Source organism: Mycobacterium sp. DL440, assembly GCF_011745145.1.
GTDB lineage: Bacteria > Actinomycetota > Actinomycetes > Mycobacteriales > Mycobacteriaceae > Mycobacterium.
The window spans coordinates 5061467-5117810 of record NZ_CP050191.1; the positions used below are offsets into that span (position 1 = coordinate 5061467).

Annotated in this window: 58 protein-coding genes (2 of these 58 cut by a window edge); 28 read left to right on the forward strand and 30 right to left on the reverse strand. The window is 66.6% G+C overall.

The genetic code is table 11. From position 1 onward, the window contains the following. The 5 genes from glgX to HBE63_RS24710 form a co-directional block, all read left to right on the forward strand. Window positions 1–1543: the 3' portion of a glycogen debranching protein GlgX gene (gene glgX / locus HBE63_RS24690; protein ID WP_166910158.1), read on the forward strand. It extends 575 nt beyond the left edge of the window; 1543 of the gene's 2118 nt are visible here — the last part of the coding sequence; its start codon lies beyond the left edge, outside the window; its stop codon occupies window positions 1541–1543. Window positions 1544–1842: 299 nt separating this feature from the next. Next, window positions 1843–2304 carry a MarR family winged helix-turn-helix transcriptional regulator gene (locus tag HBE63_RS24695; RefSeq protein ID WP_166907130.1) on the forward strand — a complete coding sequence of 154 codons (462 nt, stop codon included), beginning with the start codon at window positions 1843–1845 and terminating at the stop codon, window positions 2302–2304. Beyond that, a complete protein-coding gene (locus tag HBE63_RS24700; RefSeq protein ID WP_166907132.1) occupies window positions 2301–3134 on the forward strand; it encodes an ATP-binding cassette domain-containing protein in 834 nt (277 codons plus the stop codon). The genes HBE63_RS24695 and HBE63_RS24700 overlap by 4 nt, the downstream gene beginning before the upstream one ends. A 43-nt stretch (window positions 3135–3177) precedes the next feature. After that, window positions 3178–3930 carry an ABC transporter permease gene (locus HBE63_RS24705; RefSeq protein ID WP_243858777.1) on the forward strand — a complete coding sequence of 251 codons (753 nt, stop codon included), beginning with the start codon at window positions 3178–3180 and terminating at the stop codon, window positions 3928–3930. A gap of 156 nt (window positions 3931–4086) precedes the next feature. After that, window positions 4087–4896 (forward strand): GntR family transcriptional regulator, encoded by an 810-nt coding sequence (locus HBE63_RS24710; RefSeq protein ID WP_166907134.1) that lies wholly within the window; start codon window positions 4087–4089, stop codon window positions 4894–4896. Here the strand turns inward: HBE63_RS24710 and HBE63_RS24715 are convergent. From HBE63_RS24715 to HBE63_RS24725, 3 genes are all read right to left on the reverse strand, one after another. Further along, complete coding sequence (locus HBE63_RS24715; protein ID WP_166907136.1) at window positions 4841–6154, reverse strand: MFS transporter; 1314 nt, start codon at window positions 6152–6154, stop codon at window positions 4841–4843. The two genes, HBE63_RS24710 and HBE63_RS24715, sit on opposite strands and share 56 nt — an antisense overlap. A gap of 129 nt (window positions 6155–6283) precedes the next feature. Then, window positions 6284–6964 (reverse strand): phosphonatase-like hydrolase, encoded by a 681-nt coding sequence (locus tag HBE63_RS24720; protein WP_166907138.1) that lies wholly within the window; start codon window positions 6962–6964, stop codon window positions 6284–6286. A gap of 38 nt (window positions 6965–7002) precedes the next feature. After that, entirely contained in the window at window positions 7003–8145 is a 1143-nt protein-coding gene (locus HBE63_RS24725; RefSeq protein ID WP_166907140.1) for a TIGR03364 family FAD-dependent oxidoreductase, read from the reverse strand. Window positions 8146–8308: 163 nt separating this feature from the next. Here HBE63_RS24725 and HBE63_RS24730 point away from each other — a divergent pair, with 163 nt between their 5' ends. Next, window positions 8309–9466, forward strand: a complete 1158-nt coding sequence (locus tag HBE63_RS24730) for an acyl-CoA dehydrogenase family protein (RefSeq protein ID WP_166907141.1) — start codon at window positions 8309–8311, stop codon at window positions 9464–9466. An 8-nt stretch (window positions 9467–9474) separates the two neighbouring features. Next, complete coding sequence (locus HBE63_RS24735) at window positions 9475–10575, forward strand: acyl-CoA dehydrogenase family protein (protein WP_166907143.1); 1101 nt, start codon at window positions 9475–9477, stop codon at window positions 10573–10575. 74 nt (window positions 10576–10649) lie between these two features. On the opposite strand, the gene HBE63_RS24740 is transcribed toward HBE63_RS24735, so the two are convergent. Both HBE63_RS24740 and treS read right to left on the reverse strand, forming a co-directional pair. Beyond that, entirely contained in the window at window positions 10650–11972 is a 1323-nt protein-coding gene (locus HBE63_RS24740; RefSeq protein ID WP_166907145.1) for a maltokinase, read from the reverse strand. Then, a complete protein-coding gene (treS, locus tag HBE63_RS24745; RefSeq protein ID WP_166907147.1) occupies window positions 11969–13717 on the reverse strand; it encodes a maltose alpha-D-glucosyltransferase in 1749 nt (582 codons plus the stop codon). The genes HBE63_RS24740 and treS overlap by 4 nt, the downstream gene beginning before the upstream one ends. 296 nt (window positions 13718–14013) lie before the next feature. Here treS and HBE63_RS24750 point away from each other — a divergent pair, with 296 nt between their 5' ends. From HBE63_RS24750 to HBE63_RS24760, 3 genes are read left to right on the forward strand one after another with little or no spacing between them, the layout of a single operon-like run. Further along, window positions 14014–14403: a hypothetical protein gene (locus HBE63_RS24750; protein ID WP_166910162.1), complete on the forward strand. Its 390-nt coding sequence runs from the start codon at window positions 14014–14016 to the stop codon at window positions 14401–14403. 32 nt (window positions 14404–14435) lie between these two features. Beyond that, the gene (locus HBE63_RS24755; RefSeq protein ID WP_166907149.1) at window positions 14436–15233 is read left to right on the forward strand and encodes a HugZ family protein; all 798 of its coding nucleotides are present in this window, start codon (window positions 14436–14438) and stop codon (window positions 15231–15233) included. Window positions 15234–15293: 60 nt separating this feature from the next. Beyond that, window positions 15294–15863: an orotate phosphoribosyltransferase gene (locus HBE63_RS24760; RefSeq protein ID WP_166907151.1), complete on the forward strand. Its 570-nt coding sequence runs from the start codon at window positions 15294–15296 to the stop codon at window positions 15861–15863. 14 nt (window positions 15864–15877) lie between these two features. Here HBE63_RS24760 and HBE63_RS24765 read toward each other — a convergent pair whose 3' ends face one another. The 4 genes from HBE63_RS24765 to HBE63_RS24780 are packed head-to-tail and all read right to left on the reverse strand — an operon-like array spanning window position 15878 to window position 19705. Beyond that, on the reverse strand, window positions 15878–16918 hold the full coding sequence (locus HBE63_RS24765) for an ABC transporter ATP-binding protein (RefSeq protein ID WP_166907152.1): 1041 nt from the start codon (window positions 16916–16918) through the stop codon (window positions 15878–15880). After that, window positions 16915–17688, reverse strand: coding sequence for an ABC transporter permease (locus HBE63_RS24770; protein ID WP_166907154.1), 774 nt, complete (start codon window positions 17686–17688; stop codon window positions 16915–16917). Before HBE63_RS24770 ends, HBE63_RS24765 begins: the two co-directional genes overlap by 4 nt. Further along, on the reverse strand, window positions 17685–18557 hold the full coding sequence (locus tag HBE63_RS24775) for an ABC transporter permease subunit (protein WP_166907156.1): 873 nt from the start codon (window positions 18555–18557) through the stop codon (window positions 17685–17687). The genes HBE63_RS24770 and HBE63_RS24775 overlap by 4 nt, the downstream gene beginning before the upstream one ends. A gap of 8 nt (window positions 18558–18565) precedes the next feature. Then, window positions 18566–19705: an ABC transporter substrate-binding protein gene (locus HBE63_RS24780; RefSeq protein WP_166907158.1), complete on the reverse strand. Its 1140-nt coding sequence runs from the start codon at window positions 19703–19705 to the stop codon at window positions 18566–18568. A 114-nt stretch (window positions 19706–19819) separates the two neighbouring features. Here HBE63_RS24780 and HBE63_RS24785 point away from each other — a divergent pair, with 114 nt between their 5' ends. The 3 genes from HBE63_RS24785 (at window position 19820) to HBE63_RS24795 (ending at window position 23091) form a co-directional block, all read left to right on the forward strand. Further along, window positions 19820–20233: a hypothetical protein gene (locus tag HBE63_RS24785; RefSeq protein WP_166907160.1), complete on the forward strand. Its 414-nt coding sequence runs from the start codon at window positions 19820–19822 to the stop codon at window positions 20231–20233. 34 nt (window positions 20234–20267) lie between these two features. Then, complete coding sequence (locus HBE63_RS24790; protein WP_166907162.1) at window positions 20268–20696, forward strand: TIGR03668 family PPOX class F420-dependent oxidoreductase; 429 nt, start codon at window positions 20268–20270, stop codon at window positions 20694–20696. A gap of 205 nt (window positions 20697–20901) precedes the next feature. Then, window positions 20902–23091, forward strand: coding sequence for an elongation factor G-like protein EF-G2 (locus HBE63_RS24795; protein WP_166907164.1), 2190 nt, complete (start codon window positions 20902–20904; stop codon window positions 23089–23091). A gap of 7 nt (window positions 23092–23098) precedes the next feature. Here the strand turns inward: HBE63_RS24795 and HBE63_RS24800 are convergent, their stop codons facing one another. Next, window positions 23099–23659, reverse strand: a complete 561-nt coding sequence (locus HBE63_RS24800) for a carboxymuconolactone decarboxylase family protein (RefSeq protein ID WP_166907166.1) — start codon at window positions 23657–23659, stop codon at window positions 23099–23101. Window positions 23660–23746: 87 nt separating this feature from the next. Here HBE63_RS24800 and HBE63_RS24805 point away from each other — a divergent pair, with 87 nt between their 5' ends. The 3 genes from HBE63_RS24805 to HBE63_RS24815 all read left to right on the forward strand — a co-directional run bounded on the left by HBE63_RS24805 (window position 23747) and on the right by HBE63_RS24815 (window position 26483). Further along, entirely contained in the window at window positions 23747–24322 is a 576-nt protein-coding gene (locus HBE63_RS24805; protein WP_166907168.1) for a TetR/AcrR family transcriptional regulator, read from the forward strand. Window positions 24323–24381: 59 nt separating this feature from the next. Beyond that, a complete protein-coding gene (locus tag HBE63_RS24810; RefSeq protein ID WP_166907171.1) occupies window positions 24382–25089 on the forward strand; it encodes an SDR family NAD(P)-dependent oxidoreductase in 708 nt (235 codons plus the stop codon). A 170-nt stretch (window positions 25090–25259) separates the two neighbouring features. Continuing rightward, window positions 25260–26483 (forward strand): MCE family protein, encoded by a 1224-nt coding sequence (locus HBE63_RS24815; RefSeq protein WP_166910164.1) that lies wholly within the window; start codon window positions 25260–25262, stop codon window positions 26481–26483. Here HBE63_RS24815 and HBE63_RS24820 read toward each other — a convergent pair. From HBE63_RS24820 to HBE63_RS24830, 3 genes are all read right to left on the reverse strand, one after another. Continuing rightward, window positions 26480–27409: a DMT family transporter gene (locus HBE63_RS24820; RefSeq protein ID WP_166907173.1), complete on the reverse strand. Its 930-nt coding sequence runs from the start codon at window positions 27407–27409 to the stop codon at window positions 26480–26482. The two genes, HBE63_RS24815 and HBE63_RS24820, sit on opposite strands and share 4 nt — an antisense overlap. Before the next feature lie 101 nt (window positions 27410–27510). Continuing rightward, window positions 27511–27819 (reverse strand): hypothetical protein, encoded by a 309-nt coding sequence (locus HBE63_RS24825; RefSeq protein WP_166907175.1) that lies wholly within the window; start codon window positions 27817–27819, stop codon window positions 27511–27513. Between the two features lie 118 nt (window positions 27820–27937). Next, window positions 27938–28645 carry a histidine phosphatase family protein gene (locus tag HBE63_RS24830; RefSeq protein ID WP_166907177.1) on the reverse strand — a complete coding sequence of 236 codons (708 nt, stop codon included), beginning with the start codon at window positions 28643–28645 and terminating at the stop codon, window positions 27938–27940. A 107-nt stretch (window positions 28646–28752) separates the two neighbouring features. Between HBE63_RS24830 and HBE63_RS24835 the strand changes: the two genes are divergently transcribed. Next, window positions 28753–29334, forward strand: a complete 582-nt coding sequence (locus tag HBE63_RS24835) for an O-methyltransferase (RefSeq protein WP_371815055.1) — start codon at window positions 28753–28755, stop codon at window positions 29332–29334. Window positions 29335–29361: 27 nt separating this feature from the next. Beyond that, the gene (locus HBE63_RS24840) at window positions 29362–30180 is read left to right on the forward strand and encodes a DUF2127 domain-containing protein (RefSeq protein ID WP_166907178.1); all 819 of its coding nucleotides are present in this window, start codon (window positions 29362–29364) and stop codon (window positions 30178–30180) included. Here HBE63_RS24840 and HBE63_RS24845 read toward each other — a convergent pair. Next, entirely contained in the window at window positions 30089–30958 is an 870-nt protein-coding gene (locus HBE63_RS24845; protein WP_208301202.1) for a helix-turn-helix transcriptional regulator, read from the reverse strand. The genes HBE63_RS24840 and HBE63_RS24845 overlap by 92 nt on opposite strands. A gap of 25 nt (window positions 30959–30983) precedes the next feature. Between HBE63_RS24845 and HBE63_RS24850 the strand changes: the two genes are divergently transcribed. After that, entirely contained in the window at window positions 30984–32246 is a 1263-nt protein-coding gene (locus tag HBE63_RS24850) for an amidohydrolase family protein (protein WP_166907180.1), read from the forward strand. A 60-nt stretch (window positions 32247–32306) separates the two neighbouring features. On the opposite strand, the gene HBE63_RS24855 is transcribed toward HBE63_RS24850, so the two are convergent. The 6 genes from HBE63_RS24855 to HBE63_RS24880 form a co-directional block, all read right to left on the reverse strand. Continuing rightward, a complete protein-coding gene (locus tag HBE63_RS24855; protein WP_166907182.1) occupies window positions 32307–32744 on the reverse strand; it encodes a hypothetical protein in 438 nt (145 codons plus the stop codon). A gap of 41 nt (window positions 32745–32785) precedes the next feature. After that, window positions 32786–33991 (reverse strand): cytochrome P450, encoded by a 1206-nt coding sequence (locus HBE63_RS24860; RefSeq protein ID WP_166907184.1) that lies wholly within the window; start codon window positions 33989–33991, stop codon window positions 32786–32788. Window positions 33992–34096: 105 nt separating this feature from the next. Further along, complete coding sequence (locus HBE63_RS24865; RefSeq protein WP_166907185.1) at window positions 34097–35539, reverse strand: hypothetical protein; 1443 nt, start codon at window positions 35537–35539, stop codon at window positions 34097–34099. A gap of 47 nt (window positions 35540–35586) precedes the next feature. Further along, window positions 35587–37323, reverse strand: coding sequence for an ABC transporter ATP-binding protein (locus tag HBE63_RS24870; protein ID WP_166907187.1), 1737 nt, complete (start codon window positions 37321–37323; stop codon window positions 35587–35589). Continuing rightward, window positions 37320–39902, reverse strand: coding sequence for an ABC transporter ATP-binding protein/permease (locus HBE63_RS24875; RefSeq protein ID WP_166907188.1), 2583 nt, complete (start codon window positions 39900–39902; stop codon window positions 37320–37322). The genes HBE63_RS24870 and HBE63_RS24875 overlap by 4 nt, the downstream gene beginning before the upstream one ends. Beyond that, on the reverse strand, window positions 39902–40612 hold the full coding sequence (locus HBE63_RS24880) for a TetR/AcrR family transcriptional regulator (protein ID WP_166907190.1): 711 nt from the start codon (window positions 40610–40612) through the stop codon (window positions 39902–39904). Before HBE63_RS24880 ends, HBE63_RS24875 begins: the two co-directional genes overlap by 1 nt. Before the next feature lie 101 nt (window positions 40613–40713). Here HBE63_RS24880 and HBE63_RS24885 point away from each other — a divergent pair, with 101 nt between their 5' ends. Both HBE63_RS24885 and HBE63_RS24890 read left to right on the forward strand, forming a co-directional pair. After that, the gene (locus tag HBE63_RS24885) at window positions 40714–41346 is read left to right on the forward strand and encodes a TetR/AcrR family transcriptional regulator (RefSeq protein WP_166907191.1); all 633 of its coding nucleotides are present in this window, start codon (window positions 40714–40716) and stop codon (window positions 41344–41346) included. Continuing rightward, window positions 41343–42017: an enoyl-CoA hydratase-related protein gene (locus HBE63_RS24890; RefSeq protein ID WP_166907193.1), complete on the forward strand. Its 675-nt coding sequence runs from the start codon at window positions 41343–41345 to the stop codon at window positions 42015–42017. Before HBE63_RS24885 ends, HBE63_RS24890 begins: the two co-directional genes overlap by 4 nt. Here the strand turns inward: HBE63_RS24890 and HBE63_RS24895 are convergent. Genes HBE63_RS24895 through HBE63_RS24920 form a run of 6 tightly spaced genes read right to left on the reverse strand, consistent with a single transcriptional unit; the run spans window position 42014 to window position 48154 of the window. Continuing rightward, window positions 42014–42904, reverse strand: a complete 891-nt coding sequence (locus HBE63_RS24895; protein ID WP_166907195.1) for an SDR family NAD(P)-dependent oxidoreductase — start codon at window positions 42902–42904, stop codon at window positions 42014–42016. The two genes, HBE63_RS24890 and HBE63_RS24895, sit on opposite strands and share 4 nt — an antisense overlap. Window positions 42905–42955: 51 nt before the next feature. Beyond that, window positions 42956–43234, reverse strand: coding sequence for a hypothetical protein (locus tag HBE63_RS24900; protein ID WP_166907196.1), 279 nt, complete (start codon window positions 43232–43234; stop codon window positions 42956–42958). Window positions 43235–43278: 44 nt separating this feature from the next. Then, a complete protein-coding gene (locus HBE63_RS24905; RefSeq protein ID WP_166907198.1) occupies window positions 43279–43701 on the reverse strand; it encodes a Zn-ribbon domain-containing OB-fold protein in 423 nt (140 codons plus the stop codon). Between the two features lie 5 nt (window positions 43702–43706). Then, window positions 43707–44927 (reverse strand): thiolase family protein, encoded by a 1221-nt coding sequence (locus HBE63_RS24910; protein WP_166907199.1) that lies wholly within the window; start codon window positions 44925–44927, stop codon window positions 43707–43709. Window positions 44928–44936: 9 nt separating this feature from the next. Beyond that, a complete protein-coding gene (locus HBE63_RS24915) occupies window positions 44937–47165 on the reverse strand; it encodes an acyl-CoA dehydrogenase (RefSeq protein WP_243858268.1) in 2229 nt (742 codons plus the stop codon). Next, the gene (locus tag HBE63_RS24920; RefSeq protein WP_166907203.1) at window positions 47162–48154 is read right to left on the reverse strand and encodes an NAD-dependent epimerase/dehydratase family protein; all 993 of its coding nucleotides are present in this window, start codon (window positions 48152–48154) and stop codon (window positions 47162–47164) included. The genes HBE63_RS24915 and HBE63_RS24920 overlap by 4 nt, the downstream gene beginning before the upstream one ends. Before the next feature lie 118 nt (window positions 48155–48272). Here HBE63_RS24920 and HBE63_RS24925 point away from each other — a divergent pair, with 118 nt between their 5' ends. Continuing rightward, window positions 48273–48881, forward strand: coding sequence for a TetR/AcrR family transcriptional regulator (locus HBE63_RS24925; RefSeq protein ID WP_166907204.1), 609 nt, complete (start codon window positions 48273–48275; stop codon window positions 48879–48881). Window positions 48882–48892: 11 nt separating this feature from the next. Here the strand turns inward: HBE63_RS24925 and HBE63_RS24930 are convergent, their stop codons facing one another. From HBE63_RS24930 to HBE63_RS24940, 3 genes are all read right to left on the reverse strand, one after another. Beyond that, window positions 48893–49561 (reverse strand): GNAT family N-acetyltransferase, encoded by a 669-nt coding sequence (locus HBE63_RS24930; RefSeq protein ID WP_166907206.1) that lies wholly within the window; start codon window positions 49559–49561, stop codon window positions 48893–48895. A 63-nt stretch (window positions 49562–49624) separates the two neighbouring features. Further along, window positions 49625–51025: a PepSY domain-containing protein gene (locus HBE63_RS24935; RefSeq protein ID WP_166907207.1), complete on the reverse strand. Its 1401-nt coding sequence runs from the start codon at window positions 51023–51025 to the stop codon at window positions 49625–49627. Window positions 51026–51131: 106 nt separating this feature from the next. Continuing rightward, complete coding sequence (locus tag HBE63_RS24940; protein ID WP_166907209.1) at window positions 51132–51674, reverse strand: hypothetical protein; 543 nt, start codon at window positions 51672–51674, stop codon at window positions 51132–51134. Window positions 51675–51736: 62 nt separating this feature from the next. Here HBE63_RS24940 and HBE63_RS24945 point away from each other — a divergent pair, with 62 nt between their 5' ends. From HBE63_RS24945 to lipE, 5 genes are read left to right on the forward strand one after another with little or no spacing between them, the layout of a single operon-like run. Continuing rightward, window positions 51737–52369 carry a class I SAM-dependent methyltransferase gene (locus tag HBE63_RS24945; protein WP_166907210.1) on the forward strand — a complete coding sequence of 211 codons (633 nt, stop codon included), beginning with the start codon at window positions 51737–51739 and terminating at the stop codon, window positions 52367–52369. A 45-nt stretch (window positions 52370–52414) separates the two neighbouring features. Beyond that, window positions 52415–52768 (forward strand): helix-turn-helix transcriptional regulator, encoded by a 354-nt coding sequence (locus HBE63_RS24950; protein ID WP_166907212.1) that lies wholly within the window; start codon window positions 52415–52417, stop codon window positions 52766–52768. Further along, the gene (locus HBE63_RS24955; RefSeq protein ID WP_166907213.1) at window positions 52765–53400 is read left to right on the forward strand and encodes an SRPBCC family protein; all 636 of its coding nucleotides are present in this window, start codon (window positions 52765–52767) and stop codon (window positions 53398–53400) included. The genes HBE63_RS24950 and HBE63_RS24955 overlap by 4 nt, the downstream gene beginning before the upstream one ends. Before the next feature lie 55 nt (window positions 53401–53455). Further along, complete coding sequence (locus tag HBE63_RS24960; protein WP_166907215.1) at window positions 53456–53941, forward strand: peroxynitrite isomerase; 486 nt, start codon at window positions 53456–53458, stop codon at window positions 53939–53941. Continuing rightward, a complete protein-coding gene (gene lipE, locus HBE63_RS24965) occupies window positions 53938–55182 on the forward strand; it encodes a lipase LipE (RefSeq protein ID WP_166907217.1) in 1245 nt (414 codons plus the stop codon). Before HBE63_RS24960 ends, lipE begins: the two co-directional genes overlap by 4 nt. An 18-nt stretch (window positions 55183–55200) precedes the next feature. On the opposite strand, the gene HBE63_RS24970 is transcribed toward lipE, so the two are convergent. Further along, window positions 55201–55641 (reverse strand): PPOX class F420-dependent oxidoreductase, encoded by a 441-nt coding sequence (locus HBE63_RS24970; RefSeq protein ID WP_166910170.1) that lies wholly within the window; start codon window positions 55639–55641, stop codon window positions 55201–55203. A 49-nt stretch (window positions 55642–55690) separates the two neighbouring features. Here HBE63_RS24970 and HBE63_RS24975 point away from each other — a divergent pair, with 49 nt between their 5' ends. Further along, window positions 55691–56344, forward strand: partial view of an acyl-CoA carboxylase subunit beta gene (locus HBE63_RS24975; RefSeq protein WP_166907218.1) — the 5' portion only. 900 nt of this gene lie beyond the right edge of the window; 654 of the gene's 1554 nt are visible here — the first part of the coding sequence; its start codon is at window positions 55691–55693; its stop codon lies off the right edge, out of view.

Genomic DNA, 56344 nt, shown 5'->3' on the forward strand with positions numbered 1-56344 from the left:
CGAACATCTGAAAGCACTGCGGGTCAATGCGATCGAGCTGATGCCAGTGCACCACTTCGTGGATGATTCCACGCTCGCCGCCGCGGGTTTGTCGAACTACTGGGGGTACAACACGATCGGGTTCCTGGCACCGGAACCGCGCTACAGTTCGGCCGGTACCCCCGGCGGCCACGTCCAGGAATTCAAGGCCATGGTGCGCGAACTGCACGCCAACGGCATCGAGGTGATCCTCGACGTCGTCTACAACCACACCGCCGAGGGCAACCACCTCGGGCCGACGCTGTCGATGCGCGGTATCGACAACGCCGCCTACTACCGACTGGTCGACGACGACAAGCGGTATTACATGGACTACACCGGTACCGGCAACAGTCTCAACGTCGGCCATCCCCATTCGCTGCAACTGATCATGGACTCGTTGCGCTACTGGGTCACCGAGATGCATGTCGACGGGTTTCGCTTCGACCTGGCCGCCACGCTGGCCCGCGAGTTCTATGACGTGGACCGGCTGAGCGCCTTCTTCGAACTGGTGCAACAGGATCCGATCGTCAGCCAGGTCAAGCTGATCGCCGAGCCGTGGGATGTCGGGCCAGGCGGCTACCAGGTGGGCAACTTCCCGCCGCAGTGGACGGAGTGGAACGGCAAGTTCCGCGACACCGTACGCGACTATTGGCGCGGCGAGCCGGCCACGCTGGACGAGTTCGCCTACCGGTTGACCGGTTCAGCGGATCTGTACGAGCAGACCGGCCGTCGACCGTTCGCCTCGATCAACTTCGTCACCGCTCATGACGGCTTCACGTTGCGTGACCTGGTGTCCTACAACGAAAAACACAACCAGGCCAACGGCGAGGACAACCGCGACGGGGAGAGCAACAACAAGTCGTGGAACTGCGGAGCCGAAGGTCCGTCGGAGGATCCGGAGATCACCACGCTGCGCGCCCGGCAGCAACGCAACTTCCTAGCCACTCTGCTGCTCTCCCAGGGGGTGCCGATGCTCTCGCACGGCGATGAGTTGGGCCGCACCCAGCGCGGAAACAACAACGTCTACTGCCAGGACAACGACATCTCCTGGATCGATTGGGCCACAGCTGATCTCGACCTGATCGAGTTCACCCGATCGGTGTCGGCGCTGCGCGCCGCGCATCCGGTGTTCCGCCGCCGCAGGTTCTTCGACGGCCGACCGGTACGCGACGCGGGCGCAGACGGAATGCCCGACATCGCCTGGTTCGCACCCGATGGCTCTGACATGACCGCCGAGGACTGGGAAACCGGGTACGCCAAGTCGGTGGCCATGTACCTCAACGGGCAGGGCATCGCCGACCCGGATGTTCGAGGCCAGCGTGTGGTCGACGACTCGTTCCTGCTGTGCTTCAACGCGCACTATGAGCCGATCGAGTTCGCGTTACCACCGGAGCAATTCGGCGCCCGCTGGATTCCGGCGATCAGCACTTCGGCAAACTCCACGCGCGACGCGGCCCCGGCCGGCAACACCGTCCGCGTGGATGCCCGCGCCATCCTGGTGTTGCAGGCCGAATCAGATTGAGCGTCAATTCAAAGCGTTGCTCATCGGTCGGATGTCCCTGCCCTAACCAGGAAGTCTGGTACCTTGAAGATGTAGCAGCCGTGGCCGCCTAAGTAGACGTTGAGCGCTTGTTCGATGTCACCGGCCGGGCGGGCTGGGGGGTACGAGCCGAAGAGCGGCGGCAACTACCCTGCGGCCACGGCTGCGGCGTCTCAGCGGGTTTGCCGCGACGCTTCCAACCTCATTCAAATCGGTTTCTCATCGCGCCCCTAACATTCACTCATCTTAAATACCTCTGCAACAGAGGTATTGTGGAGCGCATGGAAGACCGGAGCGATCTTGTCGGCGAGTTGTTCACTGTCGTCGGCCGGTTCCGCAGGCAGTTGCGCCGGTCCACCGGAGGCGGATTCGATGCCACTGGGTTGACCCAGTCACAGGGCGAACTGTTGCGCCTCGTCGGCCGGCGGCCCGACATCTCGGTGCGGGAAGCCGCCGCCGAACTCAGCCTGGTGCCCAACTCCGCGTCCACGCTGGTGTCACGACTTGTGACCGACGGGCTGCTCACCAGAACCACCGACGACTCGGATCGACGGGTGGTCCGGTTGCGGCTCACCCCGCCGGCGCAGGCGATCGCCGACGAGTCAAGGGCGGCCCGCCGGGCCGCGCTGTCCGCCGTGCTGGCGCAACTCGACGACAGCCAGATCAACGACCTGGCAAACGGATTGGATGTCATGACCGAACTGACGCGACTCCTGCACGACGACGAGAAGGGGGAGGTATGACCGGGCAGACCCCGGCCATCGACTGCCGGCACCTGACCCATCGTTACGGCACCTTCACCGCGGTCGACGACCTCACCCTGCTGGTCCATCGCGGCGAGACGCTGGGCCTGCTCGGCCCCAACGGCGCGGGCAAGACCACAGCGGTGCGGGTGCTGACCACCCTGACGCCGGTGCAGGAGGGCGAGGTCCGGATCTTCGGCCTCGACGCCGACCGGCACACCATGGACATCCGGCACAACATCGGCTATGTCCCGCAACAACTCTCGATCGAATCAGCGCTGACGGGCCGACAGAACGTCGAGTTGTTCGCGCGCCTGTACGACGTGCCGCGGGCCGAACGCGCCGACCGGGTGGATCAGGCACTGGAGTCGATGCAACTGCTCGATGTCGCCGGTGCCGTGGCGGGCACGTACTCCGGAGGCATGGTCCGCCGCCTCGAGCTGGCCCAGGCACTGGTCAACCGTCCGCTGTTGCTGATCCTCGACGAGCCCACGGTCGGGCTGGATCCCATCGCCCGCGACAGCGTCTGGGCACAGGTCGGCCAGATGCAGGCCGAGTTCGGGACGACAGTGCTGCTCACCACGCACTACATGGGTGAAGCCGACGCCCTGTGCGACCGGGTGGCGCTGATGCACCATGGCCGGTTGCAGGCGCTCGGCACGCCCACCGAATTGAAGGAGGAGGTATTGAAGGCCACCGACGCCCAAGCCGCCACTCTCGAGGACGTCTTCCGGCACTACGCCGGGTCAGACCTGACCGATGCCGGGCACCAACCCGGCGGCATTCGTGAGGTTCGGTCGACCCGCAGGACGGCCCGCCGTGTCAGCTGAAGCCCTGGTCCTGGCCCCGCGCGGGATGCGCCGAGTCCGCGCGATGGCATTACGAATGTCGGCCTTCGCCCTGGTCGAACTGCAGAAGCTGCGCCACGACCGCACCGAGTTGTTCACCCGCATGGTCCAGCCCGCGTTGTGGTTGTTGATCTTCGGTCAGACGTTCAGCCGGCTGCGCCTGGTCGACACCGGCGGCGTGCCCTACCTGGCCTTTCTGGCACCCGGCATCATCGCCCAGTCGGCGCTGTTCATCTCGATCTTCTACGGCATCCAGATCATCTGGGACCGTGACGCGGGCATCCTGGCCAAGCTCATGGTGACACCCGCGCCGGCCTCCGCACTGGTGGCGGGCAAGGCATTCGCTGCCGGGGTGCGCTCGGTGGTGCAGGTGGTCGGGGTGGTGCTGCTGGCCTATCTGATGGGCATCGCGATGACGGTCAATCCGCTGCGCATTCTGGCCGCGATGGCCGTGGTGGCACTCGGTGCGGCATTCTTCGCCTGCCTGTCGATGACGCTGGCCGGGTTGGTGCGCAAGCGGGACCGGCTGATGGGCATCGGCCAGGCGATCACCATGCCGTTGTTCTTCGCGTCCAACGCCCTCTACCCCGTCGACATGATGCCGACCTGGCTGCGCTGGCTGTCGACCGTCAACCCCCTCAGTTACGAGGTCAATGCGCTGCGCGGGCTGCTGATCGGCACCCCGACCAACTGGGCGCTCGACATCGGTGTGCTGATCGCGTCGGCGGTTCTCGGCGTGGTCGTCGCCTCGTTGCTGTTGCGCCGCCTGGTCCGCTGACGGCGAGCCGTCGATCGGGTCCTGACGGCGAGCCGTCGATCGGGTCCTGACGGCGAGCCGTCGATCGGGTCCTGACGGCGAGCCGCCCATGCTCCCTACAAGGGAACGATCATTAGAATCGGACGCTGACTCGTGAACCGATCGGAGGTTTCACCCGTGACTGAGCCACGTTACGAAGTTGTCGCGCGCGAACTTCGGCTGCAGATCCTGCGCCAGGAATATGCCGTCGGGAGCTCTTTACCGAGCGAGAGCACGCTGTGCACACAGTTCGGAGTGTCGCGGGGCCCGGTCCGGCAGGCGTTGGCCATGTTGAAGAACGAAGGGCTGGTATCGGTATCGCGGGGTAAGCCCGCGGTGGTGCGCAGCTTCGACACCACCCAGACACTCGACACATTCACACCTTTCACTCAGTGGGCGCGGCTGACCGGGCGTACAGCGGGCAGCCGGACGGTGGAGGTCGCTCGCCGGCGGGTGACCGAACCCGCCCGCGCCGCGCTGGGTCTCGCCGACGGCGACTTCGTCGTCGACTTGTTGCGGCTACGTCTGCTCGACGACGAGCCGACGATGTTGGAGCGAGCCACCTACACCGATGAGGTCGGCTCGTTGTTGTTCGATTTCGACACTGACTCCGGATCAATCACCGATTACCTCACCTCGCGTGGCGTGCGGTTCGAGTCGATGCGCCACGTACTCGATGCGGTCGCGGCCGACTCAGTTGACCGTGACAATCTCGGAATTGACTTTGGCGCACCGCTTTTGCGAGAACGCCGGTGCTCCTGGAATGCCGAGGGGCAAGCCTTCGAATATGCCGACGACCGGTATCGACCCGATCGAGTTGCGTTCAGCATCATCAACTCACGCACCATCGACCCGCGCGACGTAATGGACGCGTCGGGTCGAGGGCTCGGCCTCACTCGCCCGCAGGCATCCGGCTCCAGTGCGGAACAAGCAGGCACATCGAGATGAACGCGGCAGCGGCAAAGCTGTAGAAGAGTGCCTCTACGCCGAGGTATCCAGGCAGCAGCCCGCCGAGAATCGCACCAACCGAGCCGCATCCGTTGATCACCCCGGACGCGGCACCTGCGTGCTTGGAGGTGCCGAAGTCGACTGCGGCGAGGCCGTACATCGCGTCCGCGGCATAGACGGTCAGCCCGATCACGCTGAGCAGCACCACCATCAACCACATGTTGGCACTTGCAGTGAGCGGACCGAACAGCGCCAGCGCGACCGTCAGCGCTCCGAGGCTCAACACACAGGGCGGCACCCTGCGTGCTTTGAACATCGTGTCCGAGATCCGGCCGATCAGCACCGGCGCGATGACTCCGGCTATTCCGAATGCGACCGGGATGGTGATCGCCTCGAAAAAGCCCGCATCGGGTAGCCGCTCGGCGACGATCACCGGCCCCCACAGCAGAATTGCGTACCGGGCGGGCTTGAGGAGGAAGTACGACACACCGAACGTGAACACCATGCGGTCTTTGATGACCGTCAAGAAGATCTCCCGCATCGACTTCGACGGTTCGGCGATAGCCTCGGCGCCCTGCTCGACGGGTGGCAGTTCTTCGCCGGAGTGGTATTCCTCGATCGGCTCGAGTCCCACGTCGGTCGGCGAGTTTCGTTGGAACAGTAGGACCATCACGAACACCCCGGCGACCACGACCGCCCCCGTGAAGAATGCGATGCGCCAGTTGTCGAACACCGCGTACGCGACCCAGCCCAGGAACGGTCCCGCGACCAGACCGCCGAAGGCGTAATTGGTGCTCCACCAGCCCAGCACCCGGCCCCGCTCCCGGACGGAGAAGAACTGGGCGATGTTCTTCAGGGTGCCGGACCAGCCGGTTGATTGAGCCAGACCCTGCACGATCATCAACGGCACCAGGAAAACCAACGCCGGCAGCAGACCCATGAACAGCGCGGCGATCGCCGACATCGCCAGACCACCGAGCAGGACGATCCGCGGCCCGAACCGGTCGGACACCGAGCCCCACACGAACTGCCCGACCGCGTAGGCGGCCAGGTACAACGCGTCCAGATTGGCCAGGGTGCTCTTGGTCAACGTGGTGTGCAGCAGAGGATCTTCGAGGATGCCGAGCTTGGCCACCGAGAACGTCTGGCGGGTGAAGTAAAAGCCGGCGTAGACCAGCCAGGTGACGGCGAAGATCTGACGCCGCCACCGTTCGTACTGCGGCTTGGTGCGTGAGGTGGAGGCAAGAGCGTGGGACATGGCGGACTCCTCGCTGCAAGAGATAAGAACATGGAAGTGCTGTCTCGGTAAGGCAATTCATTCGTTCGATCGGTGGCCGCCGCGGCAGAATCGCGGCGGCCACAGGTGCGGGAGGGTCGGTCGCTGGAGTCAGCCCAGGATGTCGAGCAACGCCGGCAGATCAGCCACACTGTCGATGACGTGGGTGGCGCCGGCAGCCAGCAACTGCTCGTCGTTGTGTGCGCCGGTACGCACCCCCACCACAGCCAATGCGCCGGCGCGGACCCCACTGAGCACATCGGAGGCGGTGTCGCCGACCACGACCATCTGACGCACCGACTCGGCTCCGGCACGGATCAAAGCGGCCAGCGCCATGTCCGGGAAGGGCCGTCCCCGGAGCCCGTCCCCTGGGCACAACACGACGTCGGCGAGGTCGCCCCAGCCCAGCGTGTCGATGATCGCCTGCTGCGTCTCGTGAGCGAATCCGGTTGTCAGGGCAGTCTTTACACCTCGGGCACGCAATCCGCCGATGACTTCGGCCGCACCTGGGATCTGGGTGCACCGGCCTTCTGACACCAGCCGGGCATAACCCGTCTCGAAGGCCTTGTTGGCATCCTGCGCCCGCTCTTCATTGCCACCGCTGAGGTGCCGGAACACCTCGATCTTCGATTGGCCCATGGTGTCGGTGACGTAGCGCAGCATGTCCTCCCGTTCTGCGGGGGTGCGCGACAGTCCGGCGTGCTCATCGGCCATCAGGAAGGCCTGCTGCACGAGCCCGGAGTCCTCGACGGTAGTGCCGGCCATATCGAACACGACCAGTTGGACTGTCATCAGTTTTCTCCTTGAGTTGGTTGGTTCGACAACTGAATTCATGCAGTGACGGGGACGTCGTGGTCGCTCAGCGCGCGCTCGACGCTTTCTTCGGCCAGCCCCATCGAGGTGGTCATACCGATTCCGGTGGTCACCGTGAGCAGATGCACGCCCGGCACCGGCTCCTCGATGAGGAACTCCTTGTCGGGAGCGGACGAGTAGACGCCCTGCCAGCGTTCGGTCACGGTCACCGGGACCCCGAACAGCGCCTCAGCCTCATCGATCAGTGCGGCGAATCCGCGTTCGGACTGGAATGGTGAGGCCGAGGTCTCCCTGGCATGGGTGTCGCCGATGAGCACCGTCCCGTCGGGCTGCGGGGTGTACATCTGATGGAGGTCGAGTTCGGCGTATTCCGGGTATTGCTGGTGAAGTCGTTGCAGCACAGAAGGCTTGGCCGCCAAGCCGTCGAATCCGGAGTATCGGACCAGGGACCAGCCGGTGAACAGGGGTGCCGGCAATGCGAACGGCAAGGGCAGTCGGGCACGCAACATGTGCAGCTGACAACGTTGCAGGCCGTCACGGTCCGCATACTCCGGGAACAGCCGGTCCACGTCGTAGTTGACCGCCACGAAGATGTGCTCACCGACCACGTCGCCGCGTGACGTCTGCACCGTCCCTGGCCCGAATCCGGTTGCGGCAGTGCGCCAGTAGAAGTCTGCTCCGGCGCCCTGTAGCCAGTTGGCGATCGTCGGCGCCGCGGTTCTGGGATCGACCTGTAGGTCGTTGAGCATGTGCATGCCGCCGGTGACGCCCTCGCCGCGGATCGGCAAGCGCTCGAGGACTCGGCGGCGGTCGAGCACCTGCACTTCGTCCGGTCCGCGCAGTGCGGCGAACTCCTCCATGAGGGCCAGCTCGTCGTCGTGCCGGGCGACGCACAGCGTGCCGGGTTCGGCGGCCCAGAACCCGGCGCTGCGGGCCAGATTGAGCCAGTGCTGCCGGCCGGCGCGGGCGTATCGCAGGGCCTGACCTGCCTGGGCGGTGATGCAGGCGTGTCCGAAGTTCTGTACCGAGGCACCGGTGACTCGGTCTGCCTGTTCAATCACCGCGACGGACAGGCCACGGTTCACTGCGTGATACGCGTGGGCCAGCCCGACTATGCCCGCTCCGACCACTACGACGTCGTAGCGCTTGTGGTTTCGCATGCCTCACAGCGTGGCCTCTGTCACACTTAGTTGTCAATACATGTTTCGTTAAATCGGCACTAATACATATAGGACAGTGGGACCAGAGGGTTTCGCTCCTCCGAACTCGCCAACCAACCGGATGGTTTACTGTGCAGTCAGATCCACCGACAGGGAGACGGTCATGCAACTGGCGCTCACACCGGAGGAAGCAGCTTTCCGCGATGAGCTGCGCACCTTCTATAGGACGAAGATCCCCGCCGAGCTTCGCGAACAGAATCGGCTTGGGTTACCCCTCGGCAAAGAGGGCATCGTCACTGCGCACAAGATCCTGCACGAGCACGGGCTGGCGGTCCCCAACTGGCCCGTCGAGTGGGGCGGCAAGGACTGGACCCCCAACCAGCATCAGATCTGGCTCGACGAGATGCAGTTGGCCAGCGTCCCCGAGCCGCTGACCTTCAACGCCAGGATGGTCGGCCCGGTGATCGCCGAGTTCGGCTCGCAGGAGGTCAAGGAGCGCTTCCTGCCGCCGACCGCCGCACTCGACATCTGGTGGTGCCAGGGCTTCTCCGAGCCCGAGGCCGGCTCCGACCTGGCCTCCCTGCGCACCACCGCGATCCGCGACGGGGACACCTACGTCGTCAACGGCCAGAAGACGTGGACGACGCTCGGCCAGCACGCGGACTGGATCTTCTGCCTGGTCCGCACCGACCCGCAGGCCCCCAAGAAGCAGGCCGGCATCTCGTTCCTGCTCTTCGAAATGGACACCCCCGGCGTCACGCTGCGTCCGATCAAGCTGATCGACGGCAGCTACGAGGTCAACGAGGTGTTCTTCGAAGACGTCCGGGTGCCCGCCAACCAACTCGTCGGCGAGGAGAACCAGGGCTGGACCTACGCCAAGTTCCTGCTCGGCAACGAGCGGACCGGCATCGCCCAGGTGGCCCGGACCAAGGTTCGCCTCGCCGAGGTGAAGGAACGCGCCGCGGCCAATGGCCTGCTGGCCGATCCGCTGTTCGCCGCGCGCCTGGCCGAGGCCGAAAACGACGTGCTGGCACTGGAGGTCACCCAGATGCGGGTCACCTCGGATTCCGCCGACGGCAAGCCCAGCCCGGCATCCTCGGTGCTCAAGCTGCGCGGTAGCCAGCTGCAGCAGACCGCCACCGAGCTGCTCGTCGAGGTGGCCGGTGCCGACGCGCTGCCCTACGAAGCCGGCGACATCGCCTCACCTGAATGGGCCCAGCACGCCGCCCCGCACTACCTCAACTACCGCAAGACGTCGATCTACGGCGGTAGCAACGAGGTGCAGCGCACCATCATCTCGTCCACCATTCTCGGATTGTGAGTTGAGCCATGGACTTTCAGCTGACCGACGAACAGACCCTGCTGGCCGACACCACCCGTGACCTGCTGTCGGGTTACGACACCGAGAAGCGCAACAAGGTGGTGGAGTCCGAGCCCGGATTCGACCGTCAGGTTTGGGGACAACTCGCCGAGATCGGCGTCCTGGGACTGGGTTTCGATGAGGACTCCGGTGGCCAGATCGAGATCATGTTGGTGCTCAACGAGATCGGGCGCCGATTGGCACCCGAGCCGGTACTGCACGGCGCGATCGGTCCCGGCGCGATCATCGCCGAGGTGGGCACCGACGCCCAGCGTGCCCTTCTCGACGAAGTCGCCTCCGGCGAGCGGATTCTGGCCTTCGCCCACTCCGAACCGGGTGTGCGCGGATCGGCCGACGTGACGACCGCCGCGACGCGCAGCGGGGACGGGTGGACGCTGAGCGGCACCAAGAACCCGGTGCTGGCCGGCGACGTCGCCGACACGCTGATCGTGACGGCCGCCCTACCCGATGGTGGTACCGGGTTGTTCCTCGTCGACGCCGCGAACGTCACCCGCACGGGTTACCGCACCTTCGACGGCCAGCGTGGCGCCCAGATCGACCTGGCTTCCACTCCGGCCGAACCGCTCGGCGAAGCCGCCGACGCCGCGGACGCGATCGGCAATGCCCTGGTCCGGATCTCTGCGGGCTTGTGCGCCGAGGCGGTCGGGGTGATGGACGAGTCGCTGCGCCTGACCACCGATTACCTCAAGCAGCGCAAGCAGTTCGGGGTCACGCTCAGCAAGTTCCAGACCCTGACCCAGCGGGCCGCCGACATGTACATGTCACTCGAGCTGGCGCGGAGCATGGGCACTTACGCCGCGATGTCCATCGCCGACGGCGATCTCGACCCGGTGATCGCGGCGCGGGCCAAACTGCAGATCGGCCGCTCGGGACGGCACATCTCGCAGGAGTCGATCCAACTGCACGGCGGTATCGGTGTCACCGCGGAGTACCCGATCGGGCACTACGCCGCCCGACTGACCGCGATCGAGCACACGCTGGGCTCGTCCGCCGATCAGCTACGGACGCTGGTCGGTCAGCTCGACAGTTACGAGATCGCCACCCTCTGAAGCCAGTTCTGATGGGGCCTCGTCCGGTACACCCGGTCGGGGCCCTTTCGGAATCGCCATGGCGACGAGGCGGCTCAGCCGATCAGGCGAGTCACCGAGCCCAGCGGAACAGGCAGCCAACTCGGCCGGAACCGGGCCTCATAGGCGGCCTCGTACACCGCCTTGTCCAGCTCGTACGCCGCCAACAACGCAGCGTGCTCGCGCGGATCCGCGCCGGCCACCGCGGCATAACCATCGCAGAACGCCGTGCTGTTGCGGTCGGCCCACTCCCGGGCCCGGGCAGCCAACTGCCGGGCCCGGTCATCGTCGATGGCCAAGCCCACCAGGCGGGCATACGCCGCGTAGTCGAATGACCTCAACATGCCCGCGACGTCCCGCAGCGGGGAGTCGGGGCTGCGCCTCAGCTGCAACGGCTGGCCGGGCTCACCCTCGAAGTCGATCAGCAGCCAGTGCTCCGGGGTGCGCAGCACCTGCCCGAGATGCAGGTCGCCGTGCACCCGTTGCACACTCACCTGCTCATCTGCCAGCTTGCGGTAGCGGTCCTCGATCAATGAGACAAGCTCGCGCAGTTCGGGTACCGCCTCTGCGGCGGTGGTCAGCCGCGCGGACATGAGCTCGGCCGGGAATGGCACCGTCTCGGTGCCGAGCTGCTCGGCCAGACAGGCGTGCACCGAGGCCACGGCCTCCCCCAGCCGGTACGACTCGGCGGCGAAGTCGCCGCCCACCTCGTCGGCATACAGGTCGCCCTCGGCGAACAGGTCACGGGTGCTGGCGTTGGCCATATCCCAGCCCTCGGCGGAATTGTCGGCGAACTCGGTCACCATCCCCAACGCGAAAGACTCACCGTCCCAGTCGATATCCATCGATCCAAGCAACCTGGCCACGTGCGGGTTGCCGGCCCGAGCCAGCACCCGGTTGAGTTCGATGTCGGGGTTGGCACCCGGGGTGATCCGGCGGAACACCTTGAGCACGGCGTCCTGCCCGAACACCACGCTGGTGTTGCTCTGCTCGGCTGTCGACACCCGCGGCAGCGCCTCCAGTGGCAGGGTGACGTCCGGCTCCTTGCTGCACCTCAGCACGCCCACCGTGGCCGAGCGGTCGACCATCTCCAGCAGGTACCGCGCGGCGTCCTGGTCATAGAGGGCGTCGTAGCCGGTCCGCCCGGCGTCGCTGCCGATCGTGGCCACGGAGCTGTACTCCTCGATCGGGTCGGCATCCCACTTCACCAGCACCTGGTAGCGCTCGGCGGTTCCGTCGACGTAGGACACCCGCAGCAGCGTCAGGTCGAGATCCTTGTTCAACTCAAGCACCAGACCTGGTGTGGCGGCTGCCAACTCACGGCCGCGGCCGGCGTACCACCGCTGCTGACTCAGCCAGTCACCGAATTCGAGGCTCATTGCTGCACTCCGGGATCTCGTTCGGGCCCGCGAAGCTCAAACCAGTAGAACCCGTGGCCGGGGAGGGTCAGCAGGTACGGCAGCTGACCGATACTGGGGAACTCGACAGAGCCGGACATCTCGATGGGCGTGTATCCGCTCCACTCCTGCAGATTCAGCTCGATCGGCTGCGGGAACCGTGACAGGTTGTTCACGCAGAGCACCGCTTCGTCAGCGCCCTCGAGCTGACGGATGTATGCCAGCACCGATGGATTGGAGCCACCGAGCTCGCGGAATGTGCCGAGTGCGAACGCGTCGTGACGGCCACGCACGGCCAGCATGCTGCGGGTCCAGTTCAGCAGCGACGTCGAGCTGTCCCGCTGGGCTTCGACATTCACCGACTGATAGCCGTAAACCGCGTCCTGGTTGGGCGGCAGGTACAGCCGGCCAGGGTTGGCGGTGGAGAATCCGGTGTTGCGGTCCGGCGTCCACTGCATCGGGGTACGCACGCTGTCGCGGTCGCCGAGCCAGATGATGTCGCCCATGCCGATCTCGTCGCCGTAGTAGAGCATCGGTGATCCGGGCAGGGACAGCAGCAGCGCAGTGAACAGCTCGATCTGGTTGCGGTCGTTCTCCAACAGGGGAGCCAGCCGGCGGCGGATACCGACGTTGGCCTTCATCCGCGGATCCTTGGCGTACTCGGCGTACATGTAGTCGCGCTCGTCGTCGGTGACCATCTCCAGGGTCAGCTCATCGTGATTGCGCAGGAAGATCGCCCAGTGCGCGGTATCCGGGATCGCCGGTGTCTGGGCCAGGATCTCCGAGATAGGGAACCGCGACTCGCGTCGCACCGCCATGAAGATCCGCGGCATCAACGGGAAATGGAAGGCCATGTGGCACTCGTCGCCACCGGTGTTCGGGTCACCGAAGTACTCCACGACGTCGGCCGGCCACTGATTGGCCTCAGCCAGCAGCACCCGGCCCGGGAACTCGTCGTCGACCACCTTGCGGCAGCGCCTGAGGAAGGCGTGCGTCTCGGGCAGGTTCTCGCAATTGGTGCCCTCACGTTCGAACAGATAGGGCACCGCGTCCAACCGGAATCCGTCGATACCCAGATCCAGCCAGAATCGCAGGACATCGATCATCGCTTCCTGCACGGCCGGATTGTCGTAGTTCAGATCGGGCTGGTGCGAGAAGAACCGATGCCAGTAGAACTGCCGACGCACCGGGTCGAAGGTCCAGTTCGACTCCTCGGTGTCGACGAAGATGATGCGCGCGTCGGTGTACCGGTCGCTGGTGTCGTTCCAGACGTAGAAGTCTCCGTAGGGTCCGTCCGGATTGTGCCGCGACTCCTGGAACCAGGCGTGCGAGTCGGAGGTGTGGTTCATCACCAGGTCGGTGATGACCCGAATACCACGCCGATGTGCCCCGTCCAATAGCGTGACGAAATCCTCCACGGTGCCGAACTCGGGCAGCACCTTGTAGAAGTCCCGGATGTCGTAGCCACCGTCGCGCAGCGGCGAATCGTAGAACGGCGGCAACCAGAGGCAGTCCACACCCAGCCATTTGAGGTAGTCGAGTTGTTGGGTCAGACCCTGCAGATCACCGACACCGTCGGCGTTCGAGTCGTAGAACGCCCGGACCAGCACCTCGTAGAACACCGCCCGCTTGAACCAGTCACGGTCGGTGGGCAGCGTTCTGGCATGGCCGAAGTCCTCGGCGGTCGGATGCTCGACCATGCAGTGATCGTCGTGAACGTTGTCCATCAGCTTCCCAACGTACCCACTTCGTCCGTCCTCGACACCTGCGCGCAACCTCGCACGGAGCGCGGCGATCCGAAATGATCTTGCAGCAACGTGATTCGCCACTGCGCGCGTGTTTGCGGAAAAACTAACGGTTGAATAAGAGACAGCAACGGGTTACGTTTTTCCCGCATTTGATCTCCTCGTCGGCTATGGGCCGGCGAGCACAAACTTTCGACGAGGGATGGCCTGTGGGTGAGTCGGCACCTAATGACGGTGAAGCACCAGTAATCGTTGGACTTTCTGATGCAGCGATGCACATGTACATGGCCGCGATCGACGCGCTGCCGCCGGTCGGCGACCCGGAGTACGCCGACCGCGCCGCAGTCGTCCTCAGCGGTCTGCGCAAGCTGCAGACGTCGCTGTCGGAGGCGGCGGGACGCAGTCGCGTCACCCCGTCGGTCATCGTGGCGCTCAGCGGTGTGCGGCACCGCTACGACGAGTTGATGACGACCGCGTCCGAGGGCCCCGCCGCCACGCTCGGTCAGCGTCTCTACGTTGCGCGCGGCAACGCGAAGCTGTCCACCGAGGAAGCGGCCAACGGCGTCGGCCTGCGTAAGGACCTGATCGAGGCCGTCGAGGCCGAGGAGCCCGCGACCGAAGCCGAGACCGCTCAGATCAAGGATCTGATCGCCGCACTCGGCGGCTGATCCACCCGACGCACGAACGGTAGGGTCGCTGCGTGACGAGAGATCATGGCGACCCCGGTGATGCCCCCTCGGTTCCTCCCCCACTGACGGAGGTTGTCGAGGGGGCACGTCCGTCTGCGGCCGAGGAAGCCCGCACCGTCGCCGCGTCGACCAACGCAGGCACGCTGGCCTCGCTCACCGCCGACGGCGACCCGTGGGCGTCCTTCGTCACCTACGGGCTCTTGGCCGGCGCACCGGTGCTCTGTGTGTCGAACATGGCCGAGCACGGCCGCAACCTTGCCGGCGACCCCCGGGCCAGCATCTCCGTCGTCGCCCCCGACACCGGGTCAGATCCGTTGGCCGGCAGCCGCATCACCCTGGCCGGGATCGCCGAGCGGCCCACCGGCGACGAGCTCGTCGCGGCCCGCCAGGCCCACCTGGACGCGGTGGCCGCCGCCCGCTACTACATCGATTTCAGCGACTTCTCGCTCTGGGTGCTTCGCGTACGACGCGCGCGCTGGGTCGGCGGGTACGGCCGGATGGACTCGACCAGCGGCGAGGCCTATGCCGCCGCCCAACCCGACCCCGTCGCACCGCACGCTGCCGGTGCGATCGAGCATCTCAACGCCGACCATGCCGACTCGCTGGCCGAGATGGCCCGCGCCCTCGGGGGCTATCCCGACGCAGAAGCGGCGGTGTGCAGCGGCGCAGACCGCTATGGCCTGGATCTGCGCGTCACCACCGCGCGCGGGATCGCCTACACCCGCGTCGGCTACGCCGTACCGATCAGCTCGTACGGCGAGTTGCGGGCAGCCACCGTCGAGTTGACTCAGCGCGCCAGGCAGGGCTGATCGGCGCACCGCGCCGGCTAGGCCCGCGACCCCGCCAGGCCGTGCAATACGATCGCGGGTATGCCTGAGCGCCCGGAGACCTGGCAAGCCGCCTTCGACCTGATCCGCACCCGCGGCTACGAACACCGTGAGGAACCTTTCCGGCTGGCCAGCGGACAGCTGAGCCACGACTACATCGACGGCAAGTTCGCCATCGACACCGGCGAGCGGATGGCCATCGTCAGTCGCGCGGTCGCCGATCTGGCGGCCGCGAACGGTATCGAGTTCGACGCCGTCGGCGGGTTGACCATGGGCGCCGACCCGCTGGCTCACGGTGTGGCGATGGTGACCGGCAAAGCCTGGTTCTCGGTGCGCAAGGAACAGAAGTCACGCGGCCGCGAGCAGTGGATCGAAGGCACCCGGCTCTCCCCCGGCACCCGGGTGCTGCTGGTCGACGACGTGATCAGCACCGGCGGCTCCACCGAGATCGCCTACGAGCGGGTCACTGCCGTCGGCGCCGTCGTCACCGGCGTCATCCCGATGGTCGACCGCGGCGATGTGGCCACCGGGCGGTTCGCCAAGCGCGGTGTGCCGTTCGCAGCGCTGGTCACCTACCGCGATCTGGGCATCGAGCCGGTCAAGGATGTCTAGGGCCGACGTCTGAGCTAGATCACCAGCACCGGCGCCCGCTCCAGCGCGAGGCTGACCACCACGCCGGACTGGAAGGCGCGAGCCCGTGAGCTGGGCAGCTGCGCGTGGATCAGCGAGCCGTCGGGCAGCGACATGTACACGTGGGACGTCGGGCCGAGGAACGACACGGATTCCACCACCGCCGGCCCGTCCGGATCGGCGCGCACCCGGATCGATTCCGGCCGCACCATCGCGGTACCTGCCCCGGAAGTGATCGATCCGGGCAGCGTCGGCAACTCGGCGCCCAGCAGTCTGGCCCGTCCGCCCGACACCCGCGCGCGCACCTTGTTGTGCAAGCCGACGAATTCGGCGACGAACGGCGTCGACGGGCGGGCGTAGAGCACGGCAGGAGTGGCGAGCTGCTCGAGTTTGCCGTGACTCATCACCCCGACCCGGTCCGCAACCGCCAGGGCCTCCTCCTGGTCATGGGTGACGAACAACGTCGTGATGCCGACTTCGAGCTGCACCCGTCGAATCTCGTCACGCAATTGCGAACGCACCTTCGCGTCGAGTGCCGACAGAGGCTCATCGAGCAGCAGCACCCTCGGCTCGATCGCCAGCGCCCGGGCCAACGCCACTCGCTGCTGCTCACCCCCGGACAGCTCGCTTGCGTACTTGCCCTTGTGCGCTGCCAGGCCCACCAGATCGAGCATGTCTGCGGCTCGAAACAGCCTGTTCTGCTTGGACTTTCCACGCATCTTCAAACCGAAGGCGACGTTGTCCAACACGGTCAGGTGTGGGAACAGGCTGTAGGCCTGGAAGACCATGCCCATATCCCGCTTGTTGGCCGGCACAGAGCCGATGTCACGGCCGCCGACGAACACGGTGCCGGAGCTGGCCTCCTCCAGGCCGGCCAGGATGCGCAGCGCCGTGGTCTTGCCGCAGCCAGAGGGGCCGAGCAGCGCGACCAACTCCCCCGGTTCGATGGACAGGCTCAGCCCGTCGAGTGCGTGGACGTTGCCGTAAGTGCGGGTGAGGTCGCGAAGTTCAACGCGCACACCGGCCCCGAGACTCATGTCTGAACTCCCAACGTCCGACGGCGGCCCCGGGTGAGCGCCGCCAAGACCAACAACAGAGCGAATCCGAGCAGCAGGGTGGCCAGCGAGGCCGCCACCGACGTCGCGCCGTCGCTCTTCCCGATCGCCACGATCTGGACCGGAAGCGTCTCGAAGCCGCTCAGCGAGGCGACGGTGTATTCACCGAGCACCACCGCAATCGAAATGAAGGCCGCAGACAGGATCCCGGACCAGATGTTGGGCACGATCACCCGGGCGATCGTCGACAACCAACCGGCCCCCAGCGATCGGGCAGCCTCTGACAACGTCTGCAGGTCGATCGCGGACAGCGCGGAATCGATTGCCCGGTAGGCGAACGGCAGTACCAGCACGACATAGACGAACGTCAGCGTGAGCGCCGATTCGCCGAGAAGGTAAGTGACCCATAGATACACGTTGCGCAGGCCCACCACGATCACTAGGGCCGGGATGGTCAACGGCAGCAGGCACAGAAACTCCACGAACGGTGCGGCCCAGCGGGCCCGCACACGCACCCAGATCATCGTCGGCACCAACAGCACCAGCATCGCGATGACGGTGAACACCGCGAGCAGCAGTGAGATGAGAATGGCGTGATACAACGCCTCATCGGCGACCAGGTTGCGCCATGCCGCGCCGGTGCGCCCGCCGGCGAGCAGGTTGCGGGTGGAGAAGTCGGCCATGGCGTAGAGGGGAAACAGGAAGAACAAGCCGAACGCCACCCAGAGCGCCACACGGGCACCGCGGTTCATTTGAGCCACCTCGCGGTGCGGCGCACCAGGGCGTTGTAGGCGATCATCACCACGGCCACCACCACGATCATCTCGCACGCCAGCGCGTAGGCGAAGCCGGACTGACCCAGCACGACCTCGCTGGTGAGTGCGGCGCGGATCAACAACGGCACGATCGGACTGCCCTGACTTACCAGAGCCGCCGCGGTGGCATAGGCGGCAAACGCATTGGCGAACAACAACAACGCCGATCCCAGGAACGCCGGGGTCAGCAGCGGCACCGCGACCTCCCGCAGGTACTGCCACCGGGACGCACCGAGGCTCACCGCGGCCTCGCGCCACTGCTCACGCAACCCCTCGAGGGCGGGCAGGAAGACGATCACCATCAACGGGATCTGGAAGTAGCTGTAGACCAGGATCAACCCGCCCAGTCCGTACAGCCAGCCCGAACCGGCCAGGTCCCAGCCGAGGTTCTCTTTGACCCACAGCGTCAGCACGCCGTTGAGCCCGATGGTGGCCAGGAATGCGAAAGCCAGCGCCACGCCGCCGAACTGGGCCAGCACACTGCACAGCGCCAGCACCGTGCGCCGAAGCATCGACGCCGGCGGGCTGCTGACGATCAACCAGGCCAGCACCGCACCCAGCACCGCCCCGATCAGCGCTGTACTGGCCGACAGCGCAATACTTTTCGCGAGCGCCGCCAGTGCGGTGCCGGAGAACAGCGCGGCGATGCGGTCGAGTGAGAACGATCCATCGGCGAAGAACGCCATGACGATCACCGTCACCGTCGGCACGATCAGGAACACCGTCACCACCGCCACGAACGGCAGCAATGGCAGCGCGTCACGGATGTCCGCGCGCAGATCCCGACGAGTTGTACTACCCGGCATGGCGTACTTCAGCCGATCGCCTTGGCCCAGTTGTCGGCCAGATACTTGTTGGCCGTGTCGGTTTGGGCCTGGGTGGCAACCGTCACCGGACCGTCGATGGGGGGCAACTGACCGAACGCCGCGCGGTCCGCTGTGCCGGCCAGGATCATCTTGTCGGCGCGCACCGGCCGAACCCCGCCCTTGGCGTACAGGTTCTGGCCCTCGTCGCTGAACAGGAATTCCTGCCAGAGCCGGGCCGCCGCCGGATGGGGTGCGTCCTTGTTGATCGCCTGGAAATAGTACCCGGCGACCAACGCCTCATGGGGAACCATCACCTGCCAGCCGGGGACCTTCTGGCTCTCGGTGCCGTTGAGGTAATTCCAGTCGATCACCACCGGGGTCTGCCCCGATTCGATGGTGGCCGGGGTCGGATCCAACGGCAGGAAGTTGCCTACCTCGTTGAGCTTTTCGAAGAACGCGACTCCCGGGGCGATGTCGTCGGCCGACCCGCCCTGCGCCACCGCCGCCATCAGCACCCCGGCGAACGCGGCGCCGGCCTGGGTCGGGTCCCCGTTGAGCGCGACCATGCCGTGGTACTCGGGCTTGAGCAGATCTTCGACCGAGGTGATCGGCGGAACTTTCGTCGAATCGAAGCCGATGGACATGAAGCCGGCGTAGTCGTTGACCCAGGTGCCGTCCGGATCCTTGAGCTTCTCGGGGATCTCGTCGAACGTGGCCACCTTGTAGGGAGCGAACATCGACGTGTTCGCGAGCGCCACCGACTGTCCGAGGTCGAACACGTCGGGCGCGGTGCTCTTGCCCTTCTGCTGGTTGGCCGCGTTGATCTCTTCCTGGCTGGAACCGTCGGGCTGCGCCGAGTTCACCTCGATGCCGTACTTCTCCTCGAAGGCCTTGATGATGGCGCCGTAGTTGGCCCAATCCGGGGGCAGCGCAATCACATTGAGTTCACCTTCGGCCTTGGCAGCCGCGACGAGCTTGTCCATCCCGCCGAAGTCGGCCGCGGACTTGGCCTCGGCGACCTTGACACCGGTATCGGTGTCACCACCGGCAGCACCCTTCTGCGGCGGCGCGCACGCCGCCAGACCCACCGCGACGAGTGCCGATGCGGCCAGAGCCGCAGATGCGGTCACGATCCGAGACGTGATCATTACCAAACCCTTCGTTGGTCACCAAGCGCGCACCGGAACCCTATCGCGGGCCGGCAGCACGGGAGCGGTCCAGCGGTGGACGGTGGCAATACCGGCTGACTAGGGTTGGCGCCCATGACGCCCATCCGCACGACCCTCACACGTCGGTGGCGTCCGCTCGCCACAGCTGCCGCCTTCGTGGGCCTCTGCGCCGCAGCTCAGTCGACCATCGCACCCGCCTCGGCAGCCTTCGACGTGCAGGGATACGAGGCGTGTACCTCTACGACGGCACCCGGTCCCGACCAGAACTTCGACCCCGTCGCCACGAGCTGCTGCATCGATAACGCCGGAGTCCCTGCCAACACCACCTACGGCGTGGGCTGTGTCGCGCCCGTCGAGAATCCGCCAGAGGACTATCGGCCCACGATCGTCATGCCAAGCCGGCCCACGCCGCCGGGAGAGGGTGACGACCTGAACCACGACGAGCTCATGAAGCTGCCGCCACTCCCGGGTGAGGGTGAGCTGCCCGGGGATGTACCGCCACCCTGAGACGTCGCCGGTGTCATCCACATAATCTGGAGTGATGGCTGATCTCGATGCCGCAACGCGATTCGCCGCGGCACCCTGCGCGATACTTGCAACGCTGGGCGCCGACGGTGCACCGCATCTGGTGCCGGTGGTGTTCGCGGTCCTGCTATCTGGCGACGGACCCACACCGGCCACGATCTACACGGCCGTGGACGCCAAACCCAAATCTACCCAGCGACTGCGCCGGCTGGCCAACATCGAGGGCGATGCCCGGGTCAGCCTGCTGGTCGACCACTACGCCGACGAATGGGCGCGCCTGTGGTGGGTACGCGCCGACGGGCGGGCGGCAGTCCATCACAGTGGTGATGCGATGGCCACGGGTTACGGGCTGTTACGCGCGAAATACCCGCAGTACGAGCGCATTGCACTCAATGGCCCGGTGATCACCGTCGACGTCACGCACTGGTCGTCCTGGCAGGCGTGACAGCGCTCAGAGCATCTGGCATACGCCGATTTCTACTGCCGGGTCGCGATTTCTGCTGCGGACCAGCAGCCACAGTGCAGAAAGCGGCGGGACTCGACGGTCACCGACCGACGCAGATCTTGTGCTCCAGCTCACATCGGGGAATGGTGGAGAGCAGGTCCGGCGGGCCGCAGCGGGGCGCCCCGGGGACACCAGGAGGAGTGCCATGGCGGACAAGACGCATTCGGCCGGCAACGGGGCTGTTCCCACCGCGGACAGCCCCGCCGCCATTCGCAACGTCGTGCTCGTCGGGCCATCGGGTGCAGGCAAGACCACCCTCGTGGAGGCGCTGCTGGTCGCCGCCGGGGTGTTGAACCGGGCCGGTTCGGTGGTCGACGGGTCGACGGTCTGCGATTTCGACGAGGCTGAGATCGGCCAGCAGCGCTCGGTCGGGCTGTCGCTGGCCCCGTTGCAGCACAACGGAATCAAGGTCAATCTGATCGACACCCCCGGATACGCGGATTTTGTCGGGGAACTCCGTGCCGGGCTGCGTGCCGCCGATTGCGCGCTGTTCGTCATCGCGGCCAACGAGGAGATCGACGAACCGACGAAGGCGTTGTGGCAGGAATGCGCAGCAGTGGGCATGCCGCGGGCGGTGGTGATCACCAAGCTCGATCACGCCCGCGCCAACTACGCTAATGCACTGGCCGGCGCGCAGCAGGCGTTCGGTGACAACGTGGCCCCGCTGTACTTCCCGGCCGGGGAGGGCGTCATCGGTCTGCTCACCCGCACGTTCTACTGCTACAGCGACGGCACCAGGACCACCCGGCCACCCGACGGCGCCTATGACGACGAGATCGCCGAACTCCGCGGCTCCCTGATCGAGGGCATCATCGAGGAGTCCGAGGACGAGACGCTGATGGAGCGCTACCTCGGCGGCGAGGAGATCGACGAGGCGGTGTTGATCGCCGACCTGGAGAAGGCCGTGGCCCGCGGCTCGTTCTTCCCGGTGATCCCGGTGTGCAGCGGATCCGGGATCGGCACGCTCGAACTGCTGGAGATCGCCACCCGCGGCTTCCCGTCACCGCCCGAGCACCGCCTGCCCGAGGTGTTCGCGGCCAGTGGCGCGGCCCGCAAACCGATGAGCTGCGACCCGTCCGGACCGCTGCTGGCCGAGGTGGTGAAGACGACGTCGGATCCATATGTCGGCAGGGTCAGCCTGGTCCGGGTTTTCTCCGGCACCATCAGGCCCGACGCCACTGTGCATGTGTCGGGCCATTTTTCTGCGTTCAACGGATCCGTGGCGCCGGCCGGCTCGCACGGGCACGCCGACTCAGGCCCGATTGCCGGCCACGCCGACCACGATGAGGACGAGCGCATCGGCACCCTGTCCTTCCCGCTGGGCAAGCAGCAGCGCCCGGCACCGTCGGTGGTGGCCGGGGACATCTGCGCGATCGGGCGGCTCAGCCGGGCCGAGACCGGTGACACCCTCAGCGACAAGGCCGATCCGCTGGTGTTGCGCCCGTGGACCATGCCCGACCCGCTGCTGCCGATCGCGGTGCAGCCCCGTGCCAAGACCGATGAGGACAAGCTGTCTGTCGGGTTGCAGCGGCTGGCCGCCGAGGATCCCACGCTGCGCATCGAGCAGAATCCGGAAACCCACCAGATCGTGCTGTGGTGCATGGGTGAGGCCCACGCCGCAGTGGTGCTCGACGCGTTGTCTCGGCGCTACGGGGTATCGGTGGACACCGTCGAGCTGCGGGTACCACTGCGGGAAACGCTCGGCGGCAAGGCAAAAGGGCACGGTAGGCATGTCAAACAGTCCGGCGGGCACGGGCAGTACGCGGTCTGCGCCATCGAGGTCGAGCCGCTGCCGGAGGGCACCGGATTCGAATTCGTCGACAAGGTCGTCGGCGGATCGGTACCGCGCCAGTTCATCCCGAGCGTCGAGAAGGGCGTGCGGGCCCAGATGGAAAAGGGAATGGTCGGCGATCACGGCGAGGCCGGCTACCCCGTCGTCGATATCCGGGTCACGCTGGTCGACGGCAAGGCTCACAGTGTCGACTCGTCGGATTTCGCCTTCCAGATGGCAGGCGGTCTGGCCTTGCGGGAAGCCGCTGCGGCGGCCGGTGTGAGCCTGCTCGAGCCGATCGCCGACGTGACCGTGGTGGTGCCCGACGATCTGGTGGGCGCGGTGATGAGCGATCTGGCGAGCCGGCGCGGCCGCGTGCTCGGTACCGACAAGGCCGATGAGGATCGGACCCTGGTGAAGGCGGAAATTCCCGAGGTCGAACTGACCCGGTACGCGATCGATCTGCGGTCACTGTCACATGGCGCGGGCGCCTTCACCCGGCAGTTCGCCCGTTACGAGCCGATGCCCGAATCCGCTGCGGCACGGGTACGCCGCACCGCGTAGTCGTCTTTCAGCTCCCCATCGAGGCATAGAACTCGTCGCTGCCCGCGCCGTCCTCAAGCTGGACGTCGAAGGTGTTCAGGGCGAAGGCCAGCGTGCTGTAGCCGCCGAAGGTGAACATCAGGTCCATCCGTTGCCGCTCGTCGAGCCGCTGCCCCAAGCGTTCCCAGACCGGGGCCGACATCCTCGACCCGCTGTGCAGCTCGTCGACCGCATCCAGCACGGCCTGGTCGAATTCATCTGCCGCCGAGCCGCTTTGAGCTGCCTCGACATCAGCCTCGGTCAACCCCACCTGCCGCGCCATCGCGCTGTGATGACCCCACTCATACACACAGCCGTGGTGGAAAGCGGTACGCAGGACCGCCAGCTCACGGATGCGCTCAGGCAGCGTGGAGCCCTTCTGCAGGTATGTGTTGAACGGCAGGAAGGCCCCAGCCAACGCGGGGTGGCGTACCAGCGTCGACAACGCGTTGCCCACCTTGTCCGGGCGGCGGCGCTCCGGCGGCACCGTGGAGGCCAACGCCTCGCGTGCCTGATCGTCCCAGTCTTCTGCCGGCAATGGCGTCAACATGCGATAGCCCTACTTTACGATCGACTAGTAATCTCCTTTACGATCGTAAAGGAGATTCCGCCGCAGCGCACACGAGAGGACGAACCGATGGACACCGCCACGGCCGAACCGGCCGGCTCGAACACCACCCGAGCACGCCTCGTCGAGGCGGCCGTCGGCCTGTTCACCCGGCACGGCTTCGCGGGGACATCGCTGCAGATGATCGCCGATGAACTGGGCTTCACCAAGGCCGCCATCTACTACCACTTCCGCACCCGCGAACAACTGCTGACAGCCGTCCTGGACCCGGTGCTGGCGCAACTTCAGCGGATCGTCGAGGAGGCCGAGACGCACCGCGGTGTGCACGCCCGGGCCGACCACATGGTGCGCGGCTACGCCGATCTGGCTGTCCACAATCGGGCGTTGGTCGCGGTTCTGTCCAGCGACCCGAGCGTGGACGAAGCCCTGCGCACCCGGCCCGAATGGGACACCCTGATCGACCGTCAGTTGGCCCTGCTGGCCGATGTCGATCCCGGCCCGGCGGGCACGGTCAGGGCGGCGATGGTGTTTGCAGGAATCGCCGGGGGCGCCGGTATCGCCCCGCCGGACCTACCCGATGAGCGGCTCCACAGCCTCCTGACCGATGCCGCGCGCCGCACTCTCGGCCTGCGCATCAGACGCTGACGAAAAGTTTTGCGATTCAGAGTTTTACCGAAATGCGCGGCTTACCGAAAGGAACAGTTATGACAGTCAAGACAGCTTTGGTGACCGGAGGTGCCTCCGGAATCGGCAAGGCGATCGCCGAGCGGCTGACGGCCGATGGATACCAGGTGGCCACCCTCGACCTCAATGCAACCGACGACGCGCACTCCTACGCGGCCGACGTCACCGACCGGGCCCAGGTCGATGCCGTCTTCAAGGCGGTTCGCGAGCAGTTGGGCCCCGTCACGATCCTGGTCAACTCGGCCGGTCTCAGCGATTTCACGCCGTTCACCGAGCTCACCTTCGAGCGTTGGCAGAAGGTCGTCGACGTCAACCTCAACGGCGTCTTCCATGTCGTGCAGGCCGCGCTGCCCGACATGATCGCCGCGGGCTGGGGCCGCATCGTCAACATCTCCTCGTCGAGCACGCATTCCGGCGTGCCGTACATGTCGGACTACGTGGCCGCCAAGTCCGCCGTCAACGGGTTGACCAAGTCGCTGGCCCTGGAATTCGGCCCGGCCGGGATCACGGTGAATGCCGTACCGCCGGGTTTCATCGACACGCCGATGCTGCGGGCGGCCGAATCTCGCGGTGAGCTGGGCGACATCCAGAACACCATCAACGCCACCCCGGTGCGGCGGATAGGGCGACCGGAAGACATTGCAGCAACCTGTTCGTTCCTCATCTCGGAGCAGGCCGGCTACATCACCGGCCAGGTCGTCGGCGTGAACGGCGGCAGAAATACCTGATCAGCGCTTACGCTGTGACGGGGGTCTCCCAATCCTGGCAATTTGATGTTCGCCGCATTGGGCGGCTTGTAGTTGCAGTTGTCTCTAGTTGTTTGCGACAGTTTTGCTCACTTCCTAGCTGGCTGCGTCAATAATTCGGAGGTTTGCGCGTGGCCTCATCCACCGCGACAATGCGGGACCGCTTCCAACAGCGGTTCAAGCACTGGCGGTACGACCCGCCGTACAAGTCCGCGTGCGCGGGCATGGTTATCCTTTTGGTCGCGGTGTTGGTGCTGACGTGGATGCAGTTCCGCGGGGTGTTCGAGGAAAAGACGCAGCTCACGGTGTTGTCCAACCGTTCCGGTCTGTCGATGGACCCGGGCTCGAAAGTCACTTTCAACGGGGTGCCGATCGGCCGGTTGACCGCCGTGTCCGTCGCCGAAGTCGACGGCGACCAGCAGGCCAAGCTGACGCTGGACGTCAAGCCCAAATACCTCAAGCTGATCCCCGAGAACGTGACCGCCGAACTGAAGGCCACCACGGTGTTCGGCAACAAATACATCTCGTTCGTCGCACCGGACAATCCATCGTCGGCACGGGTCGACCCGGCCACGCCGATCCGCGCCAAGGGCGTGACGACGGAATTCAATACCCTGTTCGAGACCATCACCGCGATCTCCGAGCAGATCGACCCCATCAAACTCAACGAAACCCTGACCGCGACCGCGCAGGCGCTCGACGGTCTGGGTGACAAGTTCGGCCAGTCGATCGTCAACGGCAACGACATCCTGTCCGACCTCAACCCGCGCATGCCCCAGATCCGCCGGGACATCTCCGGTCTGGCCGATCTGGGCGAGGTCTATGCCAACGCCGGGCCAGACCTGTTCGACGGCCTGACCAACGCCGTCACCACTGCCCACACGCTCAACGAGCAGCGCGGCAACCTCGACCAGGCCCTGGTGGCCGCGGTCGGCTTCGGCAACACCGGCGGCGACATCTTCGAACGCGGCGGCCCCTACCTGGTCCGCGGCGCGCAGGACCTGCTGCCGGTCAGCGCGATGCTCGACCGCAACAGCCCCGCCTTGTACTGCATGATCCACAACTACGCCCTGGCCGCCCCGAAGTTCGCGCAGCAGACCCGCAACGGCTACGGGTTCGAGCTGCAGGACTTCCTGGTCGGCGCCCCCAATGCGTGGGTGTATCCGGACAACCTGCCCCGGGTGAACGCGACCGGCGGGCCCGAAGGCCGGCCCGGCTGCTGGCAGCCCGTCACCAAGGACCTGTGGCCGGCTCCGTATCTGGTGATGGACATCGGTGCCTCGATCGCGCCGTACAACCACTTCGAACTCGGCCAGCCGCTCGTGTCCGAGTACGTGTGGGGACGCCAGATCGGCGAGCACACGATCAACCCCTAGCGGGACTCCTCGCCGGCGGTCGCGATGTGCTGTCCGGCGGTCTTGACCTCGAGTTCGGCCTCGAGCTTCGCCTCGTAGGCGCCCTCGTCACGGCCCAGTGCGATGGTGGCGGCGGCCATCGCACCGACCGCCACGGACAGGGCCACCGGTTCCCAACCGGTGATCGACAGGTGCTCGCCCAGGACGACAGAGCCGAGCACGACCGCCACCACGGGCTCGAGCACCAGCATGGTCGGCACCGAGGTCTGCAGCGAGCCGGCGTGAAACGCCGACTGCTGCAACAGCGTCGCGATCAACCCAAGGATCACCACCAGGTACAGGGCCGGCGTGGTCAGCACGGCCACCGGGCCGTCCACGGCGATCGTGTGCATCACGATCTTGGTCAGTACGGCGACCACGCCGAACATCACGCCCACGGCAAGTGCCAACAGGACCGCGCGGCGCCAGTCGGTGCTGCGGGTGGCGGCCAGGACGCACAGGCCGACGGCCGCCGCGCACACCACGACGACGATCACGGTGGTGGCCACCGATACCCCATAGGTACCGGTGCTGGCCCTGGCCAGGGCCACGAACACGGTCAGTGCACCGGTCAGCAGCAGGGCCCACAGCCATTCAGCGCGGCTGACCTTGCGGTGGGCCAGGCGGGCACTGAGCGGAAGCGCGAACAATAGTGCGGACACCAAAACCGGTTGGACGAGTAGCAACGAGCCGAACCCGAGTGCCAGCGCCTGGAACACGTACCCGGCCACGGCTGACGCGGTTCCCGCCCACCACAACCTGCGGCGCAGCAGGGTACGCAGCATGACTGTGCTGACGCCCTTCTCGGGCGGAACGTCCATGGTGGCGCGCTGCCGCACCACAATGCCGACAGCTGCGAAAACCGCTGCGCACAGGGCGAACAGCACCGCAAGACTGTTGCCGAGCAAGCCTCGTCAACCCCTCCCGGGCCGATGTGTCGACCTCTCCAGAGGGAGCAGGCCAGTGCCCTCCAACCGTAGAGCGCCGACGGTCTGCGCGCTGCCCCGGGCTAGACGACCTGCAGATGCCGCTTCGGGGGCTGGTCGGAGGTGCCGGTGGAGCCGGTGAATGGGGCGTCGGGAGTGGACTGCGGTTCGGGGGCGATCTTGTCGTTGACGCTGGCCACCGCGTGGTCGACGCGGTCCACCGCGGTGTCGCACAGGTCGCGGACCCGGCCGCTGGCGGTCTCGACTTCGTCGGCAGCGCTGCGCAAGTAGGCCCTGAGGTTGACCCGGAGCCGCTCGCCGGCCCTGCGCGCCCGCAGTCGGACCCGGTCGTCGACCTCGACGGTCACGTATGGCAACAACCGAAACCTCATAGCCCCGCTCCCATCTCCGCTTGCCTTGGCTCACAGTATCCGCGCCCGACCATGGATCGAGCCAGACGTGACCGGCGCCGCATTCTGGCAGTTTATGGCCGGCGGATCACACCGACAGCTAGCTTCCGGCTCCGTCCCAGTCGGTCAGGGTCCAGCCGTCGGTCGGGTTGCCCTTGATCACGACGTAGCCGGTGTTGTCGAGCGGGTGCTGCATCAGCAGTTGGGGATTGGGATTGCGGACGTTCATCTGGACCCACAACATGATCGCCGCGCCGTGCGAGTACGCGACGGGATCGTCGTCGCCGCTGTCGTAGATCTGCTGCACCGCCTCGTCGAACCGGGCGTCGAACTCGTTGCCGTCGGTCGAACCGGGTATCCGGGCGTTCCGGTCGCCACGCAACCACTGCTCCGGCGCAGCGAAATACGTCTGTACCGCGCTCGCCTCGGGCTGTCCCTCGTAGATGCCTGCCTCCACCTCGTGAAGCCCGGGCAGCACGGTGACCGGCTCACCCAGCGCCTCGGCCATGGGCTGAGCGGTCTGCTGGGTCCGGACCATGGTCGAGGCGAAGATGCCGTCGTAATGGTGGGGCGACAGCCGCTGCGCGCTGGCGACGGCCTGTATCCGGCCCAGATCGGTGAGCGACGGGCCCGGCGTAGAGCTGTCGATGAGTCCCGAGGCGTTCCCCGCCGACTGGGCGTGACGAACAAAGGTCAGGGTGATGGAGCGGTAGCCACCTGCGGCCGCAACGGGCGCCAACAGCATGGCGAGGACCAGGACGACGGCGGCGGACAGCGGGAGTGCTCGTAGTTTTCGCACACCGGCCATAATTCACCCTCCGGCGTACGTTCGTTGGCGTGACTACCCTCAACGATGACAAGGTCGCCGGCGCGCTGGACCGGATGTATGCCGCGGCCGACGAGCAGTTCAAGAACATGCGCGCGGACGGGTCACGTCGGTTCGCCGATCTGTCGAATGCCAGCGCGCAGGAACGTGCGGATGCGCTCAGTGACATCTACATGCCGGTGACCCGGGAGGCCGGCCGGCTGTTGTACTCCCTGGTTCGGGCCACCAAGCCCGCGATCGTGGTCGAGTTCGGGATGTCGTTCGGGCTCTCGGCCCTGCACCTGGCATCGGCCGTGCGCGACAACGGAACTGGGCGGGTCTACACCACCGAACTCAGTGCCACCAAGATCGCCGCTGCCAAGCAGACGTTCGCCGAGACCGGCCTGGATGACGTCATCACCGTGCTCGAAGGCGACGCGCTGGAGACTCTGAAGTCGGTGACGGGCGACATCGGCTTCGTGCTGCTCGACGGCTGGAAGGAGCTCTACCTGCCGGTGGTCAAGCTCCTGGAGCCACAGCTGAGCACGGGCGCGCTGCTGGTCGCGGACAACACGTCGATGGCCGACACCGAGCCCTATCTGGACCATGTCCGCGAGCCTGCCAACGGGTATGTCAGCGTGAACTTCCTGGCCCGCGACAGCGACAGCATGGAGCTCAGCTGCCGCACTTAGCCGGTTCGGCCCCGATACGGTGCTGACATGGTGGATTTCGCCCTGCGGTCATGCGGGCTGCGCGGGCACGCGACGTTCGCCCCCGATGAACCGGAACTGCGCGACCGGTTACGGGTAGACACTCCCGTCGGAGAGGCGTGGCGTTGCCTGCGGTGCGAGACATTTGTCGTTGGTCCTCCGCGCGGTCACGGGCCTGCCGACACCGCACCGGAGATCCCCCGCGGCCGGCTGCTGCGAGACCGCACCATCATGCGGTTGCTCGCCGCCGAGCGGGCGGTGCGTGGGATCGTGTTCGTGCTGCTGGCAGTGGGCATCCTGAAGGTCCGCGCATCCCGCAGCCAGCTGCAGGACGCCTTCGAGAAGGACATTCCGCTGATGCGGCCACTGGCCGACCAAATCGGTTGGAACATCGACGATTCCAAGATCGTGCGGCACATCGGCGAAGCGTTCACCCTGTCGTCGACCACCCTGCTGTGGATCGCCGTCGGTGTGGCCGCCTACGCCCTGATCGAGTTCACCGAGGCCGCCGGCCTGTGGCTGATGAAGCGGTGGGGCGAGTACTTCGCGGTGATCGCCACCGGCGTCTTCCTGCCGCTGGAAATCTATGAGCTCACCGAGAAGGTGACCGTCCTGCGCCTCGGTGCGCTGGCGATCAACCTGGCCGCCGTGATCTGGTTGCTCTGGAGCAAAAGGCTTTTCGGAATCAACGGTGGCGGCGAAGCCTACCGCGCCGAGCATCACACCGAGAGCCTGCTCAGTGTCGAGCGGGCCGGGTTGGCCGCTCCAGATGTTCCTCACGTGCGCGGTACCGATACGCCGACGGAGTCTCGCCGCAGAACTGACTGAAGCACCGGGTGAACGAGCTGAGGTTCTCGAACCCCACCGCCGTCGCGGTCGCCTGCACCGACTGATCAGGCCCGGCCAGCAATGCCATGGCCCGCAGCATCCGGGCATGCAGAAGATATGTCCGCCAAGAGATTCCGATCGTCTCGGCAAACAGGCGGCGCAACGTCCGTTCGGAAACCGCCACCGCCCGGCTGACATCCTCGGCTGTCACCGAGGCGAGGTGCTCCTTGGTGTAGGCCAGCGCGCCCGCCACGATCGGGTGGTCGGTGGTCGGCAGGCTCAGCGGCGCTTCGTGATCGAGCGCGTCGGCCACGAGGTTGGCCAGGGTCCGGAAGAACGTGTCGGCCGTCTCGTCGTCCTCATCGCCCGGGGGTCGTTCGATCGACCAGCGGAGCGCGTAGACCATCATCTCGCGGATCAGCGGGGACACCGCGATGATCCGAGCCCGATCACCTCCATCGGGGATGAGTTGCGGGTCGAACATCACTGCGATGGTCTTGACATCGGGGTTCATCACCGCCTGGTGGTGAAGTCCGGCCGGAATCCAGGCGGCCTGCTGCGGCGGCAGCAGATAATGCGCGGTCGCGGTTTCCACCTCGACCACGCCGTGCAGGGCGTACTCGATCTGATGTACATCGTGGAAATGCCAGCCGGTGATCAGCCCCTCACCCTCGTAGAGATAGCTCCCCGCCGCGGCCCGGCCACCCAGACGCAGGTCGATGTGCCGAGGATTGGCCGATTGGGTCAAACCTCTGTCCGAAAGTGCAGAGACGGTCACGCCTTCCGAGGGTACTAGTTGAGTCATGCAGACCGACGACTTGATCCTGATCAGCATTGACGACCATGTCGTCGAGCCGCCCGACATGTTCCTCAACCACGTGCCGGCGAAGTACAAGCCCGAGGCGCCCATCGTGGTGACTGACGACAAGGGCGTCGATCAGTGGATGTATCAGGGTCGTCCGCAGGGAGTATCCGGTCTGAACGCTGTGGTGTCGTGGCCGGCCGAGGAGTGGGGTCGTGATCCGGCCGGGTTCGCCGAGATGCGTCCCGGCGTGTACGACGTGCACGAGCGGGTCCGCGACATGAACCGCAACGGCATCCTGGCCTCGATGTGCTTCCCGACGTTCACCGGGTTCTCCGCCCGGCACCTCAACATGACGCGTGAGGACGTCACGCTGGTGATGGTGTCGGCCTACAACGACTGGCACATCGACGAGTGGGCGGGCAGCTACCCGGATCGGTTCATCCCCATCGCGATCCTGCCGACGTGGACTCCCGAGGGGATGTGCGCTGAGATCCGCCGCGTGGCCGCCAAGGGCTGCCGCGCGGTGACGATGCCCGAACTGCCACACCTCGAGGGCTTGCCGAGTTACCACGACGAGGACTACTGGGGCCCGGTCTTCCGGACGCTCTCGGAGGAGAACGTGGTGATGTGCCTGCACATCGGCACGGGCTTCGGTGCGATCAGCATGGCGCCCAACGCCCCCATCGACAACCTGATCATCCTGGCCACCCAGGTCTCGGCGATGTGTGCCCAGGATCTGCTGTGGGGTCCGGCGATGCGCAACTACCCGGACCTGAAGTTCGCCTTCTCCGAGGGCGGAATCGGTTGGATCCCCTTCTATCTGGACCGCAGTGATCGGCACTACACGAACCAGAAGTGGCTGCGTCGCGATTTCGGCGACAAGCTGCCCAGCGACGTCTTCCGCGACCATTCACTGGCCTGCTACGTGACCGACAAGACGTCGCTGAAACTGCGCCACGAGATCGGTATCGACAACATCGCGTGGGAATGCGACTACCCGCACTCCGACTGCTTCTGGCCCGATGCTCCCGAACAGGTGCTGGCCGAGCTGAATGCCGCGGGCGCAAGCGATTCCGACATCAACAAGATCACCTGGGAGAACTCGGCGCGGTTCTTCGGCTGGGATCCCTTCCAGCGCACCGCACGTGATCAGGCGACCGTCGGCGCACTACGCGCCAAGGCCACCGACGTCGACACCTCGATCCGCCCACGCGCGGAATGGGCCCGCCTCTTCGAGCAGAAGCAGCTTTCCAAGGCCTGACCTGGGTTGAGTCTGCGGTGAGGGCGCGAAGTGCGAGTACACGACGCCCTCAGCGCAGGCTCAAGCACGAAGCGGTACGCCGCTGCCCTTCGCGTTCATCGACGTAAAGGCTTCGGAGACCGCCACTTCATCGGCCCCGAGTTGGGCCGCGGCGACAGCCTGGGATTTGAATGCCTGCGCGGCGGCACTCAGGTTGTGTCCGAACATGTGGGTCTGGTCCGGAGATTCACCCCAGACCAGAATCTCAGCGCACCCTGTGGGGAGCCCGTCATCCGAAATCGCACGGGCATACGCGTCGGCGCCCATGACCAGGACGCGGTGTTCCTCGTCCGGGAGTCCCGGCGATGACGCATCGACCAACTCGGCGCCGAGGATCTGCACCGGCCGAACGTCGCCTTCCTGCGAGAGCTGCACGCTCACCCGCCAACCACTCATCATCCGGTCGACGATCAGTCCCCCGGCATTGGCGACCAGTTCGGCCGCATCCCGGGCTACCACGTGCATACGGTATCCGACTGCGCCACCCGGCTTTTCGCTCTTCATCGCAGCACCCGCACCGGGACGTGGGCCCATCCCGCGACGTTCTGCATACTCACCCGTTCGCAGCGATCCCAGGCCACCTCGTAGCGGGGCATGAAGTCCAGGAGCTTGTCCAGGGCGATGCTGCACTCCAAGCGGGCCAGCGCCGCGCCGAGGCAGCTGTGGATTCCGTAGCCGAATCCGAGGTTCTGGGCTTCGGTGCGGTCCCGGTCGATGTCGAAGACGTCGGGGTCCGTCCACGCATCGGGGTCACGGTTCGCCGAGCCACCGACCAGGAACACCGGCTTGCCCTCGGGAATCGTCACGCCGTGCAGGTGAATCTCACGCTGTGAGCGCCGCACGTTGTACTGGGCTGGAGCCTCGTAGCGCAGCAGCTCCTCGATCGCGGCGGGGATCTTGCTTCGGTCCTCGCGCAGCCGCTGCCATTGTTCGGGGTGGCGGGCGAACATCACGACGGCCGCACCGACCAGCTTGGTCACCGTCTCCGCGCCGGCACCGCCGAGAAGGGTGGCGAATCCGGCGATCTCGGAGTTTCGCAGCCGGGTGACCTCGCCGTCCTCACGCTCGATCTCGGCGGCGATCAACCGGCTGATCATGTCGTCCTGCGGTTCGGCACGGCGCTGTTTGATCAGGTCGTAGTACATCAGCCAGGTCTGGGCCATCGCCTCGATCCCGGCTTCCGACATCTCGATCTGGCCCGGCTCCCGATGCAGCGAAGCGTCGATCCACAGCCGCACCTGCTGGCGTGATTCCGGTGGGACGCCCAGCATCGTGGTGATCACCTCGACCGGAAAGTACGCCGAGAAGTCGGACACCACATCGAATTCCCCCTGATCGACGGCCGCGAGGTAGCGGTCGATCTGCTGGGCGACCATGTCCTGGAGCGCACTGATTGCCCTGGGGGTGAAGACCTTGTTCACCAGGCTGCGCATGTGCCGGTGTTCGGGCGGGTCCATCGAGATGATCATCTTCGCAGGGACCTTCTGCCCGGTCCGCACCATGGCCAGATCGACCCCGTAGGCCGACGAGTACGTTTCGAAATCCTTGAACGCGGCCGCCACGTCTACGTGCCTCGTCAGCGCGTAGAAGTCATATTCCGCGCTGTAGTAGACCGGAGCTTCCTCCCGCATGCGCCGATACGTCTCATACGGACCATTGAAGAAGTCCGTCGAGAACGGGTCGAAAACCACCTGCGACGTCGTCAACCTGGCCTCCCGCCGGAACACACAACCTGCCCCGATATGATTCCGGGACGCCCAACTGTAATGGTTACAGTAGGTTCGGTTCAAGTATCCGGCCAGTACGGTCGGCTAGCCTGCGGGCGGCACCAGGGAGATCAGCTCACCGGAGGCGGGCAACGCCTGCACCAAGGTGGACCCGACCGCCCACATCGGCCCGGGTTCGGGGATCTTCCACAGCACTGAGCAGGTATCGAGGTCGAACCCGACCGTGGGTGCCTCGTCTTCGTCGACGTCCGCCTGCGGCGCGACCACCACCGTTCCGTCGGAACCGATGAACTCGTCCTCCTCCATCGGAAGGCCCGTACACGACGAAACCCGATTGCCGCTGCGGAGATCGAACTTGTCGACGATCACCGTCGACAGGTCGGCTGCGCCCCAGTCACTGGCCGTGATGTGCATGCTGCCGCCGAAAAATCTGATCGCATTCGGAACGCGTTCGGAGCCGATGTCGACGACCGTCATCGGTGTGCCGCGGTTGTCCAGCACCAGCATCTGATCGCTCGTTACCAGCGACAGCACCGGGAGCTCGGTGCTCGTCAGGCCGGGTCTGAAGAGATCAGGAGCGCCGGCCTGATTGGCATAGCTGCCCACCTGATTCCCGCTGTCATCGAAGAACGTGAACGTCGTCGAACTGTGGCGGCCGCTGCGCTTGCGTTCCCGGTCGACGAAGCCGCCGACCACCGGCACCAACTCGCCGCTCGTCTTCAGTACCGTGCCGTCGACGGCCGAGAACGCCACGCTGCGGTCCTTGCCGACTTTGGCCACCCCGATGTCGCTCGCCGGCATACCGGGTTGGTGTTTCAACACCGTGATGTCGCCTTCGACACCCTTGACCGTCCAGGTGAACTGCGCTTGGTCGTCGATACCGTGCCAGCCGGTTCCCGGTTCATAGGCCACCGCGTAGGTGCCGACCTGCACCACCTTGGCTTCGTCACCGAAGGCATCGACCCTCAGAGTGCTCACCGTGTGGGAGAGGACCGCGCCGGTTTGCGCATCGAGCACCAAGGCTTCACCCGGCTCGTCGCCGTAATCCCTGTTGAGGCACAGAACCCTGGCGGTGCCGTTGAGCAGACAGCTGACCTTCGCCTGGTGGCCGACGCTCACCGGGGTGAACGACGGAACACCTTCCACCACGTCAACACCCAGCAGCCACGCACTGCGCTGGCCGGTGGTCCGAATCTTGCCGGCCACGGTGAAGTACGCCCGGTTACCGACGTCACCGACGTGTTCCACGCGCGGTTTGTCGATATCGGCCAGCAAGGCCTTGAGGTCCATGCGCCAGCCCGGCACCGGCTGCTGGCGCAGCGGCGGCAACGACACCTGCCCGGGCACTCCGACGTCACCGGCATAGCTGACCGGCGACGTCAGCCCTCGCCCAGACCCTCCGACGACCAAGCTGACGCCCACCCAAACCAGTCCGGAGACCGCACAGAAGGCGGCCACCATGACAAGCCAGTGCCCCCAACGCATTTGGCGCGATCCCGCACGGTAGCCAGGCTGAGGATAGTTCACCCTCCGACCCTAGCAACACCCAACCGGCCCGCCGATCACGAAAATGGCTAGTGCGTGATCTGCCAGTCGGCGGCCTCGCGCTGCTGATTCCAGAACTCGTGAAAACGTCCGCGTGCGGCCAGCAGTTCGTCGATGCTGCCGTCCTCGACAACCTTTCCGCCGTCGAGGAACAAGACCCGGTCCGCGTGCCGGATGCTGGCCAGGCGGTGCGCAACGATGACGCGGGTGCGCAACAGTGCATCCGCGGTCAGGGCATCGACCACCGCGGCCTCGTTCTCGGTGTCCAGCGCACTGGTCGCCTCGTCGACCAGCAGCACCGGCGCGGGCTTGACCAGCGCGCGGGCGATACTGACCCGCTGACGCTCGCCGCCCGACAATGCACTTCCGGCCTCACCGACCTTGGCGCCGTCACCATCGGGCAACCGTCCGGTCAGCTCGTCCACACGCGCCAGCCTCGCCGCGGTGGCGAGCTGCCCGGCGTCGGCACCGGGATCACCGACCAGGATGTTGTCCCGGATCGACCCGTCGAACAGGTAGGGATGCTGGAATACCACACTGGTTGCCGCCCTGCGAGTTTCGGCGTCCATCTGAGCCGTGTCGACTCCGTCGATCAGCACCCGACCGCCGCTCGGGTGCTGCAGACCGGCGATGAGGGACAGGATGGTGCTCTTCCCCGATCCGGACGGGCCGACGATCGCGGTGGTGCCGCCGGGGTTCAGGACGAAGCTGACGTCCTGCAGCACCGGGGTTGCTCCGTAACCGAACGTCACGCAGTCGAATTCGATCCGGGGTGCGGTGTTCGTGGCCAGCGTGGCGGTGCCGGTCGCCATCACCGGGGCGTCGAGCACCGCGCGGATCCGGCCGAGCGTGGCCCGCGTGGACTCGATCGCCGGGGCCAACTCGGACAGGGAGGTGAACGGCTCGAGATAGCGCGCTGCGACGACGATCATCGCGATCGCCTCGGGTGCGCCGAGGGTGCCGCGCACCGTCAGCACCGTAGCCATCCCGGCCAGGATCAGCAGGGCCAGTTGGCTGGCCAGGCTGAACAGCAGCTGTCCCGGTACCTGCATGAGCAGCAGTCGCATGCTCGCCCCGTGCTGGGCGGCCAGGGCGTCGCCGACCATGCTGCGAGCCGGCTCCACCCGCCGCGCCGCGCGCAATGCCTGCTGGGTACGGGCGAACTCGATGATGCGTTCGGTGAACGCCCGGTTCGTGTCGTCGGCCACCGTGTCGGCCTTGCGGCTCAGCCGGCCCGAGGCCCAGAACGCCCCGAGCAGGATCACTACTCCGGCCAGCGCGGCCAACCCCAGGGGAACCGAAATGAACAGCAGTGCAATCGCAATGGCTGCCGGCAGCAGAATTGCCCCGATCAGGGGGGTCAGCAGGTTGACAACCATGCCGACCAGTTCCGGCCCGGTCGCCGCGATCGCCTGACGGGCGTTGGCGGTGTTCGCGCCGCCGTCGCCGCCGAGCCAGTCCATCCGGATGCCGGGCAGCCTGTCGGCCACGTCGTGCTGGGTGTGGTCCAGTAGTGCGAAGCCCAGATCAAATCCGAGCCGCGAGGTCGCGGTGTCGACGATCCAGCCGATGACGGTCGCGGCGGTGAGCCAACCCAGCCACGGCAGTGCGTCGCGCGGCGCATCGCTGAACAGGGCGGCCACGAGGGGAATCAGCAGCACCGTGCCGGCCGCCCGGATCACCACTGAGAACAGCGTGAGCGTGGCGTAGATGCCGACCCTGCCGCGGCGGTTGGCCGGGATGAGGGTGATCAGGGTGCGGATCATCGGGCGGCCTCTCCTGCGGTGACGGCGTCGCCGGGGTGCAGCGACTGTCCGGTCTGCCAGAGCTGGTGGTAGCGCCCGCCTGCGGCCAGCAGCTCTTCATGCGTGCCTGTTTCGGCGATGTGTCCGCCGTCGAGGACCACGATCTGGTCGGCGTGGGTGATGGTATGCAGCCGGTGTGCGATCACCAAGACTGTCCGGTCCTTGGTGAGCCGGTTGAGTGCCTGCTGCACAAGGTATTCCGATTCCGGGTCGGCAAAGGCGGTGGCCTCGTCCAGGATCAGCACCGGCGTGTCGGCCAGGATGGCCCTGGCGATGGTGAGCCGCTGCCGTTCACCGCCGGACAATGCCGACGACGCGCCGAGAACCGTCTGATAGCCGTCGGGCAACCGCAGTATCCGGTCGTGGATCTGGGCATCACGCGCGGCCTGTTCGATCCGTGCGGGGTCGGCTTCAGGGTCGGCCAGGGCGATATTCTCGGCGACGGTGCCGGCGACCAATTGGGTTTCTTGCAGCACGAAGCCGACGCGGCGGTACAACTCGTCAGCGGACAACGACCGAACATCTTTGCCGTCCAACCGGATCGATCCCGAGTCGACATCGTGGAAGCGCGCCAGCAGCGCGGCAAGCGTGGACTTTCCCGATCCCGACGGTCCGACCAGTGCGGTCACGGTCCCGGGGCGCAGGGTCAACGACACGTCCTTGATCACCGGGACGCTCGGCCGGTAGCCGAAGGTGACCCCGGCGAACACCACGGCGTCCGGGGCACCCGGCTCGCCCTCGTGGTCCAGGAGCGCCAGGTCCGCCTCGTCGAGCGCGTTCTGGATGCGACGCGCGGCCAGCATGCCGCCGCGGATTCCGCCCAGCCCGTAGCCCACGCCCAGCAGTCGAACCCCGAACGTGGTGCCCAGCAGCAGGAACGGCAGCAGATCGACCGGATCCATCGAGCCCCCGATGATCATCGGGGTGCCGACGGCGACGATCAGCCACAGGAAGGTGCCGGGCCGCGTCACGAGGTCCATCAGTGACTTCTTGCCGGTGAAGGGCCGCTGCCAGGCGACCAGGAAGCCGATGTACTCATCGAGGCGGCGGCGGAAACTCGACGATGCGGCACCGCCGAACACCCGGACGACCGGCTGGCCTTCGAGGTAGGCGCCGGCCTCCCCGCTCATCCGATCGGCCCAACGTTGCGCCTGACCGATCTTGGCACCGGACTGGATGGTCATCAGCGACATCAGCACCAGGTAGGTGAGTACCGGGATGAACAGCACCAGCGCCAGCCGCCAGTCGACGGTGAACAGGTAGACCAGCACGGCCACCGGCGCGATCACTGCGGCGACGGCGTCCGGGATCGCGTGGGTGACCAGGTAGTGCAGCGACAGGGTGTCGTCCTGCACCAGTTGCTTGATGGAGCCTGACCCGCGCGCGGTGAACCAGCCCAGCGGCAGCCGTGCCATCTTGGTCAACAGCCGGGTCCGCAGTGCACGGGCGAACTGGGCGTCGAGGCGATGCAGCCACAGGGTCAGCCCGGCGCCCAGCAGCGCGCCCAGGCCCAGCAGCCACACAGCGGTCAAACCGAGTGTCCACAACCGGGATTCCTCGGCGCCGGCCAACAGCAGTCGGGCCAACTCCACCAGCAGGACGAACGGGGCGAGCTGGATCAGGGTGATGAGCGCCTGCAACACACCGGACACGATCAGGGGGGTTTTCAGCGGGGCAAGCAGTCGGCCTGCACCCTGCGCGCGCCAGGTTCCACGCGCGGACGCAGCGGTGGCCGGCGTGGGAACAGGTTCGGCCACAACAGTTTCGGCCTCGTCCTGACCGGCGGGCTCGGCTTCGGTGCGATCGGTGCCCATCGCCCGGCCCTCGGTCCAGTAGGCCTGGGCGTGCAGTTCGGACTTGGGAAAGCCGAACTCGTCCCGCAGCCTCGTGCGCAGATGTTTGAGCGAGCCGGCCTCCGGCGTCACCCAGCAGTACCAGTCCGACCAGTCCCGGGCCTCGATGGCGGCGGCCAGTGACGTCGTGTCGTGGCGCTTGACCCAGTGGACCCGCAGCCGCGGATGCTCGGCGATCGGGATGAGCAGGTCGTTCTCGTCGTGCTGTTCCAGGTAGACCTCGATCGGAATGTCTGGTGGCAGAACGCCGATAATGCCGTTGATGGCCGGGGTGGCCGCCGCATCACCGATCAACAGGTAACCGGCGGGCAGATCCTCGGGCACGGTGAATCCCGTCGAGCCCAGGGCCATCACGGGGATGGTGTCGCCCGGCTTGGCGACCCTGGCCCACTTCGACGCCGGACCGGACGGCTCGTGCAGCACCACGTCGACCGCGAAATGCCCGGTGTCGGGATCCATTTCGGACATAGTGTAGCCGCGCTGAAACTCGGTCTTCGAGCCGTCAGGGTCGGGAACCCAGAACCGCAGGTAAGACGTCGGCTCGGCAACGGCGTCCTCGAACACTGTCGGCGACACCATGTACAGCCGCAGCAGGTTCGGCGTCAGGTAGGTGGTCTCGACCACGGTCGCCTGGTGATCGCGCGCGCCGAAGCCGCGCATCATCACTCCCTGAAATCCGCGTGCCATCAGCGGTCCTCTCCCTTGGCGGTCAGCTCCGCCACGATGTCGGTAATAGGCCGGCCGGGAACCACGGATGCCAGCAGTCCCCGGATCAGTGCAGTCATCAGAAGTTCCAGGTACTGCGGGCTGCTCAGTTGCATGCCCGCGGTGTGCACCGGGCCCAGCGCCGCATCGCCGGCCAACCGTTCGGCAGCGGCGTCGCGTTCCAGGACGAAGTCGTCGCCACCGCTGGCCTCGGCCTTCAGCTCGTGCTGGGCGGCCAGTCCAATGGCCAGCACGGCCACCGAACTGCTCAGCAGCGCCGCCCCCTCAGCGGTGTAGCCCCGCCGACCCAGCGCGGCGATCTCGTCGGCGAGCAGCTGGGCGCCGGCTTCCCCGCGCGGGAACAGCACCTGCATGTAGGTGGCCAGGCCGGGATTGGTCAGGGTGAAGCGGTGCAGGCTGACCCCGAAGGCCAGGAGATGTTCTTCGACGGATCTGGCCGGGGCGTCGACGAATTCGAGCTCGGTGAGCAGGCTCTCCCCGACCAGGCGTTCGAGTTCCCAGCGCCCGCTGATGTGGCGGTACAGCGCGGTCGCCGAGACCCCCAGCCGGGCGGCCACGGCGTTGATGCTGAGGTTGCGCATGCCGAGCTCGCGACCCGCGGTGACAATGTCGGACACCGCGATGAGCGGCGGGCGTCCTCCCACGCGCGCGGGGGCACCGGATCTGGCCACGACCACCTCCACAGGAAAGTTACCCCCACAAACTAAGGGTCACCTTAGTGATCGTCAACCCGTCCGTTATAAAAGAGCGTTTGCTCTGTTATTGTGGCGAGGTGCCACGCCCTCGCGTCTACGACCCGGATTCGGTGCTCGACGCCGCAGAAGCCCTGGCCGTGCACTCAGGGCCGGCGTCGGTGACGATCCGGGCGATCAGCGATGCGGCCGGGCTCTCCAACGGCGCGCTGTATCACTCCTTCGGTTCGCGGGCCGGCCTGCTCGGCCAGGCCTGGCTCCGCGCCGGCCGCCGGTTCCTGGCGCTGCAGCGTGAACTGGTCGACGCGGCACGCCGCGGTGTCGATGCGATCGCGGCCGCCGCCTACGCGCCGGTGATCTTCGCCGAACAGCACCCGGCCTCGGCGCGACTCCTTCTGCAGATCCGACGCGAGCAGATACTCGGCGACGACCTGCCCGCAGAATTGGCCGAGCAGGCCCACGAGCTCGAAAAACAGTTGGTGGAGTTGATGATCGAACTCTCGATGGCCACCTGGGAACGGCGCGACCGGGCCGCCGTGGACACCGTGACGACGTGCATCGTCGACCTGCCGACCGCCATCCTGCTGCACCGCAACCGCCTCGCCGACCCGACCGCCCGAGCCCACCTCAATGCCGCCGTGGCGGCCGTACTGGCGGTGGGACCCGCCCCCAACTACGCCCCGAAACAACCCCTCAAGAAAGGCATCTCATGACCCCCACCCTGGATTACGACGGCGATATCGCCATCCTCGACCTGGGCGACGACGAGAATCGGTTCTCCCCCGATTTCCTCGATGCGGTCGACGAGCTACTCGACGCTGTCCTGGCCAAGGGCGCACACGGCCTGGTGACGACGGCCGACAGCAAGTTCTATTCCAACGGGCTTGATCTGGATTGGCTTGGCGCCCACAGTGATCAGGGCGAATGGTACGTCGGCCGGGTACAGGGCCTGTTGGCGCGGGTGCTGACGTTCCCGATCCCGACGGCGGCCGCCGTGGTCGGCCATGCCTTCGGTGCCGGCGCGATGCTGGCCATCGCCCACGATTTCCGGGTGATGCGCGACGACCGCGGCTTCTTCTGCTTCCCCGAGGTGGACATCCGGATTCCGTTCACCCTGGGAATGGCCGCGCTGATCCAGGCCAAACTCACCCCGCAGGCGGCTGTCGCCTCGATGACCACCGGCCGCCGGTTCGGCGGGATCGATGCCCAGACCCACGGACTGGTCGAGGCCACTGCCCCCGAGGGTGCGGTGACCACGACGGCCACTTCGCTGCTACGCCCGTTGAGCGGCAAGGACTCCGGCACCCTCGGCGCGATCAAGCAGGTCATGTTCGGCCCTGCCGTCCAGGCGCTGACGTCCGCCCAGCCCGAGGCCGGAAACTAGACCGGAAGGACCGTGCCGGTCTCCTGCTCGGCGAATTCGACGACGCGGGCGGCGATTTCGTAGTCGCAGGCTACCGCCGACCGCCCGATCAGTACGGGCCCGCCGCGGAGTCCGAATCGGCCCTCGACACCGACATAGCTTCCGGGCGGGATCGGTTCGCTCAGGCAGTACAGCGTGGGTGCGGCCCCGGCGTCGATGTCGTTGGCGAGCACATCGGCCACTGCCTTGACGCCGCGTTGTATCGCCGCCATCAACGGTTTGTCGGAGACGTTCGGCAGGTTGGAAGCGACCCAGCCCGGGTGCGTGAGTTGAGTGATCACTGGCGAATTGGCGGCCCGTAAGCGTCGGTCGAGCTCAAGGCCCCACAACATGACGGCCAGCTTCGACCGGCCGTAGGCACCCATCACCGTCCACTTCTGGTGACGCAGGTGCATGTCGTCGAGCCGCAGCGTCGCGGACTTGTGTGCTTCCGAGCCGACGTTGACGATCTGCGTCCGGACCCGGTCGAACAGCAGGTTCGTCAGGGCGAAGGGACCGAGCAGGTTTGTGCCGATCGTCATCTCGAAACCGTCGACGGTGTCGGTCCGATGCTGGGTGAGCGCGCCGGCGTTGTTGATCAGGATGTCGACATCGCCGTCGAGGCGTCCGGGAAAGGCGCGCACCGACGACAGATCAGCGAGGTCGAGTTCGATCACCTCGGTGGATCCGCCGATCTCCGCCGAACGTTGTGCGCCCAGCGCGGGGTTACGGACGGCGAGGATCACGTGTGCGCCGGCGCGCGCCAGTGCCGAGGCCGTGCCGAGGCCGACCCCGTTGGTTGCCCCGGTCACGATGATGCGCGTGCCGGTGAGGTCGCCGAGACGGCCAGGCGTCCAATGTGTGTTCATGACAGGGTGATCATCCCGGCAAGCTCATGCCGGGATGGTCACCGCGGGGTGTCAGTTGCCCCAGCCGCGCTGGCCGTCCCAGCCACCGCAGATACCGTTGATGCAGCCATGGCCGAAGCCACCCTGGGCCGGGTTCCAGCCACCGCAGCCGTTCCAGCCAGGACCGCTGTCGCAGCCACCACCACCGCCGGCGTCACCGCCGCCGCTGGGTTGAGCACTGATCGTCGGGGCGGGCGCATCAGTCATAAGGGCGGCGGTCGGTCCTGCTGCAATCGCCACCGCGGCTCCCGCTACGAACACTGATCCCATGAGTTTTCGTATGGTTAGCATGACTCCATACTCCTCTCCTGTGAGCCTCCTGCCAAGTGATGTGATCAAGCCCGCGTGTAGCGCAGCATCGTCACACCGGTCCCAGCAAAGGCGTCCGGGTACTCGCAGAAAACGGGCTTCACGCGCATTCCGACGCGGAGCTCCTCGGGTGCGACGTCAACCAATTCGGTGGAGAACCGCGGACCCTCATCCCATTCGACTATCGCCGGTATTTGCGGAACCGCGTCAGCGAAATGCGGGCCCACGGGGCGGCGGGCCACGGTGTACGTGTACAGCGTGCCCATCCCCGAGATCTCCCGCCATTCAAGGTCATCGGCGAGGGTGCGGGGTGCGAGCACCCGGGGATAGAACACGTAGGCCTGCGTCGACGGCGAGTACTGGATGACGATGCGGTTCTGCGCGAGCGCATCCCAGAACGGCGCGCTGGTAGGGGTTTTCACCGGCATCGGCCGGGTGAATCCGGTCATCGGTTTCAGTCGCCTTCCAGGATCAGGGTGGTTTGCTCGGACAGGATGCCGCCGTTTCCGGACACAAACGCACGGTGGCAGTCGGCGACCTGGGCCACACCCGCACGGCCCATGATCTGGCGGGTGGCATCGCACACGTGGTGCATGCCGCCAGCCAATCCTGCTTGTCCGAAACCGAGTTGGCCGCCGGCGGTGTTGAGCGGGAAATCGCCGCGGAAGGTCAGGTCGTGATCGGACACGAAGGACATGCCCTTGCCCTTCTCGCAGAACCCGGCGTCTTCCAGGCTGAGCAGCACCGTGATGGTGTAGCAGTCGTAGATCGACACCATGTCCATCTGGTCGCGGGTCAGCCCCGTCATCCCGAACGCGGTATCGGCCGCCTTGCGGATCGGCGTGTCCAACAGGTTCTCGGCGTAGGTGGGTGTCTTGAAGGGCACGTGTTCACCAAAACCCTTGATCCACACCGGCCGGTTGCGGGCGCGTGCCGCCACCTCGGCGCTGGCCACGACGACCGCGGCACCACCGACGCACGGCATCACGATCTCCAGCATGTGCAGCGGGTCGGCGATCACCGGGCTGTTCAGCACGTCCTCGATGCTCACCGGGGTGTCTTTCCAGATGGCGCCGTCGGTGTGGTTGGCGTTGACTCGCTGGTCCACCACGATCTTGGCCATCGCCCGCTCGTCATAGCCGTACTCGTACGCATAGCGTTGCGCCACCTGGCCGTACGGGCCGTTCTGACCGAGGTTGCCGTAGGGAATCTCGAATTCCGCCTGGGGAGAGCCGAATTGGTTGCTGGACGAGCCGAAGAACACCGCGTCGGTCAGCGCCTTGGGTTTCAGCTCGGAGGATGCGGTGATGTAACGCGCCGGCAGGGCGCACAGCACCACGTCGCACAGGCCGAGTTCGATCGCGGCCGCCGCTCGCCACACCATGCCCGCTGCGCTTGCCCCACCGAGGTCGAGCAACTCGGCGAAATTCGCTCGTACACCGAGATATTCGGCCACCGTCGACGGCACGAAGATCTCCGACTCCCCCAGGTGCGAGGTGACGATGCCGTCGACCTGATCGGCCGACAGACCGGCGTCCGCCAAAGCCGCCGCTGCCAGCAGGGCCCACTGTTCCAAGGTGAACGGGGCCGGCGCGGCCTTGGCCATCCGCTCGGGCGGAAGCTCGACGTAGCCGACGATCGCGGCGTCGCCCTGTAATCCCCTACGCGGTCTCATACGCACTCCTCACTTGCGGGGTAGCCCCAGGATCAGCTGGGCAATGATGTTGAGCTGGATCTCGGTGGTGCCGCCGCCGATCAGCTCGGCGGGAAGGTCCAGGTAAGGCGCGACCACCGCGGGTTCGCTGTCCTGCTCCAGGGCCAGCGGTCCGGTCAGCCCCAGGGTGAGTTCGGCTGCGCGACGCAACATCACATTGGTGGCCACCTTCGCGATACTCGACGCCGAACCCGGCGCCTGCCCGTCGAGCAGGCGCAACGTCTCACGCACGCCCAGCGCCTTGAGTGCGTTGGTGTAGGCGTCGATCTCCCCGATGGCATGCAGCACCGGATCGCGATCGGCGCTGACCGCGACGAGTTCGCGCAGTGCGCCCATCCGATCGATGTTGACGTAGCCGCTGATCGCCACCCGTTCGTGGGCCATGGTGCTGATGGCCAACTGCCAGCCCGAAGCCGGGTCCCCGAGCAGCATCTCGTCGGGCACGAACACGTCGGTCAGGAACACCTCGTTGAACTCGGCCCGCCCACTGGACTGAGTGATCTGGCGGAGTTCCACTCCGGGTGAGCGCATGTCGAGGATGAAGTAGCCGATGCCGCGATGCTTGGGGGCATCGGGATCGGTACGGGCCAGCAGCGCACCGTAGTCGGCCCGATGGGCCAGTGAGGTCCAGATCTTGTGCCCGTTGATGCGCCAACCGCCCTCGACCCGCACAGCCCGGGTGCTCAGGGAGGCGAGGTCGGAGCCCGCGCCCGGCTCACTGAACAGCTGACACCAGGACAGGTCGCCCCGCAGGGTCGCGGGCACGAAACGTTCCTGCAGTTCCGGGGCTCCGCCCGCGATGACGCTCGGCAGGATCCACTCGGCTATGCCGACCGACGGCCGCACCAGGTCGGCCCGTTTGCCGAACTCCTCGTCCACGATGAGCTGCTGGCGCACGCTGGCGTCACGTCCCCACGGCGCGGGCCAGTGCGGGGCGATCAGTCCCGCGCCGGCCAGCAATGCACGCCGTGCTCCGACCGCGAACTCCGGGTAATCGCCTTGCCGACCGAAACCGTTGTCGGACAGGGTGAGTGCCCGGTCGAGAACCTCGGCAACCCGGACCCGGAAATCGGCATCGGACTCACCGAGGTTCACCGTGACATCGCGGGAGACGGTGGCCGACAACTGGCCCAGGTTGCGGGTCCAGCGCGAGACCGGACCGATCGAGGCGGCCAGGCTGGTGGCCCGGCGCCAGTACAGGTGCAGGTCGTGTTCCCACGTGAAGCCGATCGCCCCGAGCATGGTGAGCGCCTCGAGTACCAGACCGGGCACCGGCATGACTGCCATCACCGCGGCCGAGCAGGCGGTCAACCGGTGCTGGTCGGTGTCCGCGGTTCCGTCGAGTGCCCGCACCGCATCCCAGGCCGCAGCCGTCGCCAGTGCGCTGTTCACCAGCAGCATGGCTGCCTTGTGCTGCAACGCCTGGAACGTCCCGATCGGCTTGCCGAACTGTTCGCGGGTGCGCAGATGTGCGGTGACGGTGTCCACGCACCACTGGGTGATGCCGGCAGCCGCCGCCGCGGTGAACGCGACAGTCAGATCAGTGACCCGGCCGGCGTCCAACCCGCTCAGGACCGCACCGGCCGGCACCGCGTGATCGCGTAGGTGCAGGATGCCCAGATCGGTGGTCAGGTCGGTGCCACGACGTGATTCGATCTGCCCGGCAGCCGGATTCAGCACTGACCAGAGCAAAGAGCCCGTCTCGTCGGCGAACGGCACCACGACGCGCTGCGCCGAACACATCCCCAGCGTCAGGCCGGACGATCCGGTGAGGCACCACCCGTCACCGTCGCGCCGGGCCGTGAAGTCGGAATGGTCCCCGGATACCAGGACGGCCGGGGTGCCGGAGGCGATCTCCTTGAGCAGCGTCGCGGCAGCGGTGCCCGCCAATGAGGCCACCGCGGCCCCGGTTATCGCCGTGGTGAGCAGCGGACCCGGCAGCAGGGTCGAGCCCGCGGCCTCCAGCACGCAGGCCATGTCTTCCAGCCCGCCACCCTGACCGCCGACTGATTCCGGGAGATGAACGGCGTGGAAGCCGTTGTCCACCAGTGTGTCCCACCAGGCTGGTAACCGGCCTGCGGCCAGATCGTCCAGCCCGGCACGGGTTGCATCGATCGGCGCGTGGCGGGCCGCGAACTGCTCGACGGCTTCGCTGAGCTGTTGTTGCTCCGGGGTCAGAGCGATGGAAACGTGAGTCACGAGCGCCTCCTGGCGGCGAAGAAGCGGGCGCCCTCGGCGATGGACTCCGTCGTCGGCCTCGGCTGCCATCCGAGCTCACGGACCGCCTTGCTGTGATCCATCGGCGACATCACGTGCATCAGCCGCACGGTCAGCGGGCTGAGCTGGTTCTCTTTCTTGCGCAGCCGGGCCGCAGGATCGACCACCGCACCCGCGGCGGCCAGCAGGCGGATCGGAACACCACGCCGTGGTGGTTCTACACCTACTGCCGCACAGGCGGTTTGGTAGATCTCCCGGGCCGCCATGAAACGTTCGGACACGATGTAGCGCTCACCGACCCGGCCCCGCTCGGCGGCCAGCACGAGCGCCTCGGCGGCGTCGGCTATGCCGACGGTCTCCGCCGCGGCGCCCTTGACGTAGAACGGCATCTTGCCCCTTACCGCGGCCGCCACCAGACCGCCGTGCGGCGTCGGCAACCAGTCCCCCGGGCCGTAGGTGTTGGAGACACACATCGCCACCGCGGGCAGGCCGTGTTCCCGGGCATAGCGCAGCACCATCTGTTCGGCGAGCACCCTGGTGTGCACGTAGTCGCCGCCGATGTCGAGCCAGTTGTGCGGCAGATCCTCAGTGGCAAGCCCGGATTCGGCGACTCCGATGGTTGCGATCGAGCTGGTGAAGACGAACTTGCTCAGTCCCGCCTCGACCGCCACATCCAGGACCTCTTGCAGCCCTTCGATATTGGTCCGCCACAGCGGCGCCGGGTCGCTGAGCCAGGCCCTGGCGTCGACGACGCAGTAGTACACGACGTCGCAGTCGTCCATCGCGGCGCGGACCGATTCGGGGTCGAAGATGTCACCGTAAACCCGTTCCACGTCGAGGTCGTCGATTCCACGGGTCGAGCTGGTGCTGCGGATGAGCACCCGAACGTCTTCGCCCCGCTCGACGAGTCGCCTGGCGACATGCGATCCGAGGAATCCGCTGGCCCCGATGACCAGTTTCTTTGTTGCCATGCGCCCTTGCGTTCGTCGTTCTCGGTATTAACGAGACGCTACGTCTCGTCTTGTGGGAGACTACGGTGGGTAGCTTTCCGTGTAAAGATCCCTGCAAAGGACCGACGAGGACGTGCCGATGACCCCCACTGCCGACGAGGCGGTGCCGACAAACTCCGGGCCCCCGCGACGACGCAGCGAGAAGTCGCGGGTCGCCATCATCGACGCCACCCGCGCACTTCTGCTGGACCGGGGTTTCGACGGGCTGAGCATCGAGGCCGTCGCCGCCCGGGCCGGGGTCGGCAAACAGACCATCTACCGCTGGTGGCCGAGCCGGCCCGCACTGGTCGCCGACGTGCTCCTGGAGGACGCCGACAAGATCCTGGCCACCATGCCGCACACCGACGACGTCACCGCGGACCTGGTCGCGTGGGCCGGCACGCTCGCCGCAGCCCTGACCACACGACGCGGCAACGCCATGCTGCGCATCCTGACCGCGGCGTCACTCGAGCACGAGGACACCGCAGCGCGGCTGCGGGCAGGCTTCAGCCGGCCACTGCTCGATTCCGTGCGCACCCGACTGCTGGCCGACCAGATCGAGCCCGACCTGGCGTCAGCGGCCGCCGACGCTCTGCTCGGCGGTGTGGTCTATCCGGTGCTGTCCGAGGGCCAGGGCTACTCCCGGCAGCGCGCCGAAACGACGGCACGCACCATCGTCGCGAGCCTGCGCGGCCAGACTGCCGGCTGAAGCAGTACCCGTTACGCGCCGGGCGTGGCGCCGGGCGCCCGCACCACCATCGGCACAGCGGGGAAGTACGTCGCCATCTCCGAGCGACACTTACGCAGGGCGGCGGTACCGTAGCCGCGCTGACGAAATTCCGGGAGGATCCAGATCCGGACGTTGACCTCACCGTGGGTCAGCTCGCCGAACACCATGCCGACCTTCTGGTCGCCCTCCAGCGCCACGAACCAGACGGCCTCTTCGGCGTCCACCCGTCCCAGGGCAGCGCGGATCTCGTCGTCGACATCGGCGACCGGAGCACCCGACCCGTCGCCGGACGAACCCACATCGGTGGTCCGGGCGACGAAGATGTCGCGATCGTCAGCAGCCTTGAACGCCCGCAACTCCAGCGATTCACCCGAGGCCGCAGGACGCTCGGACACCGTGAAGCTGAGCTGGCTGTTCAGGTCATCGAGTTCGGCGGCGATCCCCCGTCGCGAATCCTTGGTGATCTGCGCGAACGACAGCCCCACCACGGCTTCCGACGCCAGGTGCGAGGTGCCGAGCAGCTGGGCAACCGCAGCGACGGCGGCCGCGCGGTCGTCGGCGTCAACGATCACATCGAGCACCTCGTGGCGCCGGTTCAGGGCGTTGAGCAGAGCATCGGCAATTTCGCGCCGGGCTGCGGCTTGGTCGTGATCGGTCATACCGCGAGCGTAGATCAGCAGCGTGTCCTCTGTGGAGGGCAACCGTGCAGAACAGCTGCCACCTCAGACATTTGATCTTTCCTTCCACCACGCCACAGCGACATCCACCAGCAGAAAGGCCACCAGGCTCAAGCCGAACAACGGCAGAGACCATCCGATGACGGCGGCGACGACAACCACGGCCACGCTTCCCCAGGGCGGCAGCTGGCGCAGCGCCCCGCGCAGCGGTGCACGCCCCACCGCCCAGACCGAACCCCGGGTGGGCCTGCGCTGCCACCACATCCGGTAACCGCGCACGATGACGGTGATCAGGCCGACCATGGTGAGCGCCAGGACGATCTGGTTGGCAATGCCGAACAGCAGGCCCATGTGGGCATCGATCGTCCAGTCGGTGAGCTTGGCCAGCAGGGGCCATTGCGCGAGGTTGACCCGGTCGGTCACCTTGCCGGAATCGGCGTCGACCGCGATCTCGTCGGCACGCGTGGGCCAATCACGTTTGCGTTCAGCGACTTTCCACGCCTGACCGGCTTCGGCCGGCGGATACATCCACATCGGGCCGCGCAGCCCGGCCTCCTCCGCCGTCCGCAGCACGGTGTCGGCGCCGCGCAACTCAGACGGGCCGCCGTGGTGGCCGTGATGCTCAGCGGTAGCGGCCGGGGCACCCGACAGCGAGGTGTCGACGGCAGGCGCCGTGGTGTTCAGCTTCGCCTGGATACCGTTGACCGTCTCGCCCGCATAGCGGGACCAGGTGATACCCGACACCGACAGCGCGAGCAGGACCGCCACTATCCACACCCCCACCGCGCCGTGCCAGGACAGCGTGCGTCGACGCCCCGAAGCCGTGCGGTCCGGCAGGACCAGGTCACGCGTCGTGCGGTTCTCCCGGCGACGCATGATCCACAGTGCCAGCCCCGCCAGTGCGATCACCCACATCCAGCTGGCTGCGAGCTCGCTGTAGTTGCGGCCGAACGCCCCGAGATGCAGGTTGCGGTGCAGCTCGTCGAACCAGGCCCGCACCGGCATCCACTGCCCGTAGGTGGTCAGCGCGCCGCGGACCTCACCGGTGTACGGGTCGACGAACACTGTGCGTGAGTAGTCCGGCGGGATGTCCTTGAATTCCGGACCCACCAGCAGGCGGATCTGGGTGGTCTCGTCAGGCGCAGCCGGCGGGCGGATGCTTTCCACCGTGCCTTCCGGGTGGGCATGGCGCGCCGCGGCAACCTGGTCGGCCAGTGGCAGGCGCTCGGTGCCGACCTGCTCGACCGTCAGCTCGTGCCGGTAGACGAACGTGTCGATCTGCGGGATCAACGCATAGAGCAGGCCGGTGACAGCGGCGATCAGGATGAACGGGCCGACGAAAATCCCGGCATAGAAGTGCAGCCGCACCAGAAGCGGACGGATGGAATGGGGTTTGACGGGCGGAGGGGATTCCTCGCGTAGTTGATCGTCAGGGGTGAGGGTCATGGAAACGCCTTCGCGGAAAAACGTGAAAGAACGAGAAAGGTGCGCACGGGGCACAACGGAAAGCAGCCCTGTCGGTGATCGACGGGCATCAGATGAAGGGGTGGGGTTAAAAACTCACGCCGGACGGCGCCGGCGGTGCCCGCATTCCCAGACCCGCGCACAGCAGAATCGGCTGCGCCACAACCACATTCGAAGTCCGCCAGAGCTCACGGACCGACGGGCGGATCCGGGCGCCGGCGAAGACCCGCAACCAGCACAGCACCGAGGCACCGACCACATAGAGGTACTCGGCCAGGCCGATCACCAGACCGAGGCCCACCGCGGCGGCCGCGTGCAGACCCACCATCGGTGCGGTGAACAACGATGCCGCGTGATGGTGCCCGCCGGACATCGCCAGCGCCAAATGCCCGAGCAGCTGCCCGGCGACCAGGGCGGCGATCAGCAGACCGGTCTTGGCCGGACGCGTCTGCGGGTTCAGACCACCCACTGCGGCACCGAGCGCCGCGCAGAGCAGCAACAGCACGATCAGTGGGCTACTCGTCGGAGCCATGCCGCCTGCCGCGGTGTGCGCGACCGTCGCGGTCAATGCCGAGCAAACGCCGACCAGACCACCGCGCAGGCGCGCGGCGTGCTTGGCAGACGTGCTCACCCGCGGAACCTTACCGTGCGGCCTGAGCTGGGCTTCCGGCGTCGGGCCCTAGGGTGACGATTGTGGGTGGCCCGGCATATGACCAGTACGAGTTGTTCGCCCCCGAGTACGCCCGGGCCTTCGCCGGCGAATTCGAATCCCGACCCTTCGACCGTGCGGTTCTGCGGTCGTTTGCGGACCTGGTGGCGCGGGCCGGCGGACGCAACGCCCTCGATGTGGGGTGCGGGCCCGGTGAGGCCGCCGCCGAGCTTGCCGACTGTGGATTGGAGACCGAAGGAATCGACGGCTCGGCTGCGATGGTGTCTCTCGCCAGGCAGAGATGGCCGGAGCTGCGGTTCCAGACCGCCGACATGTTCGACCTCCCGTACGCGCCGGGGACCTTCGATGCGGTGTGTGCCTGGTACTCGATCATCCACAGCCCCGCCGAGGCTCTACCGGAACTGTTCACCGCGTTCCGCCGGGTCCTGACCGATTCGGGCTGGTTGCTGCTGGGATTCCAGACCGACGGTGAGACGGCGGTCTACGAACACGCCTTCGGCCGGGACGTGGCATTGACGTTCCTCCGCCACGACATCGCCACGGTATGTGCTGCGCTGGAAGGGTCGGGATTCACGGTGTATGCGACCACCAAGCGCGCCCGTCAGGCGCAGCTGGATGAGCCGACGGCCCAAGCCATGGTCATCGCGCATCGCTAAAAATCAGCCTTGACTTATATAAGTAAGAACTTTTAGAGTGGTGGCGTGCACGCCTTCGACATCCTCGGAGATCCGGTGCGCAGGCGGATCTTGGAGCTCATCCAGGCGGGTGAGCTGTCATCTGGTGCCATCACCGAGGTGATCCGAGCCGAGTTCGAGATCACCCAGCCTGCGGTATCGCAACACCTCAAGGTGTTACGGGACAACGGCTTCGCCAGCGTGCGGGCCGAGGGCACGCGCCGCCTGTACACCGTCGACACGGCGCCGTTGCGTGAGGTCGACCAATGGCTGGAGCGCTTCCGCCGCAATTGGACGCCGCATCTGGATGCGCTGGCGACCGAGATCGCGCGTGGCAAGCGTGAACGAAGACGAACCACGAACAAGGAGGCTTCCCCGTGATCGACGTCCAACACCAGCTCAACGCAGTCCGCCGCAGCGTGGGCCGCAAGACGTTCGAGGCGCGTGAGGCGCGCGTCGTGAGCGTCAGCCAGACCTACGACACCGACGCCGCCGATCTATGGGATACCTGCACCAGCATCGAACGGATCCCCCGCTGGTTCCTGCCGGTCACGGGCGACCTGCGGCTGGGAGGCCGTTTCCAGCTGGAAGGTAACGCGTCCGGCGAGGTGCTGAGCTGCGATCCGCCGCGTTCGTTCACGACCACATGGGAGGCCATGGGGGCGACCAGTTGGGTCGAGGTCACCATCACGGCCGCGGGTGAGGACCGGGCGACCTTCACGCTCGACCACATCATGCACTCCGGCGACGACGACGAGTTCTGGTTGCAGTTCGGACCGGGGGCGGTCGGAGTCGGTTGGGACTCCGCACTTCTCGGCTTGGCCGGATACCTCAGTGGCGGCGACCGCATCACGCCGGAGGAGGGCGCGGCCTGGGCGGCCGGCGAGGAGGGCCGTGGCTTCATGTCCAGCGCGAGCGAACTCTGGCACGAGGCCGCGTTGGCCGCCGGCGAAGATCCCGCGCAGGCACGCGCCGCGGCGGATCGCACCACCGCCGCGTACACCGGGGGCTGACCTGGTCAGACGCGCCGTGACGGGTGCCGCCGGACCGCCGCCGTACCCTGTCGGTGTGCCCGACCTCCACCCGAACCTGACCGTGCTGGCTCCCCTGCTCGGCACCTGGGCCGGTCCCGGCGCCGGTGAATATCCGACGATCGAGTCGTTCGAGTACCTCGAAGAGATCGCCTTCGGTCACGTTGGCAAGCCGTTCCTGACATACAGTCAGCGCACCAAGGCCCGCGATGACGGTCGGCCGCTGCACGCCGAGACCGGATACCTGCGAGTTCCGGCTCCCGGCCGGGTCGAATGGGTGCTGGCGCACCCCACCGGCATCACCGAGATTCAGGAAGGCACCGTGCGTGTCGTCGACGAACGCATCGACATGGAACTGTCCGCGACCACGATCGGGCTGACCGCCTCGGCCAAAAACGTTGCGGCACTGTCACGTTCCGTCCATGTCGACGGCGACGTACTGACGTACAGCTTGCAGATGGGCGCGGTCGGGCGGCCCCTGCAGCACCACCTTTCCGCCACGCTGACCAGGAAGACCGAATGAGCCAACAGACGCCGACCGGCAAGATCGCCCTCCCCTCCGACCTCGACGCCGTCACCGACATCGGCGAAGAGGACCATTCGGAAATCGACCCGAGGGCCGTCGAGCGCATCTGGGAGTCGGTGCGGTACTGGTACGGATCCGGCATGCACCCGGCCATCCAGGTGTGCTTGCGCCGCAACGGAAGAACCGTGCTGAATCGGGCCATCGGCCACGGCTGGGGCAACGGTCCCGCCGACGCGCCGGATGCCGAGAAGATTCCCGTCACCACCGCGACCCCGTTCTGCGTCTACTCCGCGGCCAAGGCGATCAGCACCACCGTGGTGCACATGCTCGTCGAGCAGGGACATTTCTCCCTCGACGACCGGGTCTGCGACTACCTGCCCAGCTACACCAGTCACGGCAAGGACCGCACCACCATCCGGCATGTGGTGACCCACAGTGCCGGCGTGCCGATCCACACCGGACCGCGTCCCGACGTCACCCGCGTCGACGACAGCGAGTACACCCGCGAGCAACTGGCCCTGCTGAAACCGGTGTACCGACCAGGTCTGGTGCACATCTATCACGGGCTGACCTGGGGCCCGCTGATCCGCGAGATCGTCTCGGCAGCCACCGGTCGCAACATCCGAGACATCCTGGCCGACGAGATCCTCGACCCGCTGGGTTTCCGGTGGACCAATTACGGTGTTGCCCCAGAAGAGGTTCCGTTGGTGGCACCCAGCCACGTCACCGGTAAGCCGCTACCCGCTCCGATCGCCGCAGCGTTCCGGGCCGCAGTGGGCGGGACGCTGGACCGGATCATCCCCCTCAGCAACACGCCGTTGTTCCTCACCAGCGTCATCCCCTCGTCGACCACCGTGTCCAACGCCGACGAGCTGTCCCGGTTCGCCGAGATCCTGCGCCGCGGAGGCGAACTCGACGGGGTCCGGATCATGAAGCCCGAGACACTGCAGGCCGCGACCACACCGTGCCGGCGGATGCGGCCCGACGTGGCGACCGGCCTCAAGCCGATGCGCTGGGGCACCGGGTACATGCTCGGCGGAAAGCGCTTCGGGCCGTTCGGCCGCAACACGCCCTCGGCGTTCGGGCACACCGGCCTCGTCGACATCGCGGTGTGGGCCGACCCGCAGCGCAGCCTGTCGGCCGCGATCGTCAGCAGCGGTAAGCCCGGTGCGCACCGTGAGGCCAACCGCTATCCCGCGGTGCTGGACCGGATCGCCGCCGAGATCCCGATCGGCTGAGTCAGCGCGGAACCTGAGTCAGCGCAGCTTCTCCCCGTACACCCGCTCGACGGTCAGCTTCATCAGTACCCGTCGGTCGGAGACCATCACCGACCGGTATTCGTCCCAATCGGGGTGCTCCCCGGCGGCCTTGCGGTAGTAGTCGACCAGTGCCTGGACCTCGGGTCCGTGCGGGTCGACTCCCGGCCCGGTGAGCGTCACCGGACCTTCCGCGGTGGCCCAGGACCAGCCGTCGGCACTGGTCACTTCGAGCGCGGCCCGGGGGTCGCGCCGGAGGTTGACCGTCTTGGCCCGCCCTTCGGTCATCGACACGTAGACGACGCCGGCGGCCCGGTCGAAGTACGGCGTCACCGGCGACAGTTGAGGGACGCCGGAGGCCTTGATCGTGGCCAGCACGCCCAGCCGGGCCTCGGCGAGCAGATCGCGCGGATCGAACGGGTTAGATGAGGTGACGGTCACATCTGTGCGCAACCGCCGATCGCACGCCTGCTATTCCAGGAGTCTGCCGATGCCCGACGAGCCTCTCCGCGACGATCTCGCCGAACTGCTGCGCCGGAGGGCGCTGACTGAGGACCCCGGCCGACCGGAGGCGGTGGCCCGCCGCCACGCCGCCGGTGGCCGTACCGCACGAGAGAATATCGCCGACCTCATCGATGACGGATCGTTCGTCGAGTACGGGCGGTTCGCGATCGCGGCTCAGCGACAGCGTCGCAGCACCGACGACCTGATCGAACGCACCCCAGCCGACGGTCTACTGGCCGGCACGGCACGGATCGACGGCGCCGCGTGTGCGGTGCTCTCGTACGACTACACCGTCTTGGCCGGAACCCAGGGCGCCATCGGCCACCGCAAGAAGGACCGGTTGTTCGAGATCATCGAGCGGCTGAAGTTGCCGACCGTGTTCTTCGCCGAGGGGGGCGGCGGCCGCCCGGGTGACACCGATATCCCGACGGTCTCCTCCCTGGAGATCCGGGCATTCGCGTTGTGGGCCGGGCTGTCCGGCCTGGTACCGCGCATTGCCGTGGTCAAGGGCCGGTGTTTCGCCGGCAACGCGGTAATCGCTGGTGCCGCCGACCTGATCGTCGCGACCGAGGACAGCTCGATCGGGATGGGCGGGCCGGCGATGATCGCCGGCGGTGGCCTCGGCGAGGTCGCGCCCGAC

Excerpts from the sequence above, each read along its gene's own strand:
- HBE63_RS24725 (WP_166907140.1), bottom strand. The coding sequence starts at position 8,145 with ATGCGAAACCACAAGCGCTACGACGTCGTAGTGGTCGGAGCGGGCATA.
- HBE63_RS24750 (WP_166910162.1), top strand. The coding sequence starts at position 14,014 with ATGTACATGGCCGCGATCGACGCGCTGCCGCCGGTCGGCGACCCGGAG.
- HBE63_RS24840 (WP_166907178.1), top strand. The coding sequence starts at position 29,362 with ATGGTGGATTTCGCCCTGCGGTCATGCGGGCTGCGCGGGCACGCGACG.
- HBE63_RS24715 (WP_166907136.1), bottom strand. The coding sequence starts at position 6,154 with ATGTCCCACGCTCTTGCCTCCACCTCACGCACCAAGCCGCAGTACGAA.
- HBE63_RS24760 (WP_166907151.1), top strand. The coding sequence starts at position 15,294 with ATGCCTGAGCGCCCGGAGACCTGGCAAGCCGCCTTCGACCTGATCCGC.
- HBE63_RS24700 (WP_166907132.1), top strand. The coding sequence starts at position 2,301 with ATGACCGGGCAGACCCCGGCCATCGACTGCCGGCACCTGACCCATCGT.
- HBE63_RS24935 (WP_166907207.1), bottom strand. The coding sequence starts at position 51,025 with ATGACCCTCACCCCTGACGATCAACTACGCGAGGAATCCCCTCCGCCC.
- HBE63_RS24910 (WP_166907199.1), bottom strand. The coding sequence starts at position 44,927 with ATGAGACCGCGTAGGGGATTACAGGGCGACGCCGCGATCGTCGGCTAC.
- HBE63_RS24705 (WP_243858777.1), top strand. The coding sequence starts at position 3,178 with ATGGCATTACGAATGTCGGCCTTCGCCCTGGTCGAACTGCAGAAGCTG.
- HBE63_RS24850 (WP_166907180.1), top strand. The coding sequence starts at position 30,984 with ATGCAGACCGACGACTTGATCCTGATCAGCATTGACGACCATGTCGTC.
- HBE63_RS24775 (WP_166907156.1), bottom strand. The coding sequence starts at position 18,557 with ATGCCGGGTAGTACAACTCGTCGGGATCTGCGCGCGGACATCCGTGAC.
- HBE63_RS24780 (WP_166907158.1), bottom strand. The coding sequence starts at position 19,705 with ATGATCACGTCTCGGATCGTGACCGCATCTGCGGCTCTGGCCGCATCG.
- HBE63_RS24740 (WP_166907145.1), bottom strand. The coding sequence starts at position 11,972 with ATGAGCCTCGAATTCGGTGACTGGCTGAGTCAGCAGCGGTGGTACGCC.
- HBE63_RS24730 (WP_166907141.1), top strand. The coding sequence starts at position 8,309 with ATGCAACTGGCGCTCACACCGGAGGAAGCAGCTTTCCGCGATGAGCTG.
- HBE63_RS24895 (WP_166907195.1), bottom strand. The coding sequence starts at position 42,904 with ATGAACACACATTGGACGCCTGGCCGTCTCGGCGACCTCACCGGCACG.
- HBE63_RS24900 (WP_166907196.1), bottom strand. The coding sequence starts at position 43,234 with ATGCTAACCATACGAAAACTCATGGGATCAGTGTTCGTAGCGGGAGCC.
- HBE63_RS24695 (WP_166907130.1), top strand. The coding sequence starts at position 1,843 with ATGGAAGACCGGAGCGATCTTGTCGGCGAGTTGTTCACTGTCGTCGGC.
- HBE63_RS24765 (WP_166907152.1), bottom strand. The coding sequence starts at position 16,918 with ATGAGTCTCGGGGCCGGTGTGCGCGTTGAACTTCGCGACCTCACCCGC.
- HBE63_RS24805 (WP_166907168.1), top strand. The coding sequence starts at position 23,747 with ATGGACACCGCCACGGCCGAACCGGCCGGCTCGAACACCACCCGAGCA.
- HBE63_RS24835 (WP_371815055.1), top strand. The coding sequence starts at position 28,753 with ATGCGCGCGGACGGGTCACGTCGGTTCGCCGATCTGTCGAATGCCAGC.
- HBE63_RS24720 (WP_166907138.1), bottom strand. The coding sequence starts at position 6,964 with ATGACAGTCCAACTGGTCGTGTTCGATATGGCCGGCACTACCGTCGAG.
- HBE63_RS24875 (WP_166907188.1), bottom strand. The coding sequence starts at position 39,902 with ATGGCACGCGGATTTCAGGGAGTGATGATGCGCGGCTTCGGCGCGCGC.
- HBE63_RS24870 (WP_166907187.1), bottom strand. The coding sequence starts at position 37,323 with ATGATCCGCACCCTGATCACCCTCATCCCGGCCAACCGCCGCGGCAGG.
- HBE63_RS24800 (WP_166907166.1), bottom strand. The coding sequence starts at position 23,659 with ATGTTGACGCCATTGCCGGCAGAAGACTGGGACGATCAGGCACGCGAG.
- HBE63_RS24920 (WP_166907203.1), bottom strand. The coding sequence starts at position 48,154 with ATGGCAACAAAGAAACTGGTCATCGGGGCCAGCGGATTCCTCGGATCG.
- HBE63_RS24790 (WP_166907162.1), top strand. The coding sequence starts at position 20,268 with ATGGCTGATCTCGATGCCGCAACGCGATTCGCCGCGGCACCCTGCGCG.
- HBE63_RS24905 (WP_166907198.1), bottom strand. The coding sequence starts at position 43,701 with ATGACCGGATTCACCCGGCCGATGCCGGTGAAAACCCCTACCAGCGCG.
- HBE63_RS24795 (WP_166907164.1), top strand. The coding sequence starts at position 20,902 with ATGGCGGACAAGACGCATTCGGCCGGCAACGGGGCTGTTCCCACCGCG.
- HBE63_RS24785 (WP_166907160.1), top strand. The coding sequence starts at position 19,820 with ATGACGCCCATCCGCACGACCCTCACACGTCGGTGGCGTCCGCTCGCC.
- HBE63_RS24770 (WP_166907154.1), bottom strand. The coding sequence starts at position 17,688 with ATGAACCGCGGTGCCCGTGTGGCGCTCTGGGTGGCGTTCGGCTTGTTC.
- treS (WP_166907147.1), bottom strand. The coding sequence starts at position 13,717 with ATGGACAACGTTCACGACGATCACTGCATGGTCGAGCATCCGACCGCC.
- HBE63_RS24830 (WP_166907177.1), bottom strand. The coding sequence starts at position 28,645 with ATGGCCGGTGTGCGAAAACTACGAGCACTCCCGCTGTCCGCCGCCGTC.
- HBE63_RS24815 (WP_166910164.1), top strand. The coding sequence starts at position 25,260 with ATGCGGGACCGCTTCCAACAGCGGTTCAAGCACTGGCGGTACGACCCG.
- HBE63_RS24825 (WP_166907175.1), bottom strand. The coding sequence starts at position 27,819 with ATGAGGTTTCGGTTGTTGCCATACGTGACCGTCGAGGTCGACGACCGG.
- HBE63_RS24735 (WP_166907143.1), top strand. The coding sequence starts at position 9,475 with ATGGACTTTCAGCTGACCGACGAACAGACCCTGCTGGCCGACACCACC.
- HBE63_RS24890 (WP_166907193.1), top strand. The coding sequence starts at position 41,343 with ATGACCCCCACCCTGGATTACGACGGCGATATCGCCATCCTCGACCTG.
- HBE63_RS24925 (WP_166907204.1), top strand. The coding sequence starts at position 48,273 with ATGACCCCCACTGCCGACGAGGCGGTGCCGACAAACTCCGGGCCCCCG.
- HBE63_RS24930 (WP_166907206.1), bottom strand. The coding sequence starts at position 49,561 with ATGACCGATCACGACCAAGCCGCAGCCCGGCGCGAAATTGCCGATGCT.
- HBE63_RS24810 (WP_166907171.1), top strand. The coding sequence starts at position 24,382 with ATGACAGTCAAGACAGCTTTGGTGACCGGAGGTGCCTCCGGAATCGGC.
- lipE (WP_166907217.1), top strand. The coding sequence starts at position 53,938 with ATGAGCCAACAGACGCCGACCGGCAAGATCGCCCTCCCCTCCGACCTC.